Below are 57,671 nucleotides of genomic sequence, written 5' to 3'. Positions count from 1 at the left end.
GCCGAAGCGGGCAGCCTCACGCGCGCCGCCGCCTCTCTGGGCATGACCCAGCCCGGGCTCAGTGCTCAACTGCGCCGTATCGAGGCCATGTTGGGCGGGGCGCTGTTCGACCGGCGGCAGGCGGGAGCCGCTGCCACCCCCTTCGGCGAGCTGGTGCTCGACCGGGCCCGCTCCGTCCTTCCGGGCATCGACGGGCTGCTCGCCGACACCGCACGTGCGGCCCGCCGGATGTCGGCCCACGACCGTGTCCGGATCGGCTCGGTCGGCGCCCCGCTGCTCGGCCATCTCGTCCTGGCCGTCAAGGCCTTGCTGCCCGCTGCGGAGGTGACGACGCGCTGCCAGTACTCGCCCGTCACCCTGCTCGACGAACTGGCGGCGGACCGGCTGGAGGCGGCGGTGCTCGGCGACCATCCCGATCAGGAACTGCCGCGCCGCGAGGGTGTGGTGCTCCAACCGATCGCCACCGAGCCGGTCTTCGCCCTCCTGCCCGCCGCCCACCCGCTGGCGTCGCGGGACGAGGTCGCGCTGACGGAACTCCTGGAGGAGGACTGGGCGGTCCCCCGGCCCGACGGCGACCGGACCCGCGAATACTGGTCCTCCGTCTGCGCCCTGACGGGCCGCCGCCCGTTCACTCCGTACGAGGCGGAGGGGCGCCAGCTGATCGAGCTCGTCCGTGCCGGCCTGGCCGTGAGCCTCTGCCAGGCCACGTTCGTCGACGTCCCGGGGATCGCGGTCCGCCCCCTGGCCGGCAACCCCTTGTGGTACCGGCACGTCCTGGCCTGGCACCATGACGGCCCGCTCGCGCCCCGCGGCCCCGACATCCTGCGCCGGATCGCCGACGGCTACCGGGACACCTGCGCCGCCACCCCCACGTACGCGCGCTGGCGCGCACGACATCCGCACGCCACGGGACCGACCACGGCGTGACGGCGGCCGTCGCCTCTGCCTTCAACCGCCGTGCAGAGGCTTCGGCATCACCCCCATGGTGGTCGCACGCATTCTGGCGGAGGGAACTATGGTGTCCCACCACATACGACGGTGACCTGCGTGTTTCTACGGTGTGGCAACACGTCAACGTCCCCGTTCATCCCCTGGAAGTGGTGCACATGGCCTCCCCCGCGTCGGCTCCACCCGCCGAGTCGAATCTCAAGCGCATCGTCGCCGCGAGTCTCATCGGCACCACCATCGAGTGGTACGACAACTCATCCGATCAGAGCTACGACCTGCGGTTTTCGGGTCATTGACCCTCAGAAGTCAGCACCAACCCAGCACCGGGAAACCTCGTGCTGACTGGGGAGCGAAGACGAGCTCGCGCTCAGACCGCGGATACGCCCCACAGGCGCCACCAATAGTCACTCACCGTAGCGCGCTCTGATACGCCAGTGCTACGTCCCGCCAGCTGCTGATCTAGCTGCAACGCACGGCGCCGGCCGCTCAGCACCGCGCCCGCCACCTACGGCATGGTCCGAGCGCACATCGCCACCTTGCGCGGGCTCCGTCCGCCGCACCGCCGCGGCCGCCGACGGTACGGCAGGTGACCGGCTGGCTCACCCACCACCCCACCGCTCTGACCGAGGAAGACCGGACCGGCCTGAAGGAGGTCCTGGCCCGCTGTCCCGAGCTGGACACGGCCGGACATGTCCGTGATTTCGGCGAGATGCTCAGCGGCCGCCTCGGCAGCACACTGCCTACCTGGATCGACGCCGTCGCAGTCAGCCGGCTTGCCGCCGTGATCGCCGGGCTCACCTGGACTGGAGCTCGGGCAGCATCGAAGGCGCTGTGAACCGCATCAAAAAGATCAAGAGACAGCTCTACGGCCGAGCCGGCTTCCCCTTGCTCCGGAAAATGATCCTGCTGCAGTAGCCCGGGAACAGTGTCTTGCTGATGCGGGTTCGGCGGGCTAGAACTTCGTGTGATCACTTTTGCGTGTGCCGCCTGCGGCCGCCCTCTGACCAGGGCTGTACAGCTGTCCGAAACCCTGGTCAGGCCAGAGTTCGACGGGCGAATCGGACCCGACGGGTATCGCCGAGCCCCGGCCACGATGCCTATGGGGTGCTATGCCCTGGAGCCCGAGCCATGGGGAGCCCCGTTCCTGCCGACCGACGAACCCGTCGCGGTGTTTCCTGGCGGGCCTTGTGTCGGTGATCCGAACGGAGACGGGTTCCTGACTTCCGCGGGCCCCCGAAACACGATCGTTCTCCATCCCGACGACGCACCAGACCTACTGCCCGACCTTGAGGGAGACCACACAGGCTGCTGCGGCTGGCATGGCCACAGCGGCCTGAACCGGCTGTGCCCATGTGGCGCTGCCGTAGGAACAGAGATCAGCGAGTGTTCCACCGCGTACGAGCTCCACCTCGACCCAGCACAGGTCCATGCGCTGGATGCCAACATCGTCGGACCACCGTCAAATTTCGGTGAAGCAGAACATTAGGCATGGAGCCGAGGCTCAACCTCCCACATCATCGAACGCCACGATGACTCTCCGCGATCGCTCCCCAAGATCTGTGCCAGAACCGAGAAATGACGTCGCTCTTGGCCGAGGAGTCTCAACCGTGCCTGGTTGAGTGACGGGCAACCGATAATGCGTTGTCGGTCTCAGCTGGGCTGCGAGAGCATCCGATGCATGGAAGAGCCTGCCGAAAGCCTCATTTCTGACCAGGTTGAGCTGCGCCGGTGGCGCATGAGCGATCTCGACGCCTTGGAACAGGCGATCTACGAGTCCCTAGACCATCTGGTGCCGTGGATGCCCTGGGCAGCCGACTCTGGCAGACAGCAAACCTCTGATTTTCTCGCCCGCAACCAGGAAGAGTGGGAAACCAGGCAAGCCTTCGGCTATGCGATCACATCAGATGCTGCGGTGATCGGCAGCTGCGGCCTCATGCGCCGCATCGGAGTCGGCGGCCTCGACATCGGCTACTGGCTCCACCCTCATTGGACCGGACGGGGGCTGGCCACGATGGCGGCAGCGGCTCTTGTCCGCCAGGGCTTCCAGCTCGCGGGCATCGACCGCATCGAGATCCATCACGATGCCGCCAACCCTGCCAGCGGAGCCGTCGCCCGCCGCTTGGGATTCACTGAGGTTGAGCGCATACGAGCAACTGAAGGGCCCGTCGCTCCTGGCGAAGTGGGGATCGATGTCATCTGGCGTATGACGGCAGACCATTGGAAGGCAAAGACAGCCGAGCACGCTCAACAAGCGAGCTGAGCAGAGGTAATGCGGGTACTTTCTGTTGGCGGACACCGCCCGTGAGAGCGGGGTCCGCCAAGACGGGACCGTCAGGTGTCAACTGGCCTTGGCGTGCTCTTCGGCTCGTGCCCGGGTGCTGGCGAGGCGGTAGGAGTCGGTGTCGGTCTCGATGATGGTGCCGTTGAAGGTGAGGCGGTCGACGATGGCCGCGCAGAGGCGAGGGTCGGTGAAGGTCTTGGTCCAGCCGCCGAAGGACTCGTTGGAGGCGATGGCCATGCTGTTCTTCTCCTCGCGTTCGGTCAGCACCTGGAACAGCAGCTCGGCGCCATGGCGGTCGAGTTCCATGTAGCCGAGTTCGTCGATGCAGAGGAGATCGACGCGGCCGTAGCGGGCGATCGTCTTGTTCAGCTGCTTCTCGTCGGCGGCCTCGACCAGCTCGTTCACCAGCTTCGTGGCCAGCGTTTAGCGGACTCGGTAGCCCTTCATCGCGGCCTCGGTGCCCAGGGCGATGAGCATGTGGGACTTGCCTGTGCTGGAGTCTCCGATCAGGCAGAGCGGCTGGCTCTTCTTGATCCACTCGCAGCTGGCGAGGGTGTGGACGGTGGCCGCGTCAATGTTCGGATTGGCGTCGAAGTCGAAGGCCCGAAGTGACTTCTCCCGCGGGAAGCCAGCTGCTTTGATGCGTCGTTCCGAGCGGCGGCGGGCCCGGTCGTCGCACTCGGTCATCAGCAGTTCGGCGAGGAAGCCGCGGTAGGTCATCTGGTCCTTGACGGCCCTGTCGGCGATGTCGTTGAACTCGTTGCGGATCGAGGGCAGCCGCAGCAGGCGGCAGGCGGTGTCGATGGCGGCGTCGGCGGCCTGCTCGGTCAAGCCTCGCTGGCGGGGCAGGGTCACTGGGCTTCTCCCTCACGGTGTTCGCTGCCGCTGGTGCGGCGGCGTCGGAGGAGTTGGTCGTAGGGGGTCACCGACGGCAGCGGACTGGTGTCCGGCGGGAGGTGCGCGAGCCGCCACTCGTGCAATGACGTAACAGTGGCCGGCGTCTGCCCAGGAACCGCCGGGATGGATGCGCCGATGGCTGGCTCGTCCTCGGTCTGAGCGGCCTTGCGAGCCTCAACAGCGACCGCGTCAGCGGTCAGCGCTCCGGCTCGCAGCGCGGTGGCCAGGCCCTGTCGGCGTACACGTGAACGTGCCCAGTCACGTACGGATGAACGTGCCCACTTTCTGACGTACCGAGGATTGATCGTGGGCAGTCTGCTGCCGGCCTGTGAAAGGTGGCGGAGGGCGGCTGACCGTGGTCTTGGACCCGCAACGATGGATGGAGCTTCGACGCTTCCGCGGGCTGTTCGAGTCCGGGGCGATGAGCCTGTCGGAGATCGCCAAGGAGACCGGGCTGAACCATCGCACGGTCCGCAAGTACCTGTCTTCTGAGGGCCCGGTCGCCCCGCCTCGTCGGGCTGCGCCCGGACATGGCCGTCGACGAAAGGTGGATGAGGTCGCGCCGCTGATCGACGCGATGCTGCGGTCCGAGATTCTGATCAAGGGGGCCGTGGTTCACGAGCGGTTGGTGGCCGAGTACGGCTTCACTGGCACCTACCAGCGGGTGAAGCTCTATATGCAGGAGGCCCGGCCTCGGATCGCGGAGGAACTTGGCATCAGTCCTGGCGAGTTGGCTGGCCTGCACCGCAGGTTTGAGGTCGTTCCCGGAGCGCAGGCTCAGGTCGATTGGGGAGACGAAGGGCAGAGCCTCGCCCACGTCGGCATCCCGAAGGTCTATTCGTTTCACATGACCTTGTCCTACTCGCGGGATCCGTTCTGCTGCTTCACAACCAGCCAGGACTTGGCCACCCTCTTCGACTGCCACCGCCAGGCGTTCGCCCACTTCGACGGTTATGTGGGTGACGACTCTTCCGCGACCTCGTGTTCCCGGCCAGGATGGTCGCTCCCGTCGAGGAGCTCGGATGGCCTGGCAGCCGGAGTTGGTACGAGGTGTCGATGCCGCAGGGAACCCTGCGGCATCGCTGGGTCACGCGTTGGTCGACGACTACCTTCAGTTCGTGGCGGCTCGCTGCAGGCCGAACACGCTGCTGGCCACCGCCTACGACCTGAAGGTCTTCTTCTCGGCAGTGCCCAAGGAGCCGACAGATGTCGTCACCGCCGACGTCTTCGCGTTCATCACCGCGCAGAAGAAGCCGCGGCGAGGACCGAAGGTCGTCCGCCTCGAGGACGGTGAAGCGGGTCTGTCGGCACGGACCATCAAGCGTCGGCTCGCCAGCGTCTCCGGGCTGTTCGGCTACCTGATGACCCGCGATGACCTGGCCGTCAAGCGCAACCCGGTGCCGACGGGATTGGCGAACCGCCGACGAGGCGGCAACCGCGGGGCACCGCTCCTGCGCACGCCCCGAACCCTCCCGCGCGTCCTCGGACCGGCTGAGGTCGAGGCGGTGCTCGGTGCACTGAACACCGCGCGGGACCGCGCCATGGTGCTCGCGATGCTGCTGGGCGGCCTGCGCCGCTGCGAAGTACTTGGCCTGCGGCTGGGAGACCTCTCGCCGGGCGGACGTCGGGTTTTCATCAGCGAGGGCAAGGGCGGGCATCAGCGCCTGATACCGATCTCTGCGCAGTTCTTCACCGCCGTCGGGGACTACCTGGACCAGGAGCGACCTGCCGTCGATCCTGCTGCTCGATCTCATGCTGGCCGCCTGGCACCGGGCGCTGGAGACGTGGACCTCATCGGACGCCGCACAGCAGGACCGCGCGGCGCTCATCCGGCACATGCACAAAGCCTTCGCAGCGATCCCCGCGGTCGCAGCACTGGCAGCACAGGACAGCTAAGCGGGCTGGGCGCCACCTCATACTGCCGGTAGCGGCCCTCGCAACACTCGCTGCACCCCCGCAGGCATCGCCGCCGTTCCCCTCACCGGTGCCATCTGCGCTTCCCGCTTTGAGTGAGAACAGGTTCTGAGAACCGATCCGAGGTCGACGAGGGACCGGCGGGCTGTTGTCGATCTTGCTCCGGCAAAGGACCGTTTGTGAGAGCGCACTCCCTGAGGGAGTAGGGACGTCCGTGGGGGCGCACCCACAGGTGTCGTCTGGTGGCCGTGCACAGGGCTCGGGGACGATCGCCAGGGTGGGGAGCGTGGTCAGCGAGTGGGCCAGGGGTGGCGGCGGGCGAGCACCGTACACTCCTCATCTGCCCGACCGGGCACCAGGCGGCCATCCGCCTCCTACTGCTCGGCGAGTTCGGTGAAGATCGGTTCCAGTTCGGGACAGGGAACCGTTTCGCCGCCGGCGCGCTGCACACCGCTGGCGGGCATGGGCCGCCTCGTCGTGGTGCTCATAGAGGGTTCAACGCCGCCTGGGCTGTACTGGTTACCCACACGGCCGGCCCGGAGTCCCGCCCGTGGCCGGGTAGCAGGAACACGCGTGTGCACCAGTGGCGCCGGGCGAGTCGCCGAAGTGAATGTCCTTGCCTGGACCTGTTGGTCCATCTGTCTTGTGACGAGATGCCGTAGGGGGCATTCGGGTGGAATGCCCCGTGCGCCGCAACTGCCCCCACTCCCCTTCCAGTCGTCTGCTCCAGTGACCTGACGACCCAGGAGGCAACCGTGACTGGATTTGAGGGTTTCACCACGGGCACCGTGGCGCTGAAGGATCTCGACCCGTACCGCTTCCCTGCGGCGCGCATCGACGAACTGCAGGAGCTGACGTCGACCGTCTGTGGCGTCACGGAGCCCGGCAACCGCCTGCTGCCGGCACCAGACCCGGCGAGCCGCCTGTTGGCTCCTCTCGAACCGGCCGACCGTCGCCGTCTGGAGCTGCACGCCACACTCACCGCAGCGGGCATCGCGCCCCTGCCGGGCGACCTCGACGCCATCAAGGCCCTGTGCCAGCTGGACGAAACCACCCACCTTGCCCTCCAGCGATGGATCAACCGCGAGATGTGACCCCCGCAGGGCGCTGGATGCGTTCCGGGTTCCGATCTTCCCGCGCCGGCCACAGGAGGCGGGCAGACGCTGCCGCCCGGGCTCGCTGATCCCTCCGGAAAACGCGGCAACCCCTGACAGATCACAAGAACCGGCCGGCTGAATTCGCTACGTTCCGCCTCCCTGTCCGTACCGCTTCCGGCCGGGGAGAGTCGGACTCTTCGTCGGCTACCGAAAGGATGGGGCAGCAATGACCGGTGCTATGTGGTCGGCGCGGTGGCTGGCTTCGGCCTGTGACGACCCGGCCGGGTGTCTGCGTGAGTGGCAAGTGGGCCAGCAGGGTGTCGTGCTCGTGCCTGCGGGGCGGGTCTGGGACGCGCTCGCGGTCCCGGAGATGCTGGGACGCAGCCTGCTGAACGCCGTCGCCCGCTCCGGGCATCCGGCGACCGGACCGGTGCTCGTCGACAGCAGGCGTCAGGAACTCGTGCTCCTGATGGATCCGGGCAGCCCTCCAGCAAGGCTGGACCGGGCCGCCCGGTATCTGACCAGCGGGACATGGCTGGCCATTCCCGACCCCGGCCGCCGGAAGGTCACGGGGCTTTCCTGGCTCGTCCCGCCCGACGGGAAGGGAACGCTGTTCTCCCCCACGGATCTGTACCCCTCTCTCACCCCGCACCCTCCGGCCGCATGATCACTCACGGTGAACATTGTCCGCTCGGCGGCCCGCGGCATCGAAAGTGGTGTCGAAGACGACCTTCTCGCCCTGGCGCAATGGCCGGTCCGGCCCGTGAACCGCGGAAATCTCGGCCGCAACGTCAGGCTCATCGCCTTCCTGACTGATCACCCAACGCCTCGTTCAGCGTCGAACCACTTCACCACACCTCTGGGCATTAGATGTCGCCCCCACTCGTCTCGGAGTCAGAGGCCAAACCGTCCTCCCGACCCCAGCCGGCACCAAGGGCGTGCGCAGGGGCGCGACACAGCGCATCAGGGAGCCCGCAGCCCTGGCCACGCCCGCCCCTGCCGTGACACGGACACCAGGCGTGGAGACGAGGCCGCCGCCTCCCGCTCCTGCCGCACCCCGAGCTCCCTCCGGTCATGACCGGACCAGCGTCGCCAGGCACGGCTCCCGATGAGCCCAGAAGATCGAGAAACGCTGACAAGCACACCCCAGATCCGCTACAGAGAGCTACTTGTCACGTCGCGGTAGCTTCGGGAGAACAGGGCTGCGATCCCGGCTGTCCTGTCACCGAAGCTGACGAATTCTCACCGGATCCCATCCGTGTTGTCGGATTCTCACTGTTTCGCGTTCTGGCCTGGTCATAGCCGTGCGGCCGTCCGGACCAGGCTGGCCAGGGCGAGGGAGCGGCTGTGCGCGGGCCAGGCGATGTGGGTCACGACGGGAGGTGCGTCGGTCAAGGGGACGGCCGTGTGTTCGGCCCACAACCAGGAGCGGGCGGAGTCGGGGACGACCGCTACGGTGCGTCCGAGGGCGATCAGCTGGGCCAGTTGCGTCTGGTTGTGGATCTCGGGGCCAGGGCCGGGTGCGTAGGTGCCGTGGGTGGGCCAGCGGGCGAGCGGCAGATCGGGGACATCCCTGACATCGGCCAGGGACAAGGTCTCGCGGGCGGCGAGCGGGTGCCTGGCAGGCAGGACGGCGACCTGTCCCTCGGTCGTCAGCGCCTCGCTGTCGAACCCGGCGAGGGAGTTCCACGGCGTGTGCATGAGCGCTACATCGGCGCGTCCGTCGCGTAGCAGCTCTTCCTGCTCGCAGATGCCGCAAGGCAGCACCTCGATCTCGGCACTGTCGGGCTCGGCCGCGTAGGCGTCGAGAAGCTTCTGCAGCAGTTCGTGGGACGCGGCGGCCTTCACCGCGAGGACCAGCCGATGGCGGGGGCCGCCAGGACTTTCGGCACCCCCGGCGCGCCGGGTGCGGCGGACGGCGGCAGCGGCCGCGTCGAGAGCCGCCCGGCCCTCCTGCAGCAGCACCTCCCCGGCACCGGTCAGGCGGACACCACGGCGGTTGCGCTGCAGCAGGCAGACCCCGAGGCGCCGTTCGAGCTGCTGGATCGCCCGCGACAGCGGCGGCTGGGCCATCCCGAGGCGCTCGGCGGCGCGCCCGAAGTGCAGTTCCTCGGCGACGGCCACGAAGTACCGCAACTCGCGGGTTTCCAGGGTGTCCACGACCGCATCATATTCGGTGATACCCGGCGGGTATGACAGGGCGCCGTATCGGTGTTGGCCGCACCACCCGCCCACGGGCCACCATCATCGGCATGAGCGAAACGATGATCGCGCTGGTGACCGGCGCGAACAAGGGCATTGGGTACGAGATCGCGGCTGGGCTGGGCAGCCTCGGGTACCGCGTCGGTGTGGGAGCCCGCGACGCGGTCCGACGCGAAACCGCCGTCGGGAAGCTGCGCGCCGTCGGCGTGGACGCGTTCGGGGTACCGCTGGACGTGACCGATGGCGGGAGCGTCACTGATGCCGCGGAACTGGTCGAACGGCTGGCCGGGCGCCTCGACGCCCTGGTCAACAACGCCGGTATCTCGGGCGAGATGGGCCCGGGGTGGGTGCAGGACCCGAGCGCGCTCGACCTGGAGGTGCTCCGCAGGGTCGTGGACGCCAACGTCATGGGTGTCGTCCGGGTCACCAACGCGATGCTGCCACTGCTGCGGCGCTCGGCCTCGCCACGCATCGTCAACGTCTCCAGCAGCGTAGGCTCCCTGACCCGGCAGGCGGACCCGGACACCGAGATCGGCCCGATCATGGCGGCCTACGCGCCGTCGAAGTCCTTCCTCAACGCCCTCACCCTGCAGTACGCCCGACAGTTCGCCGGCACCGACATCCTCATCAACGCCGCCTGCCCGGGCCTGGTCGCGACCGACTTCACAGGCTTCCACGGACCCCGCACCCCCGCACAGGGCGCAGCCACCCCGATCCGGCTCGCCACGCTGCCCGACGGCGGCCCGACCGGTTCGTTCTTCGAGGACGACGGCGTCGTCCCCTGGTGATCACGAACCCGCGGTTGGATTCCGCAGAACCCAGATGCACGGAGAATTTCGGACCGAGCGTTCTCATCGAAGCTGGGAACCCCGCAGCTCAGCACAGGATCCACAGACAGGTTCAACGCGACAGGACACCGGCGAGTTCGCGGAAACTGAAGGTTCTTCAGCGCGTCTGTCGAGTGAACGGTGGTTCTGGAGTTGTCGGAGGTTCAGCGGCGGGCGGCATATCAGGTGTCACTTCCCTGTTCGAAGATCCACCGTTGACCGTACAGACCCCGGGCCGACGACCCACGCCGATGCCCTCGCTGCTCGTGGCAGCGAGGGGGTTTCTGGCCGCCCCGTCTAGACAGTTGATGCGCTGCCGGTGCTCGGGGGCTGCTCGGTAGCGCAGTGGAGGCACTTGCTCGCAGCGGCGGGCAGGTCCTCGGACAGGCAGGCCGGACAGGTCTTGACGGGGCCGGGCTCGCCGAATGCCTTGACACCGCGGCGGGCCTGGTAGCGCTTGTACGGCACGACGATCAGGAAGTAGATGACCGCCATGAAGATGATGAAATAGATCAGCGCGGAGATGAACTGGCCCAGGTCGAGGTACGTCGCCTCGTTTCCCTCTTCGCCGAGCTGCCACCCTAGCCCCAGAGATTCGCCGCCCTGGAAACGGCTGACGATCGGGTTGATCACATAGTCGGTGAACGCTTTGATCAGGGTCGAGAAGGCCAGCGCGATGACCAGCCCGACAGCGATGGTGATGAGGTCACCGCGCATGAGGAAGTTCTTGAAGCCTTTGAGCACTGTCCGCTTCCTTTCCTGGGCGCCCGCGTGCCCGGCACGTGGGCACAGCGGAAGCAGTGCTCAGCAGCTAATCGCAGGCCCCGACGCAGGGAGCGGAGCCACGGCGCGATGACGCACGGACGGCCGCAGCCCGGCCGCGCTACCGCCTCACTTGGCCGCGGCTCCGATGGTGCACTTCTCGCCCGCCGGGTCGGTAGGACATCGCCTACGAGCCCGGCAACAAGACCGAACACGCCGGTGACCGCCGTGGCCGAAGCGCTGTTGAGGCAGTCACCCTTCTTCGCCCTCGACCGAATAGTCTGGAGTGGAAGGGGCGCGGGGACACCGGGGCTCCCAGGCCGGCCGTACGAGAATCATGCTGACGGATCAGACACGGTTTGCCTGAGCCGCTATGTCCTGACGGTCCAGCGGCCGTTCCGGGAGGCGATGATGACCGTGTCGCAGAGCATTGCCACGATCGCGATCGCCGCGATCGGCCATGTCCCCCTTTCCGGAATCTGCTCCCAGACGATCCCGACGGTGATGGCGAGTGCCAGGGCGAAGCCGGTGCCCGGCAGGTACCGGAGCGGGATACGCAGGGTCCGCTCGGGCGGAGGTCCTGCTTCCCCTGCCGGAAGCGTCATGGGATCCTGGTTCGACATTGGGTGATCTCCGTTCGGGTGGTGCCTGATGGTCCCGGCGCTTCCCCGGATCCAAGGCCGCGAGGGAAGCGGCGGGTTGCATTTCAGGGTTCCTCGCGTAAGCGGCAGGCAACCGGTCATGTGCGCTGGCGCTTCAAGCGGAGCGAGGTGAGCCCTATGTATCCGGCCGTTGCCGCGACCCGCAGCAGGTAGAGGAGGCGGACTCCGCGGGAACGGGTTGAAACGTCCTGCCACTCGGCTGCCCACTCCTCGCCGTAGCGCGCACCATCACCGGTGAGACACGCCATCAGCCGCACGATCCGGGAAGCACGGCGTGGACGTGTGTCGAAGGGCATGGGTCGTCCGACGCCCCATGCTCCTTGCTCCAGTTGGCGTAGAAATTCTTCGTGCTGCTTGGCCGTTCTTCCGGTGGGGTGTACATGGATGAGCACCGAGAGTGCCGCACTCATGAGGGCTGCCGCGGCGGTCATGGCCACCTTCTCGCCGATCACGCTGTTTCCCTGCGGCGCTGGATGCGCAGAGTCCAGGCCATCCTGGGCCCGCTCGTGAGGAGAAGACGGGTGAGGAAGGCGAGCCGGGTGCGGGTGGGCCGGCTCTTCATGTCCTGCCACCCGGCTGCCCACTCCTCCGTCCAGCGTTCGCGGTCCTGCTTCGGCAGCAGTCGCGAAGCGAAGCCGAAGGTGCGGGGGCTGGTTACTGAGGCGGGCGGGATCAGGAATGAGGCGGGCCGCCCAGAAGCGGATGCGGGCGTCGCGGTTCCGCTTCATCTGATCTTGTACCTCAGGGCCCTTCCAGATCTCCTCGGCGGCCTCGGCCGCCTGCTCGATGGCGTCGTCTTCCATGAGTCACGCCCCCAAGCCGTCGGTGGCGGGCCGGAGCCGCACTGAGGTGGCACCGCCGTTGTACGCCTGCGCGAGGGCCAGCCGAGCGGATTCGGCACCGCCAGAGGTGAAGCGGTAGTAGCGGCGCCGGGGCCGGGGTGGGTCGGTCTTCTCGATCTGGCTTTGGTCCTCCCAGAACGACTCGAGCCAGCCGGCGTTCTCGAGGCGGGCGAGGATCGGGTGGATAGTGCCGGTGGGCAGCCCCGCCGCGTCGGAGAGTTCGAGACCGTAGCGGGCCTCGGACGGAGTCTCCAGGAGGGTCCGCAGCACCAGTTGCGTCTGGAGCGTCATGCGCGGATTCTTAGCCATGCACAAACTCTAGTATGGCAATCACCTGCGATGTAAAAGGCTCTGACGGGATTTCACCAGCATGAGTGAGGGCCTGGTTTCCGGTTGCGGCCATCCGTGCCTCTCTGCCATTCACTCTCATGGGCGAACGGGGATACGTGACTCGCCAAGATGCGCGAAGTAGCTCTCCAGGGAGCCAGCAGCCCTGGCAGCGCCTGTTCTGTTGAGGCCCCGACGCCGACGTGGAGACGGGGCCGCTGAGTTGATTCCGTCCTGGTGTGCGGGACGACAGGACATGTGCGCGCCTCGCCCTGACCAACGCGGAGCCTCACGCAAGGACACGGCAGCGTGGAAGAGCACAGGCGGACCGGGGCACTGTCTGTGACTTCTGCTGCTGGTACGGCTGTTCCTCGTCGGGGCCCGAAGCTGGAGTCGTTGCTGCTGCCCGCTGATGAGCGGGCGGTGTTGGGGCGGTGGACGCGTCGGGCGACGTCGGCTCAGGCTCTGGCCCTGCACGCACGGATTGTGCTGGCGTGCGCGGGGTCGGAGGTGCCGGCGATCGTTGCGGTCGCCCGGGATCTGCGGGTGACCGCGGACACGGTCCGCAATTGGCGGCGGTTCGTCGTCGAGCGGCTGGACGGCTTGGCCGACGAGCCCCGGCCGGGTCGCCCACCATCAGCGTCGACCAGGTGGAGAACGTCGTGGTCACGGCGCTGGAGGAACTCCCGTCGTACGGGCCGCCGCGCCCGGCCGCCCGTCACACCCCGAAGAGCTGCATCACCCGCGTCACGGCCTGCGCGACCGGCGCGCCGACCTCGCCGACCAGTGCGGCCACGCCGGAGATGCCGCCGAGCGCCCGCCGGAAGGCGCCGGGTTCCGGGGCATCCTCGGTGAGGGTGTCCAGCGAGGCTTCGAGCACCTCGCGGTCACCCTCCGGGACCCGCGCGCGCAGCGCCAGCACCAGGTTGACCAGCTCCTGGAGCGCCGCCTGCGGGTCCTGTGGGGCGTTGTACTGCTGCCCGATCTTGCCGGTGTTGTTGGTGCCGTAGACCTGGAAGTTGTCGCCGACCTGGCCGTAGTAGTTGGCCGTGCCGCGCTCGCGCCCGTGGTCGTATCCGTCGCCGGTCAATTGCCCACCTTCCCCGTGTTGCCCCTGCCGAACACCTTGAAGTTGTCGCCGACCTGGCCGTAGTAGTTGGTGACGTTCTGCTTGAAGTACGCCTGGGGGTTGTCGATCGCCGCCATGATCTGCCGGACGAGGCCCTGCACCAGCGCCTGGTCGGTGGTGACCAGCGCGGTCCGGGGCGGGCCGGCCGTCTCGATGACCAGGGCGTAGTAGGTCCTGGTCAGCAGTACGCTCAGCAGCTGGAGCAGGAAGATCCCGAGCAGGACGTACGCGGTGATCAGCACCCCGTGCTCGTACTCCTCCCGGTCCGAGCCGGACAGCTCCACCTCCTGGAGGGCGAAGACCGCGCCCGCCACCACCACCGCCAGCACCACGACGGACTTCAGGAAGCGGCCCACCGCCTTCGCGCGCTCTGGTCTGACCCTGACCGTGGTCGCCCGGGCGATGTTGTTGAGGGGATACGCCTCTGCGCCGACCCAGAGCACCCGCTTGCTGAGTTCGACGACGGTGACCTTGCGTCTGGCCATACGGATCCCCCTGTACCCGGCCCAACCCCGACATAGCACGAAGCATCCTCGCGAACTCCCTGGTCGGCAACCGAAATCGGCTATCTGGTAAGGGAGTTCACGCGGAGGCTGTGCGTTGCTTACAACGATCAACTACTGGCGCAGGACACGAGCCTCGATCTTTCGTGAACGTCCGTCGGTTCGCTCGACGGACCGTTTCGATTGTTCGGTCTGATGGCAGGAAGGCTGTGAGTTGGGTCGGGCTGCAGGCAGGCTGCCGACCCCCCTCCTCATTCGGGTGACGATGCGCGATGCCTAGCCACGGCGCGATGCGTGCCAGCAGGATGGCCCTTACATACAGCGCCAGTTCGCAGCAACCAACGGTGGGGGAATCGTGGAACCAAGCCTTGCCCTGCTCGCCGCCCAGGCACTCGTCCAGGCCATGACGACTGGCGCGTGGAGCACCATGCGGGAAAGCCTGGTCCAGCGCTTGCGCCGGGACGATCCCGATGGGGCGGAGCAGGCCGTGGACACGCTCGACAGGACCGCGTCGGAGGTCGCCGTGCATCCGGCGGGCAGCAGCGCGGTCGTAGGGCTCCTGCAGGGCCGGCTCGAGCCGCTGATCGCCGCCTCGCCCGAGCTGAGGGGGGTGCTTCAAGACCTGGTCCGTGAGCAGTCGGCCCGCGACACGGGCGGGGCACGTACCCATCTGCAATCGCATGCGGACCGCGGTGCCAGCGTTCACCAGCAGAGCGGCGGCGTCTACTTCGCCGACCACCACCAGGGCGACCGCTTCGCGCCGGTCGCGCACCAGATGAGCTTCTTCAAGCAGCCCAAGCGCGTCATGTTACTGGCAGCCGCCATCCTTGCCGTCGCGCTCCTTGCGACCGGCTATCTCCTGATCGCTCCGGACGAGGTGGCTGACTACCGCAAACAGGTCGTCGGCACCTGCAAGCAAGTGAACAGGGTGCTCTCGGAGCAGCACAATGACGCGTTCCACCTCAAGGTGGATGCTGGGTCGACCGACCCCTTGGAGGCCATGGCCATCCACAAGGAGAGGTTCCTCTTCTATGCACGGGCAAACATCGACAGCGCCCGACAGTCCTTCGCGTCCCTCAACACAAAGAAGGTGCCAGCCGAGCTGAGGGAACGGCACGCTGCGGCAAAGAAGGCCCAAGACGACTGGCTCGCCCGGATGGAACACGACATGCAGCGGTACAACCGAGAGTTGAAGGAGGGAGACCCCGCCAGCAAGGTCAACTCCATGGGTATGGCCAGCCTGCCATGGCACACGCGACTCAACGACGCGATGACCTCCCTCGCGGGAGAGACCTGCCAGACGACAGCCAGCACACCCGGCTCCTAACAAACCGCTGTCGCACCGATCCGCGATTACGCGCTCCCCCGTGGTCTTGTCGATGTCGCGCGGCGGTCGTCTGACCCCAGGAGGAGGCCGACCGGACATTCCCACAGCACCGCCTTGGTCAAGGCGTCGGGCCCGGCGACCCGGTCTGCCACCACGATCTTGCTCCAGGGCCCCCTGCACAGGGCTTCATCCCAGTCGGCTCACGACCAGCACACCTAGGGCGTGTGCCGGAAGTGTTCTTGTGACCTCGACTCAGGTCACTAGCCGACGGAGATAACCCGGTCGGGACGGCCATCCAGGGTGATGGTCACTTCGTGGACCGCGCCTCCCTCGGTGTTCATACGAATCCGGTCTGGGGCCGTCCAGACGGTCTCGCTGAGTGCGTTGTCTTCGGAGTCGCCGTTGAAGCAGCCGACACTCCAGCGGCGTTCCAGCGGTGGGTTCCCCTGGTGGACAAAAACGCACCAGACAGGGTCAAGAGAGCCACTCTGCGCCGCCACGACCAGCTGACGGTCGCTGCGGCCGGGGGCCGATTCGGTCTTCAACACTTCGTCCGAACTACCGAACACCGCGGAGGCCCAGCCCCCGATGAGCAGCATGGGGACGCCGGTGACGAGCAGCGCGGTCACCAGGGGCAGGCGCAGCGAGGACTTCGGCGGCCCCAAGAGCACCGCCCCGGTCAGCGTGGTCAGGGCCAGCCATCCCAGCAGAAGGACGTACTCGCGGAGCCCGAGCAGCAGAACCAGCGAGCCCTCGTCTCCCGACTCGAGTCCGGCTACGGCCGCGGCGCCGAAGACGACTGCCACCGTCAGCAGCAGGAAGGCCGACGGTCTGCGATAGCGAGTGAGGTTCATGATCCCCCGAACGATGTGGATCACGCAGCCTAAGGGGGAAGGCCGGGCAGAGGCTAGGGCCGATGAGCGTGGGTCACAGCCACTCGTTGATGGCTGCGACAAGGACGGTCGCCTCATAGCGGACCGCGAGTTTGTCGTAGCGCGTGGCGACCGCGCGGTTCCTCTTGAGGCGGTTGATACCGCACTCGACCGCGTGGCGCTGGCGGTAGTCGGCCGGGTCGAAATGCGGCGGCCGGCCACCGCGGGAGCCGAGCTTCTGGCGGTTGCGGGCTTGGTCGGCCTTGTCCGGGATGGTGCAGCGGATTCCCCGGCGCCGCAGGTAGGCGCGGTTCTTGCGGGAGGCATACGCCTTGTCAGCCCTCACGCGGTCAGGGCGGACCCGCGGCCTGCCCGGCCCGATGCGGGGCACGCGGACCTTCTCCAGCACCGGTTCGAACTGCGGCGAGTCTCCGCGCTGCCCTGCCGTAACCACGATCGACATGGGCTTCTGGCCTTGCTCGACGGCCAGGTGCAGCTTGGTGGTGAACCCGCCGCGCGAGCGCCCCAGCCCGTGATCGCGGGGCTCGTCAAAGACACCGCCCGGTGGCTCCTTCTGCCGGTCACCGTGCTTGCGAGCCCCGGCCGCATGCAGGTGAGCGTGGCACACCGTGGAAGCGACGCTCAGATCCCACGTGATCGCACCCTTCACGTCGGCCAGGGACTGCAGCCGGGTCAGGATCCGGTACCAGGTGCCGTCGCGCTGCCACCGGCGGAACAGGTCGTAGATCCGGCCCCACGGCCCGTGCTGCGTGGGCACATCCCGCCACGGAACACCGGTCCGGACCCGGAACCGTATGCCGTCGATCAACTGCCGCCGAGGCCAGACGGGCGGCCGCCCCGCCCTGGTGCCCTTCGGCAACAGCGGCTCCAACACCACCCACTGCTCGTCCGTGAGATCTCCACGCCCCATGAACTGTCATCATTCAGAGCTCAAGATCCACTTTCGATACATGGCACATCGAACGGGCCCTGGGGGCGACAGGAGACGGGTACCGGTAGGCCGGCGCTCGGAGTACAGCACTCTTGGAATGATGCTCCCCGCAGGCTGGTTGACGGCGTGCGGGGTCCCGGCCAAGTGGCACCCGCACTCGGCCGCAGCACAGCCGCTGGCGGCCGCCCCGACCGCATCCGTCCGGCACACGCCGGGGCCCACCTTGCCTCGCCTGTCAGAGGCGCTCGATACCGTCCAGCCATGACCGAAAGTGATCATCTGCTCGACCTGATCCGGAACACCCCGGAGATCGATCTGCTGCTGCGGACGTCGTTCGGCTTCGACATCGGGCGGAAGTATCACGGCGATGGGTTGAGGCTTGCCTCGGGTGCACCGCTGGAGCCGATAGCGGGCGAGTCCGCCGGCGGGGCGTACTTCCTGTGTGCTGAGGAGGGCGGGCGTCGGCCGGTGGTGTTCGCGAGTTCCGAAGGAGAGGGCGGGCTGATCGCCGACGACCTGGCGGACGCGCTGGAGATCATCATCGGGCTTGAATGGCGGGACAGTCTCGGGTTCTCCGGCGGGGGCGACGTGGAGGTCATGCAGGTCTCTGCCCAGCACCTCGAGCGGTACCTGGCCCGTGGCAACCCGGAGATCGCCGAGGAGCGCGTACATGCGGCCGCGGCCCTGTCGCTTCGTGTCGTGCCCGTCGCCGACCTCGTGATCCGCCTGTGGGAAGCGGCTTCGAGAACCGAACCGGACTATGTGGTGACCACCGAGGACGGGGAGGCGTATGACCCACCATTCGGCGAGTACTCGGAGCCTCGCCATGGTGGCTGGCGTTGAACGAACCGATACTCGCTCACCGGTCAGCGCGACACGTGACTGACATAGCCGTTTGCCGGCCTGGTAGACAACCAGCATGGCGACGTTCCTGGTTCTGTTCGACGACTCCAGCACCACCTGGCGTATCGAGCCTTCAGTCCTCACTCCCGGGCTCCATGGCATCTGGGCCGACACGGTCATCGATCCGGCCATCCGGAGCGAAGCTCGGGGCTTCACGTGGAGCTTCCAGACGTCCTGTGGCTCAGCTGAGACCTACCTGGATACCGGCGGCACGTGCCTCTACATCGATGCCGCCCTTACCGACGCGGCCCAGATCGCCTGCATATTCCGTGACTGCGTGCCAGGGTCCATCGAAGTGATTTTCTGCGATCAGGGATACAACTTCGACCCGGTGATCACACCCGACACCACCCCAGCAGAACTCATCAGCAAGGCGAACGCTTTGCCGTAGGGCGTGGACGGACACACCAGTCGTCGGATGTGAGGAGCGGAATACGGCACTCTTCGAATGACGCTCCCCGCCAGCTGGCGGCTACGGATGGAGTACCGAGCGCCGCCGTCGATACGCCAACGATCTCAGCTCCGAGGTGACGCTGGTCGGGGTCAGCGCCCGCTCGAACAGGCAGAAGTCGGACCAGAACCCCGCCACTTGGATGCCGATGGAAGCAGTGCACTGCCGGTACGTGGGCGATTGGGTCATCACGAAGAAGCGGTGGGGCCTCAGCGTCGACGAGGCTGAGCGCACGGCCCTGTTCCGCTACGCGGCGGGGTGCCCGGACGTAACGCTGTCGTACGAGCCGGCCGCGTAGCCCAGGTATCAGGCAGACCAGCACCCTGGTCTGCTGGGGTGGTGTCACGCAGGCGAAGTTCCGCAGCCGCTGATAGGCCGCGTACTGCTTGCGCTGGACACAGGTGACGCCGTCCCCGAGGCACGAGGAGAACGTAGTCGGCAGCCTTGGCCAGCTCCGCCATGGCCACGATCCGCCTCTGAGGCACCTGGAGGCCAACCGCGCGCCGGCGAACCCGCCTGCTCGCATCCGTCTGCCCGGTAACCGAGGCCACGGTCTCAAGCCCGATGAGGTCATTGCCGAAGTACCGGTAGCGACCAGGTCGATGCTGCGCCGGTCCTCATGTACGTCGGCCGCTGTGCTGCGCCTGAATTCGACGATCACGGGTGCCCCGTTCTCGTCGATCCCCAGGAAGTCGATCCGCCCTCCGTCGACGCAGTCGATGGCGTACTCGTCGCTCGCGAGGAACGTGACGTAGGTCGTGGAACCGAATCCGGCGGAGCCTTGCCCGGTCGAACTCCCGTTGCGCCTGGAGCCGGAGCCGACACGTGTCGAAGCTGCGCGGACTGTGCCGAGCTGGCCAACGTACGCGACCGGCACGGCACCGACGATCGGCTACGCAAGGTTGTCAGCAGAGCGAACGTCGCGTGAAGCGGCATTCGAGATGGACCAGGACGGCCTCGGACAGTGCCGAGCCGTTCTTCGTGGCGGCCCCTCGTTTCGAGGGCCGCCACGAAGGACGTCAGTCAGTGATCAGCGACCGGCCGCCCCAACCCGGTATCGCAAGCCACTTGCACGTTCTTCTAACCCGAGTCCTCCCGAACGCGAAGTTCTACGGTCTCAGATTCGCCGACAGCGGTCGGCTGTGCTCGATCGGGTGGGTCCAGGCGTTCGTGGACAACCAGCACTTCTCCGCCGCGGGTTCTCACAGGTATGACCAACAAGAGCATCATCACCATCGAGATCCGGGGGCGTGAGGTGGCTGCCGAATCTGACCGGTTCTGCCCGAGCACGGAAGGGAGTTCGAGATGAGCGAGACCACGGCGAAGTGCCGGCCGACGAAGCACGGAGCCAACATCGGCCGCACGTCGGCTTGGATGGCACCGCAAGGTGGCTCTCGACCTACACCGGATGCTCAACGAGGACGATCCCGACCGCCGCCGTCATAGAGCCTCATCCACGGTCATGTCCTGCGCCGGGACGTCATCGATCACTTCGACGAGTACGCGACGGGGTCGGCGACTCCTGTCCTGGAGCGGAATCGCTGTCCAGGGATGCGTCCTCGCCGCCTAGACGGTCCAGGACGCGAGCCGGTGGGGACAGCTCCCCGCGGGCGCGACGGTGACGAAGGGCGCGGTGCTCTTCCCGCGCCTGGAAGAGCCGAAGAAGGACTGACGTTCTTCTCCTAAGCGAAGAGCCCCGGAACCGGAAAGGTTCCGGGGCTCTTCGCGTCGCAGGTGGGTCGGATGAATATCCCGTCCATCCAGCGCAGCGGGCGGCGATTTTTCACGGAAATGATCACATGGCAGCATGCTCACGTGACTGACAACGGGGACGACATACGGAAGCCTCAACGGGTTTCGAGGCTGGCCGAGTTGGCGGATGCTCCGGTTTCGGCAGTGCTGCCGGAACCGGAGCCGGTTCTGGCAGCCTCACCTGCTGAGATGCGGACCGTGCCGCCGGATCCGAAGCAGGCTGACGAGGTGGCGCAGGCGCGACGCGAGTTTGCGCGATTGCTGGGGGAGTTTCGACGCCACACGGTCCTGGTGCCCTTCGACGACCACGGAAGCCTGTGGACCGCGGATTTCAACGGAGTCCGGTGGATCTGCGCGTTCTCGGACGAGGAGGCGCTGGCGCGGTTCGCGGAGGCACGGGGAGGAGCGACGCGCGAGTGGACCTACCGGACGATTCTGGGTGCGCGACTGCTGGATGTGATGGTGCCCATGCTGCCCGGGCCGGGCGGGGTCGCGCTGGACGCTGGCAGTCCGGACGGGATGCTGTTTCCGCCGGTGGCGGGGATCGTCCCGGACGAGGTGGCAGTGGATCTTGAGGGGGAGACACAGTGAGTGGGAACGAGCCTGATCTCGCGGCGCCTGCTGCGGCGCTGGCGGAGATAGCGAAGGGCATCAACCTGGCGCACTCCGAGCTACAGGAACTCGGAATGATCGGCGAGGCGTCGGTGGGCCGCGGGTTCTCCGATCTGGCCTTGTCCGGGCTGGAGTTGGGTCACGGCGGTCTGACGTCGGAGTTCGAGACGTTCTGCAACCGGTGGGAGTGGGGCGTACGTGCGCTGACCCTGCGGGGAAACGGTTTTGCACAGGGGGTCGGCCTGTCGGCGGGCTCGTTCGCGGAGCAGGAGCAGTACGTCAAGGACTCGTTCAAGATCGGAGTGAACTCGCTCAACGGGAACCCGCATCTGTCCGAGGACGAGGTCAAGCAGATGAGATGGGACACGATCCGTGACCAGCACATGTGGGACAACGCGGACTGGAGTGGCGAGTCGTTCACCGAAGCCCATCAGGAGGTCAAGCAGACCTGGAAGAACACGGGCTACGACGTCATGGATGCGCAGTTGGACTCGATGGAACGTCAGGGCCTGATCGACCCTGCGATGCGTGACCGTGTGGACGAAGAACTCAAGAACGACTTCGACCCGGATCAGGCGACCATCGATCAGGCCGAGCAGCCGCGGTGGGGGGAGAGCCGCTGATGGTGGACTGGGGTGGCCTGGTCGACAAGGGGATCGACAAGATCGATAAGGGCATCGACAAGGGCAAGGAGATGGTCGGTGAGGGTGTCGACTATGTGACCGACAAGGCCGGCCAGGGCCTGCGGCACTACGGTTATGACGCCCTTGCCGAAGAAGTCGAGGACTGGGGTGACGAGACTGCTTCGTCCCTTGGCGCGGAGGTCGGGGAGCAGCAGCTCGGGCAGACCGAGGAGCCGAACGAGCTGATCCACGGCAAGCCCGAGCAGATAGCCGCGACGGTGAAGAACCTGCGGGACTTCCAAAAGGCGTTCGACCTGGTCGGCGGCGGGATGAAGAAGCTGGACTCCAGCCACTGGAAGGGCGAGGCGGCCAACGCATTCCGGGAGAAGTTCCAGACCCTGCCGACCGACTGGCTGCACGCGGCGGACGCGATGGAGAACGCAGCCAAGGCGCTCGAGACATACTCCCATGCGATCGTCAGCGCGCAGGGCAAGGCGCGCGAGGCGATCGCCCTGTACAAGGAGGGCGACAAGGACTCGCAGACGGCCGCCGACACGCACAACAAGAAGGTCGACGCCTACAACGCGGCGCGCAACGGGGACAGTCCGCTGCCCCATCCAGGAGAGTTCTCCGACCCCGGCAAGGCCAAGCGCCGGCGTGCGCGGGAGATCCTGAGCGACGCCCGGTCCGCGCGGAATGAGGCCGCGGAGACCGCGAAGGGAGCGGTACGCGCGGCGCTGGCGCACGCGCCCCAGGAGCCGACCGGCCGTGAGAAGGCCATGCTCGAGTTGATGGACTATGGCGTGGGCCAGGGCATCGAGCTCGCCCACTTCGGCGGCGGCATCATCAAGGGCACGGCTGGTCTGCTCAACTTCGTCCGGTCGGTCAACCCGGTTGACCCGTACAACCTGACCCACCCGGCGGAGTACTACAAGGGCGTCAACATGACGCTCGCCGGCCTGGTGTCCACGGCAGCGAACCCGGACAGGGCGCTGAAGAACGCCTGGGACGCGGCGAAGGGAGACCCGTCGGAGTTCTTCGGCCGCCTGGTGCCGGAGCTGCTCGGCACCAAGGGCGGCGGGGTCATCAAGGGCGGACTACGAGCTGGCCTGAATGGCACCAAGCATCTGCCCGACGGGCAGAAACCGGGCGGCAGCCGCGGGGATCACGAGAAGGACCCGCACACCAACGGCAAGACGTGTGGCCAGACGGATTGCAAGAACGACCCGATCGACATCGCGACGGGCCGCATGCTGCTGCCCCAGACGGACATCACCCTGCCCGGCTCACTACCGCTCGTCTTCCGGCGCACCTTCGACTCCTCGCGCCGTTCGGGGCGCTGGTTCGGCCCGGCATGGTCGTCGACGGTCGACCAGCGGCTGGAGATCGATTCCGAGGGTGTGATCTTCAGCTGTGACGAGGGCAGCCTGCTCGCCTATCCGCACCCCGCCCCCGGCGTCCCGGTCATGCCCACGCACGGCCGGCAGTGGCCGCTGGACCGGGTCGAAGACGGCTACACCATCACCGATCCCGATACCGGCAGGGTCTGGCACTTCGTCGACCACAGCGACGAGCTCGCGCTCCTGGCCCAGATCGACGACCGCAACGGCCGCTGGATCACCTTCGAGCACAACGAGGCGGGCGCCCCGACGGCGATCGTCCACCACGGCGGCTACCACCTGAAGCTCACCACGAGCGAAGGCCGCGTGACCGCCCTCCACCTCGCGGGAGCGGCGGCGGACGGATCCGACCAGGAGATCCTGCGCTACGGCTACACCGACGGCCACCTGACCGAGGTCACCAACTCCTCCGGCCGCCCCCTGCGCTTCGGCTGCGACGAACACGGCCGCATCACCTCGTGGACCGACACCAACGGAAGCCACTACGACTACGTCTACGACGATCAGGACCGCTGCACCTATCAGTCGGGCACGAACGGACATCTCGAAGCCACGTTCACCTGGGACGATGTCGACCCGACAACCGGGCTCCGCGTGACCACCCTCACCGACGGCACGGGGCACACCGAGCGGCATCTGATCAACGACCGTGCACAGGTAGTTGCCGAGATCGACGCACTGGGCGCGGTCACGCGATTCGAGTACGACCGTCACAACCGCCTGCTGTCACGCACGGACCCGCTGGGCCACGTCAGCCGCTCAACGTACGACGAGCACGGCCGCATGACCGTGCTGGAACGCCCGGACGGACGGCAGGCGCGGGCGGAGTACAACGACCTCGGGTTCCCGATACGCATCGTCGGCACCGACGGCAACGTCACGCGCCAGACCTTCGACGAGCGCGGCAACCGCACGTCGGTGACCGACCCCTCGGGCGCGACGACGGAGTTCGCGTACGACGCGGCCGGCCGGCTCACCTCGGTGACGGACCCGCTCGGCGCCACCACCCGGCTAATCCTCGATGGCCGGGGACTCCCCATCGAGGTCACCGATCCTCTGGGGGCCGCGACCCGCTACGAACACGATGCCTTCGGCCGTAGGGTCCGGGTCACCGACCCACTCGGCGCGGAGACCCGGATGGAGTGGACGGTCGAAGGCCGGCCGGCCCGGCGCACCGCACCCGACGGCACGGTCGAGTCCTGGACATACGACGGCGAGGGCAACTGCCTCAGCCACACAGACGCGATGGGCGGCACGACCCGCTTCACGTACACCGACTTCGACCTGCTGACCTCCCGCACCGGCCCGGACGGCGTCCGCTACGAGTTCTCCCACGACACGAACCTGCGACTGACCCGGGTGACCAACCCGCAGGGCCTGACGTGGGACTACGCCTACGACGCGGCGGACCGACTGGTCACGGAGACGGACTTCGACGGCCGGACGCTGAGCTACGACTACGACGCTTCGGGCCGTCTGCTCTCCCGGGCGAACGGCCTGGGTCAGCGCATCGACTTCACACACAATGCCCTCGGCCAAGTGATCCGCAAGGAGGTCGAAGGCACTGCGGTCACGACATTCGAGTACGACATCTTCGACGAACTCGCGGTGGCGGCCGGCCCGGACGCCGAGCTGGAACGCCTGCGAGATCGCCATGGCCGCCTGAAGTCCGAGACGGTCAACGGCCGGACGCTGACGTACGCGTACGACGAACTGGGCCGCAGGGTAGGAAGGACGACGCCTGGCGGTGCTGTCAGTGAATGGTCGTACGACGCGGCGGGCCGCAGGAGGAAGCTCACCGCGTCCGGGCGCGAGATCGCCTTCTCCTTCGATGCCCTGGGCCGCGAAGTAGAGCGCACGGTCTCTGACTTCGTGGCCCTGAAATCATCGTTCGACGAGATGAGCCGCTTGACGGCCCAGGAGATCACGTCCCGGGACAGTCGCCTCCAGCACCGCGCATACACCTACGGCGCGGGCGGCGGTCTCGTCGGCATCAACGACGCACTCTCCGGTGCCCGTGGCTTCGACGTGGACTCAGCCGGCCGCGTCACGGCCGTCCATGCGCGGGGCTGGACGGAGCAGTACGCCTACGACGACGCCGGAAACCAGACGGCGGCCTCTTGGCCGGCCACGCACCTGTCCCACTCCGCGACGGGCGCACGCACCTACCAGGGCACTCGAATCGCCACCGCCGGTGCCGTCCGCTACGAACACGACGGCCAGGGCCGGATCGTCCTGCGCCAGAAGACCCGGCTCTCCCGAAAGCCCGACACCTGGCGCTACGAGTGGGACGCGGAGGACCGTCTCACCGCGGTGACGACACCGGACGGCACGGTCTGGCGGTACGCATACGACCCCCTGGGCCGCCGAATATCCAAGCAGTCCCCTGTCGAGACGGTCCACTTCACCTGGGACGGCACGACCCTCTGCGAGCAGACGACCGCGAACGTCGTCTTGACCTGGGACCACGCGGGCCCGCGCCCCCTGTCCCAGACGGAACGCCGCACGGACACGGACGACGAACGCTTCTTCGCCATCGTCACCGACCTGATCGGCACCCCGACGGAACTCGTCGACGAATCCGGCGACTTGGCCTGGCGCACCCGCACCACTCTCTGGGGCACGACTACGTGGAACCGCGACGCCACGGCATACACCCCGCTCCGCTTCCCGGGCCAGTACTTCGACCCTGAATCGGGCCTCCACTACAACTACTTCCGCTACTACGACCCGGAATCGGCCCGCTACCTCAGCCAAGACCCCCTCGGCCTCGCCCCGGCCCCAAACCCAGCGGCATACGTCCACAACCCTCTGCTGTGGGCCGATCCTCTCGGGCTTCTACCCTGCAAGACGAACGAGCCGGACGACCCTACGTGGGACGGCAGGGTTGTTTACGGCGAACTGGACAACCTCGGTCGGCCGACGGGAATGCACGCCACGTTGGGAGACGACATGATGGGGAAGAATCCCACGGACCCGCACGGTGATCCCCCCGGTTGGGAGAAGGACAAGGGGTACAACCGAGCCCATCTCCTCGGCGCACAGCTCGGCGGATCCAACTACAATCCGGCAAACTTCGTGACCATGCACGCCTACGCCAATTCACCCGTCATGCGACATATTGAAAACCAAATCAGGGCCGCAGTCGAGTCCGGGGAGACCATCCAGTACAGCGTCACCCCTCGATACAATGGGACCGACAAAATCCCCACAGGGGTATACATCGAGGCTTACGGCTCGGACGGTTTCCAGTTCACTCAGCACAGAAGCACCGGAGTCACCGAGTCGGGAAATACTGCATTCATACCCAACCAGAAGAGGGGTGGCTGACGAGAGCAGTCAAATGAAGCCAACCTCCCTGCCGTCCGGACTCATTGATCCCTAGAAACAGGACCCCGCCATGACCAACGCCCTTACGCGTCTACTCGAAATTGCCCCGGCGCCGAGCGAGCCCCGCCAGAAAGACTGGGGCGAGGTCGAGCGCAGCCTTGGGGTTGAGCTTCCCGCCGACTACAAGGAGCTCATCCACGCCTATGGAGGAAGTAACTGGGACGACTATCTGTACATCCTGGAGCCCGGCTGCCCCAACGAGAACTACGACCTCATCGAATGGGCAGAGAACCAGGCCGAAGACCTCGAAGACCTGTGGGAATTCGAGAAGAAGCCGGCGGAACTGGAGGTCGAGGGGTCCCGAGTCATTCCATGGGCGACCACGGACAACGGAGAATTCCTCTACTGGCTTGTTCGGCCCGGCCTCGAGCCGGACCAATGGACCGTCATGGTGAATGAGGCACGCGGCGACCGGTGGGAGCATTTCTCCGTATCCTGCACGCAATTCCTCGCATCTTCCCTTGACGGAGAGCTGCAGTCGAACATCCTCTCGTCCTTGTTCCCTCGCGCTACTCATGAATTCCGCCAGCTCGGTGCGGTATGACGACGCGGCGCTCCCTCGGCACCAAGGCTTCGGAGTAGTCGGATGACGCCCGATTGCTGACGCTGCGTCGGGTTGGGTGGGGTCTGATGCTGCCGACGCAACATCCCTGATCACCTCTGCTCTTGACCAGCTCGGCCCGGACCCGGAGGCCGCTGACAGCCAGATCCTGGGCCTGCTGGAACGTCTCGCGCAGGTCCCGGGTCCGCGTGATCCACGCGGGGTGCGGCACCCGCTGGTGACGGTTCTTGCGCTGACGGCGTGCGCGGTCCTCGCCGGGGCGAGATCGCTATCGGCTGTGGCTGAATGGGTCGCGGATGCGTCGCCGGCCCTGCTCGAGCGCCTCGGCGTCCGGGTCGGGTCAAAGGCCCAGGTACCAGTAGTGGTCCAGGCGCGAGTCGGCCTCCTTCTCCGTCATCCCGAGCAGCTCAGCGATCCGCGACAGCGGTGTCTCGGCCTTCCGCACGAGCGATGCAGCAGCGGGGCCAGTGTCGGTGACGATCGCCTCCAGATCCCCGGCTGCCTTCACCACGGCAAGCGGAGCGTCATCGAGGAGCTCGTCCAGGCGCCCACGCAGCCGCCGCAGCAGGTCGGCAAGGTCCTCGGGCAGCACCCATGCCGCAGCGGCGACCTGGCCCATGTGCTCATCCCAGTCCCGCTCAGGCCCCGAGGTGTCGTAGCCGCCGGGACCGTCGTCGCGGACCTGCCCCCAATCGACCGGGTAGGTGCCCTCGCCGCGCCATCCGCACGCGCACCGCCCGCGCAGTGTCGTCGCCGTAGGCCGGCGCATCGTGCCGTCGTACACCCACCAGTCCGTCGACTTCTCGAAGTGGCCTCCGCTGCCGAGGTCGAAATAGACCGGCCCCGGCTCGTTGCCGTCAGCCAGTAGCACCCCAACCGCTCCCACGTGCGACTCGAACCCCTCACGCGTCCAGTTCATCGCACTCCCCTTCGCACCATCTCGTGGGCGGACCGGCCCTGCGCACAGTCCGCCCACGACCCACGATGCAGAACCCGACCGGCGTCCCGCAGGCGAATTCAGGCATATTCCACAGGCAATTGATGTGCGGGAGTCTCCGCGCGCCCCCTGACCTCGCCGGACACACGGAGGCAATGTGAGCGTCGATTCCCCTGTCCGCTCTCAGTCGAGCCTGTGCTCGGCGCCGAGATCGCGGCGCATCGCCTCGCGCAGGCGGGCAAGTGCGGCTTCGTATTCAACCCGGCCTCCGGAGTACGACGGGTCCCCGGCGAGCGTGCCGACGGCGGCAAGGTCTCTGATGTCGCGCAGGCGGCGGAAGACCACCTCGGAGACGCTCACCACTCCCGGGCTGGCGATGATCGACATCTGGTAGCGCACGCCGTAGCACGGGGCGAAGCTGTCGCGAGCGGCGTGCTGCCGCTCGATCGAGCCGAGTTCCTCGTTGCGAGCAAGGCTGCGGAAGGCGTTCCTGGCCTGCGAAAGGCATGTCAGGTACTCGGTGTACAAGACCCGACGCACATCAACGAGGTGGTCGTCCTTCGCGCGCCGCCACCGGCTACGTTCGAGAAGCGCAGCGGACGCGGTCGCGATCACGGCGCCAACTACGGCGCTGAATAACGTCACCCACGGCATGCAGCAGAACGTAGGACAGTCGCCGACGGGCCGAAACAGTGCCGATACAGCCATCGGCTGGTTCCCCCCAAATCAGCCCCGGGCCGTAACGATCCCGCTTAGCGTGGGTGGCATGACGGTGCTGATCATTGGCGGGAGCGAAGGCACCGCCGCCATCAGGACGAGCCGGCCTCCGTCCTCGACGCCGAGCGCCAGTACTCCGAGCGGTACAAGACGCCGCGGGTGAACCCAAACCGGGTCGTCATCGAGATCACGGTTACCCGGGCTCTGGGCACCGCGTAGCCGTCTGGGTGGTGATCCACCACCCAGACGGGGAGGACGGAATATAGGCAACGATCCCGGGTCTCCGAAACCGGGGATCGTCCGGACCATGGAGGGCACGCCGCCACCCCCTTGCCCGTCCGTCGAAAGGTGCCGCCCCGTCACACCGGGACTTCGGCGCTAGGCCGACGCGTACGACTGCCGGAAGAGCTCCAGCGCTCGCTCCACGTCGTTCTCGGAGCGCAGCTGGACCTCCAGGTCGCCCGTGCCGTGATGGCCCAGCCCGGTCACGTCCCGGGTGAAGCCCGGCACGAGCTCGATCTCCGCCGGCGCGACCTTGAGGTACACCAGCAGTTTGTCCTGGCGCGGCGTGACGCAGGCGAAGTTCCGGAGCCGCTGGTACGCGTCGTACTGCTTGCGCTCGACCTTCTTCACGCCTTCGCCCAGCCCCCGCAGGGCCTCGTCGACGACGGCCGCCAGCTCCGTCATGGCGTCGGTCCGTCGGCGGGACGATGCCTCCTGCCCGCCACGGCTGCGCTTCCGGCGGGTCGGGCTGCCTTGGGCAGCAACCGAGGCGACGGCCTCCAGCGCGATGTGGTGCTCGCCGAGCAGCGTGTAGCGCACGAGGTCGATAGACCGGCGGTGCTCGCGTACCGCGTGCTCGTCGTAGCGCGTGAAGCCGCCGGCGACGCAGATCAGCCGGGGAGACCTCCACAGAACGCCGGCGGCTGCCGCCGAGCCGAGCCGCTCGCGGACCAGGGCCTCGAACTCCTCTCGGTGGTCCATCAACCAGGCCACGTAGAACAGCCCCTGCGACAGGACACCGGGGTCGGTCGCCCGCTTGTACTCGACGATCACCGGCGCGCCGTTCTCGTCCAGCCCGAGGGAGTCGATGCGCCCCCCATGGACGGGGCCGGTGCTGTACTCGGTGGCCAGGAAGCGGACCCCGAGCATGGGCTCCATCGCGCTCTCGACGAGCGCCTGCACATCTGCCTCAACCTTGGCCAGCCACGGCGTGACCTCGGCCACGCCGTTCGTCGTGTCGAACAGTTTCAGGTCCGCCCACCCCCGCGCTTGTGATTACCCACCGACAACACCGTTGAACGGGCGAGTATTTCCAGGGGCCCCGTGCGCGCTCTGGCCTTCCCGCAGTTCGAGCGGCCGACGGCTCTGTTTACGGCTGCGGCCAGTCGCGCCGGCCTTACCTGCCCCAGGGGCCGGGCCTCAAGACCAAGGGGAGCCAGCCCCTGGTGGGCCCTCGGCTACGCTCTGCTCCCGTTGATCGGCTGGTCTCGGGTCACCCTGCGCGACCACACCCTTGGCCAGGTCACCGCAGGCACCTTCCTCGGTGCCGTCGTCGCCGGAACCACCTTCGGCCTCGTGATCTGAACCCGCCCAGCGCGAGATCCGTCTCAGGAACCGTGCGGGCCGACCTCGCCCTCCCCGCCGTCGACACCTGCCGTCCCTCGTGATGCCCGCCGGAAGGACCCGCGACGGACTGCCGCCCGGGACAGCAGTGTCATCGCCTCCGCCAAGGTCCTCCCGACCCCGCCGCGCCTGTGCTGCTGGCGCGACGAATCGGCGCGCCCGGCCCTACGGGGGTGGAGCGGGTGCGCCCTCACCGAGTCGCGGTGTTGCCGTCCTGCCCGGGTTGGAGTCGGGCATGGTCAGGGGGCCGTACGCTGGCCCGGGAACTCGGGCAGGTCGTGATCCCGCCCGGAATTTGAACGAGTGGCCCCCTAGCCTTGCCCGACGCGGCCCCGACCCGGGGAGGTGGGTACGCCCACGGAGTCGACCGGCCCCACCTCCGGCTTGCCCCCCCCGGCCAACTCCCCACTGTTGCCTCGCCGTCGGCCTGACGCTCTCCGTGCGAGGCAAGTCCGGCTTCCCCGGGCCAGCACAACGCTGCGCTGTTTCTGGGCGGCCTGGTCGCTGGCCGGCCCGCCGCGGCGGAGCCGAGAGCGGGCCGGGTGGGCGGCCGTGCCGTGCCTCGGGTGGTCCAGGGGAGGAGTTACGTCACGGTCAGGTGGTAGGTCGTGTCTACCCAGAAGCCGTCGTTCGCTACCGCCTTGAATTCAAGGAGGTAGCGACCAGGAGGTAGTGGCGAGACTCCGGACCACAGTCCCCAAGACCGGTGCAGCCACAACCTGTGGTGGAACACCGGAGAGCGGTACTCGTCGATTTCCAACGAAACGCCGTCCAGGTACGCCTTGGCCTTGAGGACATCGATCGACCGGCGCCACCACCAGAGCGGCAGAGGCGACCACCACAAGTTGATCACGGGGAAGAAGATCGGCCTGCCCGCAGGCACGGTGCAGTGACGCACGGCCCGCCCGCCGTAGGTGCCGGCTAGGAACCACACGTCCTTCGGCTGTCGTCGCCCTGCGTGCTTCCCAGTCCCGTCTCTCAACGGGTCGCGCCATGCAGGCGCGGACATCACCCACTGGCACCAGCGAGCCGTCAGCTCCCCGCCTGTCCCTGGAGCTGGCTTCCAAGAAGTTCCCCGCACCGTCCCACCCCTGCTTTCCCGCGTGCTCCCCGAGGTGAGGCCGCGAACAGACGGACTGTAGACGATTGGACCCAATGCGCCTTCGGCCGGGTGGAGCTGGGCTGGCTGCGCAGGTCATAAGCAGGAGCGGTCGTTGGCGACCTGCGAGCCCGGAGGGCCGGCACACTGAGCGTTTTCAGCGTTGCCTCGACCGCCACCTTGCTCTTGGAGCGGGGCGTGGACCTCGTCGTCATCAAAGAACTTCTCGGCCACGCACACATCGGCGTCACCGTCGGCGTCTATGCCCACGTAGGGCTCCGCCTCTAACGACAGGCGACCGACACGCTGGGCACCGCCCTCGGTGAGATCACCAACGGCACCGACGACCCACCCACTACAACAGCCGTCCGCTGACGTTGCCGCTGCGTCTGCAATCAAGAAGCTCCGCTGAAAGGGTCTTCAGCGGAGCTTCCTGTCAATCTCGAAATTCGCCAATCCGCGCCACCGTGAATTCCCTAAGCGCTGGCGAGTACCGCCTTGATTTCGTCAACCTGCCGAACGATAGCGGCGCGGTCGCTATCGTTCTTCCATCCAGCCAGCAGGAAGGCATCGTCCCCCTCGGCGACCTCACGCAAGGCCGCAAGGGCTACGTCATGGAGTTGACCCTGAGGGCGAATTCCCCGGATTGCATCCAGGAAATTCGCACCTTCCATCCACGCGTAGTCACGCGAGTCGGTTGCCGCCGCCGCAATGATTGCCACGGCTGCGATCACCTCTTCCGGAAGAAATTCTCGGTTAATGACCGATGCGTCTGCCGCGACCTTCCTCAGGAGATCTTCCACGGAAGCCAAACGCCCTTCAATGGGCAAGCCCCCCGCCTGGTCAATGAAGTCTTGCGCACTGTCGCTCTCCAGAACACCGCAACCCCACGTTCCCATGGCATTACCTCCAGTTTTGTGGGCCACCCAGACCGGTGACATCGAATTCAGGATCCCGTCGGTTAACGAGAGAAACGCCTCGACTCTTCAGGCCCTCCATCACCGTCTGCTCCACCCTCCTAGCAGTTACGGACTTGACACCCGCGGGGAGACGCATCCAAGTCACGTTGCAGATGTCTGCACATGAATAACCTGCGGTGCCCACGGCATGGGACGGCTTGGTTGCAGCCGTTACGCGATCCTGAATATTCGTTGTCGACATTCCCACATACTTCTCTCCACCCTTCAGGTGGATGGTGTAAACCCCTGGCGTGTTCGGAACGTTGAAATCCTTGACCGGATTGCAATTGTGGACGAGGACTGGCGTCTGGCCCGCCAGCACATAGTACGTGTGGATGTTGGCGACGGTGAGGTTGTGGACCGTTGCCTGCTGAGTCCAGCGCTTGACTGCGGTGATCTGAACGTGCGTGCCGGCGCTGGTGCGTAGCCATTGGCCAGGGGCGAGTTTGGTCGCGTCGATCCATGCATGCAGGGTGGGTACCCAGAAGGGGTGGCCGTCGGTTGCGGTCACGGACGCTATGTCGTTGCCTGTGGCTCCATCGGTGTCGATGGTGATGCTGACGAGGTTCTTCTCGCCGGTGCCGATGATGGTATCGGTGACTGCCTTCTCGACAGTCTCGCCGGTCTCAGGGTCGGTGGCCAAGACCTTGTCGCCAACCTTGAGGTCCTCGATGGGGATCGTCCGGCCATCAGCAGCTACCACGAGCGTGCCGGGGACAAAGCTGTTCCTGCAGCCGATCGCCTTCTTCGTGACGGCCGCGAGAAGCAAAGAGAATGTGATCTTCGCGGAGCCCTCGGCGCTCTTCCCATTTGAGAAGTCGCTGACGATCTCACTTCCTCTGGCGAGAATTCCTTCGCCAGCACCCATAGCCATTTCGGCGGGGTTAATTCGGTTGTTGAGGTCGCTCAACGCCTCCTTGCAGGTTCCGTCCCAGGTAACGCAGTTGCCGATGTTGGAGAACTCCGTGACTGCGGTGTCCTTGAGGCCGGTGACGAAATTGACGCCTTCGTCCACCAGTCCGCTGCCGTATTCCTCCCACCAGCCTCTGTCGTCGTCGCCGTTGCTCGAGTCGTTATTACTCGAGTCGTTGTTGCTCGTGTCGTTGTTTCCGCTGTCCAGGTCACCGCCGTTGGCGGCGGCACTTCCGGTCGGAGTTAGCTTCGGCGGCCCCGGAACTTTCCCTGGTGTGGTGTTCTCACAGTTCGGGCAAGGGCGGGTGGGGCAGTCGATTTCGGCGCACAACCCGGTCGGGTCGGATGTGGTGACGGGGTTGTTGTTGGCGTAGCCGTAGCCGTTGAGCGACTGGGGAGCGGACAGGGTGAGCAGGGGGTCGACGCTGATGAAGCGTCCGAGGTTGGGGTCGTATTCACGAGCGCCGATGTGGGTGAGGGCGGTGTCTGGGTCCTTTGTGCCGCCGATGAATCCCTTGTCCCCTTGCCAGCCGGTCGGCTCGCTTCCTCGGGGGGCGCCGAAGATGGTGGTCTTCCGGCGAGTGATGGACTGCGCAGCGTCGGCGCTGATTTGGGTGGTGCTTGTGCCGTGGTGGTCGGTGAGGTTGAACGTTAGTTTGCCGCCGGTGCGCATGGCGGTGGAGCCGTAGTAGCGGGTGCCGGTGACGGTGGTGCCGGCCTTGTCGAGGTGGAGTTCGTTGCCGCCAGGGAGGTAGAGGGTGGTGCCGCTGGTGTCGCGGCGGATGAGGCGCTGTCCGGCGGTGTCGTACAGGTAACTGGTGGTGTCGGCAACCTTGGTGACGGACTTCAGGTGACCCTCGTCGTCCCAGGCGAAGGTTTCCAGGTCGCTGTTGCCGATCTTGCGGGTCTTGGTGTTTCCGTTGTCGTCGTAGGTGTAGGTCTCGGTGCGAGTGTTGCTGCCCGTCTGGGTGACGGAGGGCAGGTCGTGTTTGCCCTGGGTTGGGGCGGCGTAGGTGCGGATGGTGTCGCTTGTGGGGCCGGACGGGGTCTTGTGTTGGGTTTCCGTCCTGCGGTTTCCGACGGCGTTGTAGGTGTAGCTGGTCCAGTAGGCGTCCTGGCCTCCGACGACGGTGTCGGAGGGGGCTGTGGCGCAGGTTTCGCCGGTGTTGGTCCAGGCTTCGGTGATGCGGCGCAGGGCGTCGAGGGTGAAGCACTGGGTGTCGGTGGTGCGGGTGGCGTCCTGGCCGTAGGCGGTGGCGAGCTGGGTGATGTTACCGGCGGGGTCGTAGGTGTAGCGGGTGTCTTCGACGCGTTGGGGTGCGGCTTCGCGGTCGGTGTAGGTGTGGGTGAGGTTGCTGGTGTGGTCGTCGTACTCGTTGGTGACGACCAGCAGCTGGGCGAACTTGCCGTGCTCCCGACGGATGTTACGGCCGTAGTGGTCGTAGGTGGCGTCGGAGATCAGCGGGTCGCTTCCGGCGTAATGCCCGCTCAGGTGTCCGCCGGTGTTGTAGCTGTAGGTGATGGTTTCGGCGGGCAGGTCGCCCATGGCCGGCAGCTCGGTGTACATGAGCTTGCTGGTGTTCTCGTTGTAGAAGTCGAACCACTCGTACGTGCCGGCGAGCCGCCCCTCAACGTCAGGGATGGTGACCTGGTTGCCGACGGCACGGCCGAGTTCGTCGTAGTAGGTGACTTCGCTGGTGTATGCGTTGCCGTTGTCGTATCGCGTTGCCTTGGTGGGCAGGCCCTTGGCGACGGTGTCATACATCCAGGTGGCGAGGGTGCTGGTGCCCTTCTTCAGGGCGGTACGGCGACCGAGTTCGTCGTAGTCGGTGTGCAGGGTGGTGGAGGTTGCGTTGGGGCGCTCGGTGGTGATGTCGACGGTGCGGTCGGCCTTGTCGTAGGCCGTCTTGGTCGTGCCCTTGTCAGGATCGTCCGCCTGGGTCTGACGGCCGCGGACGTCATAGGCGTACGACCACACCGCTTGCGAGGCGTCGGTGATCTGGTCGAGCCGGCCGTGCTTGTTGAAGCGGTAGTGCGTGGACTGCGGCGCGGTGAGTCCCGCGCCTGCGTATTCCTTCAGTTCTGTGGTGCGTCCGAGAGCGTCAATGACGGTAGTAGCGGCTGTGCCGCCGGCGGGTGGGACGACGGTTGTGGTGTCGCCGGTGTATGTGGTGGTGGTGCGCTTGGTTTCGTCGGTGAACCGCTTAGAGATGATTGCGGTGGTGCGGCCGGCGCCGTCGAAGACCGACTCAGTGGACGCCGGGTACTTCGTCTCCTGCCCGGTGACAAGCGTGGTGGAGGGCTGCTGGGCAGTGAAATAGACCCCGGAGCTGAGCCATGCCTCGCCGCGCGAGTTGTAGAACGTCTCGGCCACGAGCGAACCAGCGTTGTCTGGCGATTTGCTCTGCGACTGGCGAGGCCGCAGGAGACCGTCGAAGAACTCGTACGTGGTCTGGTACTCGGAGTTGTGATCGAGCACCTTCTTCGTGACGACGGAGGCGTCGTTGGAACGGATCAGGTAGTCGAAGTCAACGTTCGGACCGTTCGGATACGTCGCCTTGGCCCGCGTGGGAGTCCAGACCTTGTCGACACGGCCGAGGGCGTCGTACGTGGTGCTGGTCACGTTGCCGTTGGCGTCCGTGACCTGCGTGGGCTGACCGCGCAACGGATCCAGTTCAGTTGTGACCGCGTGCTGCAGCGGGTTCTTGACGACTACGCTCGTCGGAACCTGGCCCTCCGCAGGAGAAGGGAAGGAGTAGGAGATTTCGCCGGCGGCATCTTCCTTTGCCAGCGGACGGCCGTAGCGGTCGAAGCAGAGCTGGTGTCCGTCCGGGCCGCACACGCTGGGGATGGAGGAGACGCGGTCGTAGCCTGTCCCTTGACCGTTGATCCTCTCTGTGCTGGTGACGAGTCCCTTGGAGGGGACCGTGCCGAATGCCGCGCCGTCGTACGAGGTGCGGACATCGTCAATCACATCGCCCGGCCGGGAGATGCTGGTCGAGTTGCAGTCAGCTGCCAACTTCTCAACGCGAGAGACGGTGCTGAGAATGTTGGCACTGGTGTTGCGGGCGTAGCTGGTGATGGCGCAGGTCTCGTCGCCGGCCTTCTGAAGGTCTCCGAGGAACGAGGAAGAGGAGACCATGCCGTAGGCGTCGAACTCCTGGACAAGCCGCGTCTTGCGCTCACCCGTACTGATCTTGGTGCGGGACTCCTCGACCTCCGTACCTATGTGGTACGCCTTCAGGTCGCCGATCGCGGCCGGCCGGGTGCGGGTGGCTGTAACGCCTGATCGCCACGGAGTGTAGGAGGTGGCTGTCACGAGGGGGCCGCCGACGCCGTTGTAGGTGGCGGATTCACGGAGCATGCCGGCGAACTGTTCGCGGTCGGTAACGGCGATGCCGGCGGAGTCCTTGACCTGGTCTCCGTCGATGCCGCGGAAGTAGCGGCTTTCGGTGAAGGTCTTCGGTGTGGAGGCGTCGCCCTTGCGGGTCTGGACTTGGTGGTAGCCGCGGGCGACGGAGTAGGTGAGGTCTTCGGCCTTGGTGAACTCGTCGGTGCTCTTGGCCCACTTGGCGCCGCCGACGTAGGTGTACTCGGTGAGGGTGTTGGGGGTGGCGAGGACGTTGTCATCTTCGATGACCTTGTGGACGGCGTATGAGTTGAACCAGTCGGTCCTGGCCGTGTCGCCTTCGAAGGTCCACTTCACCGGGTAGCAGCGGGTCGTGTTCGTTCCGTCGGCCGGCGGCAGGGTTGTGGGGGTGCACTCGGGGTCGAGGTAGTTGATCCCGATCGCGCCGCCGGTCTCCGTGACGATGCTCGACATGCGCTGGCGGATGAACGGCGCCAGGCCGTCGCCGAGGACGTCGACACGGTTGGGCTTCTGGACACCCTTGAACGTCACCGGAGGAAGCGAGATCGGCGTGGCGCCCGTCTTGCCGGTCCTGGTGACCGTGTCCAGCCACATCGGTGTCGAGATGCCGTCGCCCGAGCCTGGGGGGAAGCTCTGCTGCAGTGCCCAGCTGTCGACGTCCTTGTAGATTCCGCCGGTCAATATCTGGGTGCTGATGCTCTTCAGGCGTGTACGCGACCAGAAGGACGGCGAGTAGTTACCCGTGCATACGGTTGCTGCGTCCTTGCAGTACAGGTCGAAGGGGACATCGGGCCAGTTCTTGGCATTGGTCGCGTCGAATGTGCCGCAGGAGGACAGACACCGTTCGTCGATGCCGAAGTTGACCTTCGCCATGGCCTTCGCCCGGTAGGGGGCTGTGCCGTCCAGGCCGTACTCGATGCGCTCCAGGGAGCCGCCGCGGTCGTAGGGCGTGCTGGTGGAGACGCCGGTGGCCGAAACGTTGCGACCGTAGTGGTTGGCGTCCTTCTTCCAGTAGTACGCCATGGCGTTGCCGCGCGGGTCGACGACGTAGTCGAGATTCCAGCGCCACGTCTGCTGGCACCATGCTGAGGCGAAGGACGCGTTGTAGCAGGGCTCACCGGAGTGGTTGCCGAAGACAGGGACGTTCCATGCCGAGTTGGTGAGCGGGTCGTCGGCGGCGGTGCCGTTGTCCTGCCAGCCCGGGAGCTTGTTCCGGCCGAAGAAGTACTGGGTGCCGTCCGCGGTGGTGATCCTCCAGTGCTCACCCGCACCGTCGACGCCGGCCGTTCCGGCGTCCTGGTTGGCCGCGCCCGTCAGCTTCTCAACCTTCTCGGCCGCGTCGCTCGCGGCATGCCACCCCTTGGTGGTGTCGAAGACGAGGTCGGTCGTCTTACCGTCCAGGGACAGTACGGCGTTGTTGGTGTACCAGCACAGGTCGCCGACCTTCGTGGTGTTGGTACCGCCGGTCTTGTCGTCCTCGCACGGCTTGTAGCGGCGCTCGATGTAACCGGGGTTCCAGTCCCAGCCGTCTCCGATCCAGCTTGGCTGGCTGTTCGAGGCGGCCGTGCGGCCATCCACAGACTGCGAGTTGTAGTTGAGGCTGATCGACGGCTGAAGGCCGCCCGGAACGCCCGGGGCGGAAATCGGATACGACCAGTTGAAAGCGCCCGTGGACCCACCTGCGCTCCATGACCCGGAGGGCTGAAGCGAGCTTGCCTTGAAGTTTCCCGTCGGACCGCTGTCGCCCGCCGTCGCGGCGAGAACCGTCATACTGGAACCAGCACTTCGGTTTGAGGCCGTGCCCGGGGCCGGCGCAAGGGACACATCGGCGGAGAGTGTGCGGGCCTCAGTGTTGTTTTCCGTCGTCAGCGGCTTGCCCGAGCGACAGCTCGGCTTCTCAGGAGTGGCCAGAGCACACGCCGGAAGCTGCACCAGTCTCAGGCGCGTTGCCCAATCGCCTCCGTACGCACCACGGAACGCGTCATAGCTGACGGTGACTCGGGTCGCCCCAGCGGCCGTGGAGCTATCCGCTCGCGCCACGGAGAACACGATGCCCTCCACGCCCGCCCTGCCCGAAACCCCCCGGTCGGCAACGGACACTTTCACCTTCAACGCCCGCTCAGCAGCACCGCGCACGCGAGAGGTGGCCGCAATCGACACAGGAAGACCCTTGGCGCGCCGCGGTTTTGAAGTGGTCCCGACGTCGACCGTCTCGGTGCCCGCGTGCGGCCACGCCACCTTCGGAGCAGCCCACTTGCGGGCCGCCGCATCGGCGCGCACGCCCTCACGGCCGAACCGCATGTCCTTCACAGCCACCGCCGGCGGCTGCCTCAACTCGGGCAGCTCAACCCCACTGCTGACCAACGGTGTTGCGACCGCCGTCGCGGGCAGAAGCCCAACGATCAGCGCAGCCGAAACCGCCCCAGCCCAACCACGCTCGCCAAACAGGCGCACGTCCCCACCCCTCGCCCATAAAGAGAAATCCGCCGAACGATACCAACGCGATCAAGAAGCCGGTAGATGTCCCACCCATTGACCATTGAATTCGACAACTCTCGACGGAATGTCCGTTAGATACCAACCTGCCCGCACAACCAACCGTCTGCCAACGTCCGTACAGGTCAAGCAGTTTGCACGCGCCAATCGCGGCCCTGCGCAGACTCGCGGCCCAACGTGGAACGGGAAATAACGCACGACTGCTTGCCAGGGACGGGGATATAGAGTCAGCGGGCATTTCAGATGCCCATTCAGGGAGGGGAACGTGTCGATGACACATCGGAGAGGGATGCTTCCAGGCAGACGGTGGAGACGTCTGCTGGTGAGTGTTCTGGCCGGCGGGCTTCTGGCGCCCGCCTTGGGTGTGGCACCTGTCCACGCTGCCCCCGCAACAGGATTGCCGCTGTTGACCGGGTCCGATCCGGTCGCGGACGGTTCCATGACGGAGGCGGAGAAAGCTTCGCAGGATGCGGTGGCGACTGGTCAACCTGTCGAAGTCGTCTCCCGTCGTCAGGAGGCTGCCGATACATGGGCGATGCCCGATGGCTCATTCTCGGTCAAGCAGTACGGCGCGGTTGTACGGGTTCTGCGTGATGGCGCATGGGTTGCCGCGGACCCGACTCTGGTCTTCGCTGCCGACGGCTCCGTCGAGCCGAAGGCGACTTCTGTCGGTGTGAAGTTCTCCGGCGGAGGCACCGGCCCCATGGTCACGGGTGTCCAAGACGGGCGGACACTCAGCCTCACCTGGCCCAAGCCACTCCCGACCCCGACTCTTGACGGGAATGTGGCCACCTACGCAGAGGTCCTGCCCGGGGTGGATCTGCAGCTCAAGGCCGAGGTGGAAAGCTTCTCCCAGCTCCTGATCGTCAAGTCCGCAGCGGCCGCCGCGAACCCGGAACTCGACCAGCTGCACTTCGCTACGGACACCGCCGGTCTCAGTCTTGCCAAGGACACCGAGACGGACATGCTCGTTGCCACTGACCCAGCCGGGCAGACGGTCTTCACCAGCTCCGCACCGGCCATGTGGGACTCGCCCTCTTCATCCGGGGGCACCATGGCCCAAATGGCGGCAGCCGAAGAGGCCGGCGAGCCCACGAACCCCTTCGAGCCGACCGTCGGCGCCACCGAGGTCGCGATGCCGACCAACCTCAGTGGCGACACGCTCACCATCACCCCCGACCAGAACCTCCTCCAGGGCCCGGACACCACGTACCCCGTCTATATCGATCCCGAGTTCGACTACGGATCGTGGAACCATTGGACTCGCGTCCACACGCTGTGGCCCGACAACTCGTACTGGGACAAGAAGGAAGTTGTCCGCGTCGGCTATGAGGCCACAACCAATGGCACCTCTCGGTCCTTCTTCCAGATGAACACCTCGGGCGTGAGCGGTGCTGACGTCGTCAGCTCGACCTTCCGCATCCGCAACGTCTGGTCCTGGTCCTGCGAGAGCCGACCCGTGGAGCTATGGGAGGTCGACGGCATCTCCCGCGCGACCACGTGGAGGAATCAGCCCGCCAAGGTCGGGACCAGTCCACTGGACACGGTCAACGACGCCAAGGGCTGGAACTCTTCCCTGTGCGCCGCCGGCAACCTCGAGTTCGACGCCACCAGCGCCGTGCGCACCGCGGCCAAGAACCAAGAGAGCAGCGTCACGCTGGGTCTCTACTCTCCTGACGAGACCGATGAGTTCGGCTGGAAGAAGTTCGACCCCAAGACGGCCGTCCTTGAGACCCGTTACAACAACCCGCCGGACACACCGACGCGATTGGGTACCAACCCCAGCACGTCGTGCACCGTGGGGGGGACCATCGGCAACGTCTCCATCAGCCTCTACGCCTTCGTCAGGGATGAGGAGAGCGGCAACCTCACCGCCGAGTTCCAGCTCGACAACGTGGACTCCACACCGCCTGTCACCTACAGGAAGGACGCCATCAACCAGCGCATGGCTAGTGTCGTGCTTCCTCTTACCGACACGCCCAGTGGCCAGTACACCTGGAAAGTCCGGGCCTTCGACAAGGACAACGCTCCCTCAGCCTGGAGCCAGACCTGCAAATTCACCGTCGACCGCACACGTCCCGCGAATCCCCCGACGATCACCTCGGCAGGTGGCCTCTACCCGAGCGGCGACAACGGCTGGCCCACTCCCACAGGCCCCTCGCGGACCTGGGCGCGGTTCACGTTCGGCAACGGCGGCGTAACGGACGTCAAGAGCTACTACTGGTGGACCGACACCAACCCCACCATCACAGAGACTCCTGTGAACGCGGGGTGGGCGGACACCTACGTGGCCTCGTACGGACCTCATCTCATCTACGCCTACAGCGTGGACGGTGCCGGTAACAGGTCGGACACCTCGACCTACCTGTACTACGCCACGCGTTCACAGGACCGTGACGAGCCGGGCGACCTCAACGGTGACAAGTTCAAGGACATCTGGAGCGTCGACAGCAACGGCACTCTCCTCACCTACGCCGGAAGCGGGAAGGCCCAGTTCTCAGCCGCCACCAATGGTGGCGCAGTCTTCCCCGACCGACAGGTGGCCTACAGCGGCGACTGGACCGAGGGCGGCGGATACAACGACCTGATCTCGCTCGAGCTCAACACCAGCGACAACAAGAAGCAACTGCGCCGCTACAGCAATCGCGATGGTACGGGTGTGGTGAAGGAAGGCGACTTCGATCAGCTCATTGTCGAATGTCCTGTTTCCAAGCCCGTCGGGTCCTGCAAGGCCAAGCCGGGCGAGTCATGGACGGGTAATGACCACTGGCACAACGCCGAGCAGATAGCCGTCACCTACGCCAACAGCGACTCGGACCCCGACCTGCTGGTCAAGCAGGGCAAGCACCTGTGGGCCTACCTGGGGAACCGCACCACCAACCTCTCCGTAGTGAGTAAGCGCCCTGCCCTTGTCGGCCAGGCGGACTGGGACCAGTTCACCATCGCCGCACCCGGCGACATGAACGCCGACAAGGTGCCCGACCTGCTCCTGCGCCACAAGACCACGGGAGACGTCTACCGGTCCTACGGTGTGATGGCGGGCAACGAGCTCGACTACTCGCAATGGGGCGCCGCCGAAAGCCGCGTGAAGATCGCTTCAGGACTTCTCCCCGCCGGGGACTACCCCGAGTTCGGCTCGCCCGGCGACCTCGATGGCGACGGCGTCTCAACAGATCCTGCCCTCAGAGGCGACGGCATCATCGACCTCTGGGCGCGCAAGTCCGACAACACCATGGTCGGCTGGCACGGCACCGGAACTCCTACCGGCCTGACCGGCTTCGCCACCCCGTTCAACATCGACGGCATCACCGGCGGAAGCCGTCTCGTGGCCGGCAGCCGCCTCACCTCCGGACAGTCCGTCTCCTCCCGCTCCGCCAAGTTGACCATGCAGAGCGACGGCAACCTCGTCGTCACCTCGAAGGCCAACAAGGTCCTGTGGTCGTCGAAGACGCAAAACAACCCTGGCGCCACAGCCCGGGTGGAGGCGAATGGCAACGTGGCCGTCTACAGCGCGGACGGCTCAACGAAACTCTGGTGGACAGAGCTGACGGCAGCGAACACCCCGGGTCTCACCGGTGAGGGTTACGCCTTGCTCCAGGACCGGGGCAACCTGGTCGTCTACAACGCCAAGAGCCAGTCCCTGTGGTCCAACGGCAGCGCAGTCCGTCACGACTACAACGGCGACGGCCGTAGTGACATGGCGGCCTGGTACGTCGCTCCCGACAACAAGTCGTCGCTGAGGTCCTTCCTGGCGAACGTCGATGGCTCCTTTGCAGCCTGGGCGAAGTCCTACGAGTCGCTGGTAGGCACCTGGAACATCGACCGGATGAAATTCGCGACCGGTGACTACAACGGTGACGGCCTGGGCGACATGGCCGCCCTGTACGACTGGGGCGACGGCGTGGCCAAGCTGTACACGTCACTCGGGGACGGCAACGGCGGCTTCAAGAGCCCCTTCATCCAGTCATGGTCCTCGGGCAAGGGGGGGTACTACTCGTCGAGCATGACCCTGCAGTCGGGCGACTTCAACGGCGACGGCCGAGACGACCTCATGGCCTGGTACTCGTACTGGGCTGGCAACGACACAATGTTCACCTTCACGGCCGATGTACGAGGAGGCTTCAACGCGCCGTTCGCCGCATACCAACTGCAGGCGGGCTGGTGGGACGTGAAGCAGGCCAAGTACACCACCGGGGACTACAACGGCGACGGCCGAGACGACATCGCCGCCCTGTACGGATACCCCAACGGCGACCTGAAGCTCCACACGTTCCTCGCCCAGCCCAACGGCGGATTCAACGGATCCACCACCTCCTGGCAGGGCAACGCGACCACCTGGGGGTCGTGGGGCCGCACCTATCCGCACAGTGGTGACTTCACCGGCGACGGACTGGACGACATCACCTTCTGGTACGACTACGCCGACGGCCACGACGCGATGATCATGGTGCCCGCCAACAGCAATCGGGACGGCGGCTTCAGCACCATGCCACCCCCTCCCGCATGGCAGTCCCCTGCCGGGAACTGGGACTACACGAAGATGAAGGTCGTGCCCGGCGACTACGACGGCGACGGCCGTGACGACATCGGCAGCCAGTACGGCTACTTCGACGGCACGGTCCGCATGTGGACCCATCTGTCGAGCGGAACAGCCTCGTTCAGCACAGCAAAGGGCAGCTGGACCTCCACGGGCACCGAATGGGACTTCTCCCGTGGAACCTTCCTGCGGCCGTACACCTACTGACACCACTCACCATGTGAGCTGAACGAACCGATGCCCTGGCAGAACACCTGCCGGGGCATCGGTCAACTCAGCCCAGCTGCACGCTGATCGCACCGCACGCCGCCCAAGAGACAAGGGGTTCTGCACAGTCAGGAAGCCCACGCCGTACTTGCGGGCATCACACGTTCGCTGATTTTGTGTCAGGTCGCCTCAACAACTGCCTCGAACTCGAGGGGCAAGTCGAGCTCGGTCTCCATCGTGAAGACGGCATCCATCAGAGACCGCAGGCGCTCGGGAGCGTCGGGCATCACGTGCGCGTAGGTCTGATGCGTGACCCTCGGATCACGATGTCCCAGCCACTCAGCCATATCCGTGACAGGCACACCCTTCGAGAGGCCGGCGGAGGCGAAGAAGTGGCGAAGCCAGTGCGGGGTGATCCTCCGCGTGATTCCTGCGGCCTTCTTGGCGTTGCGCCACAGCCGGTCGACGAGGGAGTACATAAGGATGTTGGTGCGCCCGATGTTGGAGAAGAGGCAGTCCCCCTCCAGGCGGTTGAGCCCCTCCTCTACGCGAAAGGTGCCGTACAGCCGGACGTGCTCCTGCACCTTCACGGCGATGGTGGGTGGCACGGGAACCGCTCGCCCCTCATCCAGGTCACGCCACTTGAGGTTACGGATGCAGTGGGCGCGTCCTCTGCCCTTGGTGATGGCCTTCTGGACTGCGGTCCTGGGCTCTTCGTTCTCGCCGTCCTGAGTGACCTGGCGGTCGACGTACAGCGTTCCGCTCTCGAAGTCGAACTGCTGCAGTGTCACGGCACACACTTCACCGATGCGCAGTCCGCATCCAGCCATGAGCCACACGAGCAGCTTGTAGGGCCCGGGTAGGTACCGCTCGATCGCCTCGATCTCCGCCAGGGTCGGCAGACGGATCGTCTTCTTCACCCTCCGCTTCACCCGTTGGCGACCTGTGCGGACGTGCTGGCACGGGTTCTTGGTTATGTACTCGTTGGCGACGGCGAAGCTGAAGACGCCCGCGAGCGTCTCGTAGCGATTGATCGCCGTGCTCTCTTCATAACCACGCTCTTCCACCATCCACTTCAGCCACGCATTGAGATGCTTCGGCTTGACGGCACCGATGGCGGTAGCCCCGAAGTAGGGCTCCACGTGGAGGCGAAGGCTCGTCTCGTATTGATACCGCGTACCGTTCACCCGGCTCCCTGAGTCGATGAACTCGCGGTACACAGTCACGAGCGGAATCAGCAGGCCCGTGGGAGCGATATATGTTCCAAGATCCTTTTCCCGCTCAACCTTAGCGGCAAAGGAGTCGGCGGCCCCCTTTCTCTCGAACGACCTCTCCCGCTGCCGCCCGCCCCGCCCGCCGGGCTCCCGATACCGCACGGTCCAAGGGTGGCCGCAGCGAGTGGCAGTACAAGGATAGTTGTTGCTCTTCGCCTCTTCTTTACATTTCTGGAATATCCGAGCCAAGCTATCGCGCCACCCGACCGAACGCCGACAGAGAGTAATCCATCAGATTATCCATATTTCCTTTCCAGGTACGCGACCACGTCGCGCTCACGAAACCTCAGGAGACGACCGACCTTTTGAGGCCGCAGACCCCAGGCTCGATACTTATTCTTGATCGTCAGCTCACTGACTTTCAACCAATCAGCTACTTCAGCCGACGTAAGAAGCCGATAACTTCCACCCTGCGTCAAGATTTCACCTCCCATTCCTGCGGGCATGTTGGATGACCCCCAGCAGGGGTGCCGTTACGGTTCAGCGACGGGCATCAAGGTCGCCTGTTCAGCACAGGACGGATCCATTCCCCCACGCCTGAGTACACGGCGAGACCCACTGCGTCCGCTACAGCTCCACCGCCAAGCGCAGCCGAGTGCGAACACCTCAATGGTCGTAAGGATCGCCGGTTTGGCTAACCGGCGATCGTCGACTATGTTGCGCGCGCCGCGTCGGATGAGGTCGGCAACGTCAGGTAGGCCGCCGTCAGGTGGCCAGTCGGTATGGGCGCAGAGCTAACGTCGCGCCGTCTGCAACAACGAGCACCAGCCGACGCGTCATCTGTGAGGCACTCAAGATTCCTTGTTACGAGGCGATCGGAGACACTCATGGCCCGGGCAACGCGCCTCACCATTTCCCCAAGGTCGCTGCTATATGCGCGAGAATTGCAGGGTCGCGGCGGTAACTTAGCTGCAGCAAGTCCTCACAGAAGAGGCCGGCCGTGCATACGCACAGTCCGGCAGAGACCGTGCCATAACCACCGGACATTCGCCCGGACCAGGCATTCAATCCTCCGAGGGAAAATAGGACAGGGGGCGTGAAGCGGGCAGATCTAATAGCAGAATCAGTCAGACGGGCCTCCCAAGCAGGAACAATGTCAGCGCGGCAGTTTCCCAGGTTGAAATTTCAAGTTTGTCTCGCCCTACCCGTCAAGCAGTCCCTTGTCTGACCTGGCTTTTCTCCGGGACGTTGTACGTTGACATGGTCCCGGCCGAGGTTCCAGTCTTTTGCCGTTGATTCTTGTCTGCCGTGAGCGAATGCCTGCTATCCCCCGCCGGAGAGTCAACCAGCTTGGGAGCGACAAAGGCGGCCTGTAAACGAGCCGGCGAGGGGCTGCCGAGGGCGGTCCCCGGTCGGTGTCCGCTGTGCTGTGGTGGGCACCAGACGAAGGACAGGTCCAGTGCGGGCGGGAGGGGACGCTGGGCTTCAGGAAAATGCCCGTGCCCGCATCTGTGAGTGCTTCATGATGACGGGCATGCACCCTCGTGACGAAGACATATGGCGGGCGATCGACCAGGGCCTCCGGGCGATCGACTGGGAGGCGTGGTTCGGTTGCCCGGAGGGTGCCGACTACCTCTCCCCCGCAGGTCACGAGGTGACCGCACGCGCGGTGGCCGGCCTCACCGCGTTCTTCGACAGCCGCTGGCTGCCCAAGGCCGTGGTCCCCTCCCCCGCCCCGGGTCGGGCCAGCGACACCTTCGTCGGTCTGGGCCGAGCCGCCCCGGTACTCCAAATCATGAACGGAGCCGCGCCGGGAGCATGGGTAGAGGCGGTGCGGTGGTGGGCCGCGTACGCCTATCTGGAGGAAGCCGGGGTACCCGGCATTGCCTCGGTCAAGCGGGATGCACGCCGCGACGTCACCCTGTCCCGGTTCCTGCACTCCCAGACACAGGCCCGGCTCGCGCTCATGGGGGCGGCCCGCGGACTCCCGGTCGAGCTGGAGCCGACGAAAGCCAGCGGCGGTCCCGGCGACGTCCGCATCGGCCCCGTCTTCATCGAGGTCGTCACCCTCGCCGAGGACCAGAAGCTCCAGGACTACGAGAGGTTCCGCCAGAACTGCCGGGCTCACCTCTTCACCCTGGACAGGGGCCGCGACATCTACTGGGAAGGTGACCTCCCCGAACTCCTCAATGGCGGCGACTTCGAGACCTGGAAGAAGCGGACCGAGGAGGCCGCCCAACAGTGCGCGGCCTTGGGGGCCGCGGTCGGTGTCCTCAGCAGCGCCGGGAGGCGGCTGACCGTTCACCCCGGCACGGCTCCCCAGAACACCACCCTGACCGGGGACACCGTGGAGAGCGACCAGGGCAGGCGGCTCCTGGGCAAGGTGCACGGCAAGTGTGCCAAGACGGCGGGGGCGGGCACCGCGTGGATCTGGGTGGAGGACCACAGCGGCCTCTTCCACTTCCCGACGCCCTTCGCCGAGATGCCGCTCGCCGCCAAGACCGATGCGCTCGCAGACCTGTTGGCGCCGCTCCTGGCGGAGTACGTCCACGTTGCAGGGATCGTCGTCTCGAACGCGGCCCGCCGACGCTTGCCGCTTCCGTCGAACGAGGACGCGCTCCGCCCCGCCGCACAGGGCTTCCGACGGGGGCTGCCCCTCGACCGGGTCCGGGAGACGATCGTGATCCCCCGGCGAATCCTCCTGCCTGAACAAACCAGCCTGATGGCCCGAATGTGCAATGCCGAAGCTGATGCGCTCGACTGGGCTCTGAGGCAGCTCGGTGTTCCCCAGGGCGTGACATCTCTGCTTGCCGACTCGTCGACGCCGCACCGGGTATCCCCTCTGTGGACACCGTGAGCCGACCGAGGCGGTAAGACGGCGTGGAGACGACATGTTGGAGTCCGGTGAGGGTGGGACGGTAAGGCTAGACCGCAAACTCCTCGTGCGGGATGGCCGAAGTCAGACAGGGTGACGAATCCCTAGCCGCGCACGGCTTGGAGCCGCTGCTCCTGCACGGCGGCATGCCGCCGACCGAGCGGGCCCGCGTCCGAGCCCGCCTAACCGACGAGACGACCACCCCGCTGGTGCTGCTGGCCATCGACAAGCTCGCTGGTGAAGGATTCGACGCCCCCAGGCTCGACACCCTGTTCCTCACCAGCCCGATCTCCTTCAAGGGACGCATAATCCAGCAGGTCGGACGGATCATGCGCAACACCGAGACAAAGAAGTCCCACGTCGAGGCGCATGACTACCTCGACGCGGACGTGCCCTGGCTGGAACGCATGCACCACAAGCGGCGCCGCATCCTCGAACGCCGCGGCTTCACCGCCACCACCCCCAACAACCTGCCCCAGCCACCCGCCCACCCCGCTGTCCCCGCGCGGCGCCGACCAGAGACCTCAAGAACCGCGACGACACCACCGGTGGCCGAGGTACGGCGGTGGGCCAAGGACCAGGGCATGGACGTGCCACCGCGAGGCCGACTCCGCAGCGACATCTGGTATGCCTGGCACGAGGCCCGTCCCCACGCCCAGCCGGTCAACTGAGCCGGCGCGCGACGGACTCAGCACCTACTCGCCGAGCTGCTCGATCCACGGGTGCGGCCCGTGCGTGCTGCCGATCGACTGCACAAGCCATGCCCGCTGCCCGGCGTCGAGGATCGGCAGCACCGCGGCGAAGTCGACCGCGTCCTTGGGCCGCGGCTGCTTCGCCTTGTAGTAGAGCTGGACCTCCGGCCGCAGGTAGGGGATGCCGGCCGCGGAGACTGCCCCCAGGTCCGCGAGGCCGCACCGCACGTGGCGGTCCCGCCGCGACACCCAGTCGTCGCCCTCGGCCTCGTCGAGCATCACTTGAATCCGCCATGGCACCGACGCGTTGGGGCGGCACCAGACGTCATGCACGCCGACCGGCAGCAGCTCGGCGGGCCGCCACGGCCGCAGGTTCCCGGGCGGGTCAGCAGCCCACCACTGCCACCCGGCGAGCACCTCCTGAACGGCGAGCTGGTCTCGGCGCAGCACGAGGACGTCGATGTCGTGGTGCTCGCGGAACGACCGGCCCGTGGCGAGCTCGATGGCATGACCGCCCGCGATCCACCACGGGGCAGCCGTCTTCGAGAACAGCGCGGCGACCTCACTCAGCGGTGCGGGCTGCCAGCTCTGCTCGGGGCCCTGGCCGGTCACCATTCGCGGCTCGCGCTCGGTGCGCGCCAGATCATCGCGACATCGGGCCGGACAACGAAGCCCATTGTGTCGTACAGGGGGCGGCCGTCCGCCGAGGCGTACAGATCGATGACTGTGCAGCCCTGCCCGGCTAGCCAATCACGCGCGGCCGTGACGCAGGCCCGGCCGTATCCACGGCGGCGGTGCGCCGGGTCGGTGGCCACTGACCCGATGTGCCCGGCATAGGGGGCACTGTTCCCCGGGCTGGGGAGTCGAGGAGTGCAGGTTCCTGCGGCGCACGCGGCCAGGCCGCCGCTCCCCGTGTCAACGACGAAGATGACGAACAGCGGGTCGTCGAGGCGCTGGGCGAATGCCGCTGTGCAGTCCGCCGCCCATCGCGGAGCGGGCGCTGCACCAGACGACCCGAACATGATCCATCGCAGCCTGACCAGCTCGGGCACATCCGCGGCCACGTCGCGACGGGCTAACTCCCGGACCGGCATGCATTCTTCCTTTCACGGAGGCGTCAGCAGTGCGCGACTGGGCCCGGTACCGCGCACCGGCCGCATCCACATGTCGCCGGCACTCATGCGGAGGGCCAAGCGTATTCGCTGCAAGTGACGCCGTCGGCGATGTGCTGCAAGGCGACCGCAAGGTACGGAGGCAGAGGCACGGGGAGGCTGCTGGGCTTGTGCCACTGCCAGCCCTCGCACTTGTCCGGCTCGGGGTTCCCGATCTGACCGTGCCAGCGGTCGACCTCGAAGAAGAAGGCGATCCGCCGTGACCCGGCGTGCGTGGAGACGTGGTGCATCAGGTGCACGAACCGCACGTCGGAGGGGAGGGCGGTGGCGCCAGTCTCCTCGGTGAACTCCCGGGCGGCTGCCAGCGTGGCGGGCTCGTGGTCCTCCATCAGCCCGGCCGGTACCTGGTACATGCCAGGGAACACAGGCTGATTGCCGCGGCGCCCCATCAGGATCTCGTCGCCCTGGCGGACGATCAGGTGAACGTCGGCGTAGTGAGCGGCGTACGCACGGCCGGACTCTGCGGTCTTCTCAGGCATGGCTCTCCTCCGATCGTCAAGGCCGGTCACGCTACAGGGCACCTTCGTGACCGGCGGCCGATTTCAGCCGCCGGCACTATTGGCTTATTGACGGGTGGCGATATGGGCTTCGGTGCGGATGTGCTCCTCGAATCTCCCGTCGGGCTGCAGCTTGGTGAGGGCCTGGCGTAGGTCGGCCTCGAACTCGGCGCCCCGGGCCGCCGAAGTGAACGGGCCGGACGGCGCGATACACGCGACACCGCCACCCGGTTCGCCCGCCCCGTGCTCAGGCAGCGGCTTGGAGCAAGGCTCGGGCGTCGGCGAAGGCCCGGAGCTGGGCGGCCAGGTCAGCGGGACCGAGGTGGGCCAAGGCCCACAGGGCGGTGACGCGCCGGGCGGAGGCCCAGATGCCGGCGGCCGGAGGCAGGAACGGTGCGACGATGATGCCGCGGGCGGCGAACGGAGCGGGGTCGAGATAGGTCATCCCGCCGATCCCGCACAGATACGTGCCGGCCCTGGCCTCGTTGGTGAGGTCAGCGAGCCGCTGGGATCGGCCCGGCCGGGCGGGCAGCCGGCTGGCGGTAAGGACGCGGCCTTGCCAGCCGAGGAGGTCCAGCAGGACACGGGTGGACGTCTCGGCGACGGCAGCGGTCCGGCCGCTGTCGAACGCGGCCCAGACCGGCTCCAGAACCGTGTGGAGAGCAGCCCAGTGAGGGCTGGTCCGGTATTCCTGCCGGATCATCGCCACGGTTCGTCGCCTGGCCAGGGCGGGATCGGCGATCAGAGCGTCCCGGATGGGAGTCCGGCGGCCCTGGGGCAGGTGGGTGGGAATGGAAAGCCACCTCCATCGGTCCGCGTCCTCCAGGGCTGCCAGGCGGGTGCGGTGCTGGTAGTCGCGGCGGGTGAACTGGACGTCGTCGAGGACGATCCAGGTGTCCGCTGCGAACAGCTTGGCCAGTGTCGTCAGCCTCGGGAACAGATTGGGCTGGCGGACGGCACACGACCCGCCGCCGGGCCGGTCAGGAGCTGATGAGGCGGCTGGTAAAGCCGTCACGGATGAGGGACTGGTATGCGGCATGCACGTCCTCCGGAACATCCTGGACGATGGCGAAGCCCTGCTTCGGATACTCGATCACCCGCTGGAGATCGCCGACGAGCATGTCCACCACGAGCTTCTCGTCGCCGATGCTCTTGAAGTAGTCGTCCAGCTCCAGCGGTTCTGACGCGCACACGATCTCGACTTCGGGCCACAGCTTGCTGGCGGTGGCGAAGGACCGCCTCTCCATATAGGGCTTGGAGACCAGCAGCACCGTCGTCGGGACGATGCCGGCCGACGCGAGCAGGTCGCGGGTGAAGGTGATGTTCTGGCCGGTGTTCGCGGCGTTCGGCTCGACGAGGATCGCCTCGTCGGGGACGCCGAGTCCGAGAGCGTGCTCGCGGAAGTGGACGGCCTCACCGCGGGGGAACCGGGCCCGGGTGGTGGGGCTGTTGCCGCCGGTGAACACCAAGGTCGGGAACAGGCCGCGGTGATAGAGGTCTGCGGTGGCCGCGGCGACGCCGAGGTCGTGGCTGCCCAGGCCGATCGCCACGTCGGTGGACCGCAGCTGGTGGCCCATGAGGTGGTAGTCCCAGATCAGCTTGGACCGGCGCCACTGGTCCTCGGTGATGGTCTGCTGGTTGTCGCCCACGCTGTTGTCTCCCTGATCACCGGGTGGCGGGGCCGGCCTGACGGCCCCGTGTCCATGGCCTTGATGTTCTCGATGCTGGCAAGCTGGTTGGACAGCCCGAAACGGGCGGCCATGGTCGCGGCCTTGTCGAGAACGTGAACGCCATCATCGCGGGCAGCGGGGTCGCTCAGCAGAGACGTGGCCGTGGGCGGTGTCCAGGCGGACCTTCTGCGTGGAGGCGTCGGTGGTGGCGATTCAGCGGGCGACGGTGACGAAGTGCAGGGCAGACGGGAACCGGAACTCCCCCACGAATGCGCACGCCCACGGCAGTGATGCCAAGGACGGGTCCCTCGTCCGCATTGATCCCGGGCGCCGACGGGATCCGCCTGGAAGTACATGACAGCCGCAACCGGCGCCAGCCCCGGCCCCGAACCCGCCCCTCTCGCCCTGGCAGACGAAGCTGGCCGGGGCCTGGGGTTCGTCACCGCACTCGCCAGCCGTTGGGGCATCGAAGCCCGCAAGCCACGCAGGAAGATCGTCTGGACCCACTTGCCCAGCGCCCCGCCGGCCCTGCCATCCGAGCCGCTGAGGGCCTGCGATCCCGCTATGCCCGCATCATCGTGCCTGGAGCGCCCATGAGCCCATGGGAGCGCAGCAGTCTCGTATTCCCCGCTCGCCGGCAGCCATCCGCCTGCACCGGGTATCAGCGCGGGAACGCGGAGCGTCTCAGGAGCGTTCGCTGGCGTCGTTCCAGTAGTTCTGCAGCATGTCGGTGGGCCATTTGGGCTGGTGTACGGGGCCGCGGGGCAGCATCTCGCGGAAGACTGGCGCCAAGTCGATGACCGGAGTGCCTTCATCGGCGTCGAGGTCCGTGACGTGCAGGTCTCGTCCTTCCACTCGCAGCAGTCGAGGGTACGAGGTGCCGATGCGGGCCGGGCGGCGGTGGTTTCGGTGTACGAGTCCGCCGGTGGCTGGCCAGTCCGGGTTTCCTCGCGGGCTTCGCGGTTCGAGCTCGATGTCGCTGTCCGAGCCCATGCTGAAGTGCCAGATCACTTCGAGGTGGCTGAACTCGTCGATGCCTTCCAGGGCGCTCTCGGGGATGCTCGGGACGAGACGGATGATCGACTCGACGCCACCTTTATAGTCGTCGAGGCGGCCGGTCTGGCCACCAATGACGGTGGCGATCACCGGCACCTGAATGTACTCGTTGAACACGCGCTGCCTCTCCTGAGATGGCTACGGATCGGGGGCGGATACTCCCCGAACCAGGCTTCCTTACCGTACGGGTCAGCTGACTTGGAGTACTGCTCGGGCCCTGGCGTCGAGTTCGGCCGCCGGGCTGCCGCCCCGGCTGCGAAACGGGCTCAGGGCACAACGCATCTGCACAACGGTCTCCCGAGCGCGGCCCGACTGCACTCCGGTCATCGCATCGAGCTCCTGGGCCCAGGTGGAGCAGGCGGTTTCGAGTTGTCCTTGGCGGAGCTGGACGTCGCCGAGGTACCAGCTTCACGGAATGTGTCCGCTTGAACCGCTCCCGGCGGGTGTGGACGCTGCGCTTGTACTCGCGCTCGGCACCCTTCATGTCGCCGAGGTCCCTCAGCGCGGCAGCCGTTTCGCGGGCGAGGCTGGCCTCGCCGAAAAACCAGACACGGCCGGTTCGTCGCCGTCGGTGGCACGGCCGAGGTCGTTCTCGGCCTGAGCAAGTCCGGCTGCAGCCTCCTTCTTGTACCCGGCGGCCGCGAGGCCGCGGGCGTGAACAAGGCCCAAAAGTGCCTTCTCCCGCCAGCACGCCTCCGCGTAGCGGCCGGCCGGAGAGCGAGCCCTCGGCCAGGGAACGGCCTCGGTCGGCTGTTTGAGATCGACTGCCTGGTGGGCCATGGCGCGCAGCACGTGTCCGGCGAGCGGGGCGTTGCCGGCCTCCTCGGCAAGCTCGGTCGCCAGGGTCAGCCAGCGCAGGGCGATGGGGTGCTCGCCCGTGTCGAAGGTGTCCGCCCCACGAGGTAGGCGAGCTGCTGTGGCAGCGGTCATGGCCCGGCGTATGTCGTCAGTGGGGAACCGGCCGGCGAGGAGCTCGGCGACGTCGGTGCGCAGGTATGCGACGAGGGCTGCCCGGCCGAGTGCTGCTGCGCGTCGCCGAGCAGCCGGACCGGATCGACGACCTGGCGGATGGGCTGCAGGCATAGGTCCGTCAGCTGGCAAGACGCTTACCCGTGTGTCGCCCAGTCGACACGCCTAGAGGATGTTCCAGAGGAGCTGCCCATCCCGCTTCTTGAGCCCGTCGACTCGCCTCTGGACCTCGCTCAAGGACTCGGGCGCATACCTGACCTTCCGAGCGTTGGTGGTGATCATGCGCAGCTCCCGGATGTCACGGAGGACCGGATAGCCAGGGCACTTCGTGACGTCCCACCCGTAGGCATCCGCGAAGGCTCGGTAGTGGGCCTGGCCGTAGCCGAATCGCCGGCAGTGGACTTCGACGGTGACAAGATCCCATTCCGGCTGACCTCGGGCGATCGTGTCCCAGTCGCACAGCACCGCGGACCTGTTGAGGGTGTGCAGCGCGTTTCGGTGCTGCGGATCGCCCTGTATGAGCCCGGCAGCGAGTGCGAACCGGACTTCCCGCAGTTGTTCTTCGAGGCGGTCCGCCTCATCCCCCAGGTATCGGATCATCCCTGCGGGAAGGCATGTGATCGCTGCGAGTGAGCGGCGGATCGCCCGGATGTTGTCGTGTTCGGCGAGGGAAATCGGGGGTGCGGGTAGCGCGTGGAGCGCCTTGAGGGGCCCAGCCAGTTGCTCGGCCGCCACAGGATGCTCGGGCTGCGGGAAGTAGGTCCAGAAAGTGACGGCGTGTTCGTCAACAACGACCGGCTGATCGCAGGGGTGGAGCGGGACGGTGGGAAAGCCTGCCTCCATGAGCCATCGCACGAAGGTGACCGTGCGCGCAACACTCTCGACGTCAGTGCCCTTCCGGGCGATCTTGGCCACCACTTGCTCCTTCTCCAGGAGAAGGACCGCGTTGGTGTGCCCACGAAGAAGACGCGCGTCACGGCTGTCGAGCCCAGCCTTCGAACAGGCGCGCTCCAGTACCTGGTACATCTCGAACTCGTCGAACCCACCGGGGGCCGGCGTGATTGTCATGCGGCCCAGGCTCCCCGACGAGGGCCCGTTCTGTCACATCAGTCCCGGCGGAAGCTCGATGATCTCAAGGAGTTCGCGTGCCGCTCGGCTTGCCCGTATCGCCGGCGGGAGAACCTCGACGACCTCGCGGGCTCTTTCCTCCACGATGGGTGTGCGGTGGGCGGGGTCCATTCGCAAGAAGGTGACGCCTGCCAGCTGGCACGCTTCGGCAGGGCTTCGGTCACGCGCGTAGCAGATGGCCGCTTCCAGCCGGAGGAGGGCGGGGTCGATGCCTGTCTTGTCCCGGTAGAGAACGAGCGCCTGCTCCTGGGCTTGGCGCGCCTCGCGCGTATGTCCGAGAGCGGTCAGCGTCCCGCTCGCGTAGAGCAGGTAGCGGCGCTCTGGAAAGGCGAAGGCATCGTCCGACGCATCGCCTCCGAACTGTTCGAACACCCGCGTCGCGTAGCGCAATGCAGCTTCGGCCTTCTCCTGGGCTCCCAACTTCGCCAAAGCCCGGGCCTCTGCCGCCGCCGCGAAGGCGTGCGTGGCACTGGTCGGTGCTCTGCTGCTGATGACCCTGGCCTCCCGGCACAGGTTCACCGCGTGGGCGATCGGACCGTAGTAGAAGGGCAGCATCGCGGCCTGAGCCCTGACACGAGCTCGAAGCTCCGAGTTTCCGCTGTCGTCTGCGGCTGTACGCGCTGTGGCGTACCAAGAGCGCGAGCGCGGGAGGTCTCCGAGCTTCATGAGCGCATCAGCGGTCAGAGTGGAGAGTATCGCCGTCAGCTCGGAGAGCCGGACCTGGACGGCAGCTGGCTGTCGGCATGCGGCCAACCCCTCGACCTCCACGAGCAGGTCGAGAAGGCGGGCAAGCATGGGGGCTGGTGGGGTGGAGATGTACTCCCGACGGGCCCATAGGACCATCTCGTCTATGTCGTCCAGTTGGCTGGAGTTGACAGTGGCGGATGCGAGAGTCCGGTCTACCGCGCGGCGAAGTGCATCGACCCTGTGCGAGAGGTTTTCACCAGCCGTTGGGATCCGCTCACCAACGGCCGCCAAGGGCATCGTCTCAGCACGGTGCCCGTGGCGAGTTTCTCCACGCAGGACGACTCCGGCGAGCGCCTGCGGCTCGTCCAAACCCAAATCATCGGGTGAGCAGCCGTAGAAGCCGGCGAGCACAAGCACGGTGGGGCGAACAGGGTGATGCTTTCCCTTCTCCCAAAGCCGCAGCTGTTCAACGGTGACCCGGGGCGCCCCGTCCACGTCAGAGACGAGCTCATGAATCTGCGCTACCGCATCGGCGAGGGTGAGGCCCCTGGCGAGACGCCGAGCCCTCAAGGGGGAGACCGAGCAGTGCGCTTGAATCGTGCGGGCGATCTCGTCGGTTGAGTGTCCGCGCTCGCGCCCACCCGCGCGTAACCGCTTTGCGCAGGACGGACCGTGGGACTCGGGACCACGTTGCATTGAAGTCGATTCCCTTCGAACTCGCCCACCAGCGTAGTGACACACAGAGTGCGCTGCGTCAAGAAAACGTGACTCCGTCGATCCGGTACCCAGAAATGCGTGACACGTCACGCAATCACGTCACGTTTACGTGAACCGTCACGGTTGCCGCTCCTAGTCCACGAGGGCAACTCTTGCCCCCTCGGATTTCCGAGACCCATACACCGCTCGCTGGCGCGGAGTTGGCTCCTGCCGGGGCCGAGAAGGGGAGCTGATGAACGTGCACCATCCCACGGCCGACCTCCATCAGCCGGGCTCCACCACGCTGCCCACATGCAGCCCGCAGGAACGCGACGTCCCCGGCATACGGCTCAGTGCCCCAGCCGACACCGTGGATCCGCAGCCGTGCGAGGGGCGCGCCTTCCAGGCTGTGGCTGTGTTCCCGGCGGAGTTGGCCGCAGTGTCCCGGGCTCGTCGGAACCTGCACCAGTTCATGTGCCGTTCCGGGCTGTCCTCGATCGCGGACACCGTTGCACTCGGGGCTCAGGAGCTGATGGCGAACGCGGTGACGCATGGCTGCCGCGGTCAGGGAGCGAGGGAGTTCACCGTAAGGGCCTCCTGCCGACGCGGACGTTTCCGGGTCGAGGTACAGGATCCGTCGGCCGTACGGCCGGTCCTGCGGGCGGCCGGCGCCGACTGTGAAGGGGGCCGCGGTCTGGTCCTGGTCGACGCCTTGGCCTCGCGCTGGGGAGTCCAGCCTGGCCCGGGCCGAGGGAAGACGATCTGGATGGAGCTGGACGTCGCCGGTGAGGAGGACGGGTCGTGAATCTCCGCCTGTCTCGTACCGCCCTGCGTCGAAGCCCTGCGCGCACGGCCAAAGGAAGCCGCTCCATCGTCGCCCCCGCCTGGGAAACCCTGGCCCTGGTGCTCGACGAGAACGC

General features: G+C 66.6%; 47 protein-coding genes and 6 pseudogenes (2 of these 53 running past the window's edge). 25 read left to right on the top strand and 28 right to left on the bottom strand.

Going from position 1 to position 57,671, the window contains the following annotated elements; genetic code table 11:
- The 3 genes from ACFV9D_RS23385 to ACFV9D_RS23375 all read left to right on the top strand — a co-directional run.
- Positions 1-927: the 3' portion of a LysR family transcriptional regulator gene (locus ACFV9D_RS23385; RefSeq protein ID WP_385149390.1), read on the top strand. It extends 42 nt beyond the left edge of the window; only the last 927 of its 969 coding nucleotides appear in the window; its start codon lies off the left edge, out of view; its stop codon occupies positions 925-927.
- A gap of 607 nt (positions 928-1,534) precedes the next feature.
- Positions 1,535-1,783, top strand: a complete 249-nt coding sequence (locus ACFV9D_RS23380; RefSeq protein WP_385149387.1) for a hypothetical protein — start codon at positions 1,535-1,537, stop codon at positions 1,781-1,783.
- Positions 1,784-2,626: 843 nt separating this feature from the next.
- On the top strand, positions 2,627-3,208 hold the full coding sequence (locus ACFV9D_RS23375) for a GNAT family N-acetyltransferase (protein ID WP_385149384.1): 582 nt from the start codon (positions 2,627-2,629) through the stop codon (positions 3,206-3,208).
- Between the two features lie 78 nt (positions 3,209-3,286).
- Here ACFV9D_RS23375 and istB read toward each other — a convergent pair.
- Positions 3,287-4,084: pseudogene (gene istB, locus ACFV9D_RS23370) on the bottom strand (IS21-like element helper ATPase IstB).
- A gap of 421 nt (positions 4,085-4,505) precedes the next feature.
- On the opposite strand from istB, the pseudogene ACFV9D_RS23365 reads away from it, so the two are divergent.
- The 4 genes and pseudogenes from ACFV9D_RS23365 to ACFV9D_RS23350 form a co-directional block, all read left to right on the top strand.
- Positions 4,506-5,078 (top strand): annotated as a pseudogene (locus ACFV9D_RS23365) (MerR family transcriptional regulator); the annotation flags it as partial.
- Positions 5,079-5,148: 70 nt separating this feature from the next.
- On the top strand, positions 5,149-6,054 hold the full coding sequence (locus tag ACFV9D_RS23360) for a tyrosine-type recombinase/integrase (RefSeq protein ID WP_385149532.1): 906 nt from the start codon (positions 5,149-5,151) through the stop codon (positions 6,052-6,054).
- Between the two features lie 741 nt (positions 6,055-6,795).
- Positions 6,796-7,134, top strand: coding sequence for a hypothetical protein (locus ACFV9D_RS23355; protein WP_385149381.1), 339 nt, complete (start codon positions 6,796-6,798; stop codon positions 7,132-7,134).
- A 229-nt stretch (positions 7,135-7,363) separates the two neighbouring features.
- Positions 7,364-7,804, top strand: a complete 441-nt coding sequence (locus ACFV9D_RS23350; RefSeq protein WP_385149378.1) for a hypothetical protein — start codon at positions 7,364-7,366, stop codon at positions 7,802-7,804.
- Here the strand turns inward: ACFV9D_RS23350 and ACFV9D_RS23345 are convergent, their stop codons facing one another.
- Both ACFV9D_RS23345 and ACFV9D_RS23340 read right to left on the bottom strand, forming a co-directional pair.
- On the bottom strand, positions 7,805-7,957 hold the full coding sequence (locus tag ACFV9D_RS23345) for a hypothetical protein (protein WP_385149375.1): 153 nt from the start codon (positions 7,955-7,957) through the stop codon (positions 7,805-7,807).
- Between the two features lie 476 nt (positions 7,958-8,433).
- Positions 8,434-9,297 (bottom strand): LysR family transcriptional regulator, encoded by an 864-nt coding sequence (locus ACFV9D_RS23340; protein ID WP_385149372.1) that lies wholly within the window; start codon positions 9,295-9,297, stop codon positions 8,434-8,436.
- 92 nt (positions 9,298-9,389) lie between these two features.
- Between ACFV9D_RS23340 and ACFV9D_RS23335 the strand changes: the two genes are divergently transcribed.
- Positions 9,390-10,127, top strand: a complete 738-nt coding sequence (locus ACFV9D_RS23335) for an SDR family oxidoreductase (RefSeq protein WP_385149369.1) — start codon at positions 9,390-9,392, stop codon at positions 10,125-10,127.
- 336 nt (positions 10,128-10,463) lie between these two features.
- Here the strand turns inward: ACFV9D_RS23335 and ACFV9D_RS23330 are convergent, their stop codons facing one another.
- The 6 genes from ACFV9D_RS23330 to ACFV9D_RS23305 all read right to left on the bottom strand — a co-directional run bounded on the left by ACFV9D_RS23330 (position 10,464) and on the right by ACFV9D_RS23305 (position 14,373).
- Positions 10,464-10,910, bottom strand: a complete 447-nt coding sequence (locus ACFV9D_RS23330) for an MscL family protein (protein ID WP_385149366.1) — start codon at positions 10,908-10,910, stop codon at positions 10,464-10,466.
- Between the two features lie 389 nt (positions 10,911-11,299).
- A complete protein-coding gene (locus ACFV9D_RS23325; RefSeq protein ID WP_385149363.1) occupies positions 11,300-11,533 on the bottom strand; it encodes a hypothetical protein in 234 nt (77 codons plus the stop codon).
- A gap of 134 nt (positions 11,534-11,667) precedes the next feature.
- Positions 11,668-12,393 (bottom strand): hypothetical protein, encoded by a 726-nt coding sequence (locus ACFV9D_RS23320; protein ID WP_385149360.1) that lies wholly within the window; start codon positions 12,391-12,393, stop codon positions 11,668-11,670.
- Between the two features lie 3 nt (positions 12,394-12,396).
- Positions 12,397-12,741: a PadR family transcriptional regulator gene (locus ACFV9D_RS23315; RefSeq protein WP_385149357.1), complete on the bottom strand. Its 345-nt coding sequence runs from the start codon at positions 12,739-12,741 to the stop codon at positions 12,397-12,399.
- A gap of 736 nt (positions 12,742-13,477) precedes the next feature.
- Positions 13,478-13,849 carry a hypothetical protein gene (locus ACFV9D_RS23310; protein ID WP_385149354.1) on the bottom strand — a complete coding sequence of 124 codons (372 nt, stop codon included), beginning with the start codon at positions 13,847-13,849 and terminating at the stop codon, positions 13,478-13,480.
- Positions 13,846-14,373: a DUF6232 family protein gene (locus tag ACFV9D_RS23305; protein WP_385149352.1), complete on the bottom strand. Its 528-nt coding sequence runs from the start codon at positions 14,371-14,373 to the stop codon at positions 13,846-13,848. Before ACFV9D_RS23305 ends, ACFV9D_RS23310 begins: the two co-directional genes overlap by 4 nt.
- Positions 14,374-14,746: 373 nt before the next feature.
- Here ACFV9D_RS23305 and ACFV9D_RS23300 point away from each other — a divergent pair, with 373 nt between their 5' ends.
- Positions 14,747-15,718: a hypothetical protein gene (locus ACFV9D_RS23300; protein WP_385149349.1), complete on the top strand. Its 972-nt coding sequence runs from the start codon at positions 14,747-14,749 to the stop codon at positions 15,716-15,718.
- 260 nt (positions 15,719-15,978) lie between these two features.
- Here the strand turns inward: ACFV9D_RS23300 and ACFV9D_RS23295 are convergent, their stop codons facing one another.
- Positions 15,979-16,596 (bottom strand): hypothetical protein, encoded by a 618-nt coding sequence (locus ACFV9D_RS23295; RefSeq protein WP_385149346.1) that lies wholly within the window; start codon positions 16,594-16,596, stop codon positions 15,979-15,981.
- A gap of 49 nt (positions 16,597-16,645) precedes the next feature.
- Complete coding sequence (locus tag ACFV9D_RS23290; protein ID WP_385149343.1) at positions 16,646-17,521, bottom strand: IS5 family transposase; 876 nt, start codon at positions 17,519-17,521, stop codon at positions 16,646-16,648.
- Positions 17,522-17,803: 282 nt separating this feature from the next.
- Here ACFV9D_RS23290 and ACFV9D_RS23285 point away from each other — a divergent pair, with 282 nt between their 5' ends.
- From ACFV9D_RS23285 to ACFV9D_RS23275, 3 genes are all read left to right on the top strand, one after another.
- Positions 17,804-18,385, top strand: coding sequence for a hypothetical protein (locus tag ACFV9D_RS23285; protein ID WP_385149340.1), 582 nt, complete (start codon positions 17,804-17,806; stop codon positions 18,383-18,385).
- Positions 18,386-18,461: 76 nt separating this feature from the next.
- Positions 18,462-18,836 (top strand): hypothetical protein, encoded by a 375-nt coding sequence (locus tag ACFV9D_RS23280; protein WP_385149337.1) that lies wholly within the window; start codon positions 18,462-18,464, stop codon positions 18,834-18,836.
- A gap of 232 nt (positions 18,837-19,068) precedes the next feature.
- Positions 19,069-19,194 (top strand): hypothetical protein, encoded by a 126-nt coding sequence (locus ACFV9D_RS23275; RefSeq protein ID WP_385149541.1) that lies wholly within the window; start codon positions 19,069-19,071, stop codon positions 19,192-19,194.
- Between the two features lie 9 nt (positions 19,195-19,203).
- On the opposite strand, the pseudogene ACFV9D_RS23270 reads toward ACFV9D_RS23275, so the two are convergent.
- Positions 19,204-19,617 (bottom strand): annotated as a pseudogene (locus tag ACFV9D_RS23270) (transporter); the annotation flags it as partial.
- Positions 19,618-20,711: 1,094 nt separating this feature from the next.
- Between ACFV9D_RS23270 and ACFV9D_RS23265 the strand changes: the two are divergent.
- The 5 genes and pseudogenes from ACFV9D_RS23265 to ACFV9D_RS23245 all read left to right on the top strand — a co-directional run.
- On the top strand, positions 20,712-21,239 hold the full coding sequence (locus ACFV9D_RS23265; RefSeq protein WP_385149529.1) for an SseB family protein: 528 nt from the start codon (positions 20,712-20,714) through the stop codon (positions 21,237-21,239).
- Entirely contained in the window at positions 21,236-21,883 is a 648-nt protein-coding gene (locus ACFV9D_RS23260; protein ID WP_385149335.1) for a hypothetical protein, read from the top strand. Before ACFV9D_RS23265 ends, ACFV9D_RS23260 begins: the two co-directional genes overlap by 4 nt.
- The gene (locus ACFV9D_RS23255) at positions 21,883-26,613 is read left to right on the top strand and encodes a putative T7SS-secreted protein (RefSeq protein WP_385149332.1); all 4,731 of its coding nucleotides are present in this window, start codon (positions 21,883-21,885) and stop codon (positions 26,611-26,613) included. The genes ACFV9D_RS23260 and ACFV9D_RS23255 overlap by 1 nt, the downstream gene beginning before the upstream one ends.
- 70 nt (positions 26,614-26,683) lie before the next feature.
- Entirely contained in the window at positions 26,684-27,217 is a 534-nt protein-coding gene (locus ACFV9D_RS23250) for an SMI1/KNR4 family protein (RefSeq protein ID WP_385149329.1), read from the top strand.
- 76 nt (positions 27,218-27,293) lie between these two features.
- Positions 27,294-27,557: pseudogene (locus ACFV9D_RS23245) on the top strand (transposase family protein); the annotation flags it as partial.
- Between the two features lie 18 nt (positions 27,558-27,575).
- Here the strand turns inward: ACFV9D_RS23245 and ACFV9D_RS23240 are convergent.
- Positions 27,576-28,154, bottom strand: a complete 579-nt coding sequence (locus ACFV9D_RS23240) for a hypothetical protein (RefSeq protein ID WP_385149538.1) — start codon at positions 28,152-28,154, stop codon at positions 27,576-27,578.
- A 201-nt stretch (positions 28,155-28,355) separates the two neighbouring features.
- Positions 28,356-28,826 carry a hypothetical protein gene (locus ACFV9D_RS23235; protein ID WP_385149326.1) on the bottom strand — a complete coding sequence of 157 codons (471 nt, stop codon included), beginning with the start codon at positions 28,824-28,826 and terminating at the stop codon, positions 28,356-28,358.
- Positions 28,827-28,997: 171 nt separating this feature from the next.
- Here ACFV9D_RS23235 and ACFV9D_RS23230 point away from each other — a divergent pair.
- Positions 28,998-29,108, top strand: a pseudogene (locus ACFV9D_RS23230) (acyltransferase); the annotation flags it as partial.
- 159 nt (positions 29,109-29,267) lie between these two features.
- Here ACFV9D_RS23230 and ACFV9D_RS23225 read toward each other — a convergent pair.
- Entirely contained in the window at positions 29,268-30,116 is an 849-nt protein-coding gene (locus ACFV9D_RS23225; protein WP_385149323.1) for a transporter, read from the bottom strand.
- A 99-nt stretch (positions 30,117-30,215) separates the two neighbouring features.
- On the opposite strand from ACFV9D_RS23225, the gene ACFV9D_RS23220 reads away from it, so the two are divergent.
- Entirely contained in the window at positions 30,216-30,476 is a 261-nt protein-coding gene (locus ACFV9D_RS23220) for a phosphatase PAP2 family protein (RefSeq protein WP_385149320.1), read from the top strand.
- 1,306 nt (positions 30,477-31,782) lie between these two features.
- Positions 31,783-31,989, top strand: a pseudogene (locus ACFV9D_RS23215) (site-specific integrase); the annotation flags it as partial.
- Positions 31,990-32,090: 101 nt separating this feature from the next.
- On the opposite strand, the gene ACFV9D_RS23210 reads toward ACFV9D_RS23215, so the two are convergent.
- Together ACFV9D_RS23210 and ACFV9D_RS23205 are read right to left on the bottom strand one after the other, a co-directional pair.
- Positions 32,091-32,513 carry a DUF4259 domain-containing protein gene (locus tag ACFV9D_RS23210; RefSeq protein WP_385149318.1) on the bottom strand — a complete coding sequence of 141 codons (423 nt, stop codon included), beginning with the start codon at positions 32,511-32,513 and terminating at the stop codon, positions 32,091-32,093.
- Positions 32,514-32,517: 4 nt separating this feature from the next.
- Positions 32,518-39,309: a polymorphic toxin-type HINT domain-containing protein gene (locus ACFV9D_RS23205; protein ID WP_385149315.1), complete on the bottom strand. Its 6,792-nt coding sequence runs from the start codon at positions 39,307-39,309 to the stop codon at positions 32,518-32,520.
- Between the two features lie 313 nt (positions 39,310-39,622).
- Here ACFV9D_RS23205 and ACFV9D_RS23200 point away from each other — a divergent pair, with 313 nt between their 5' ends.
- Positions 39,623-44,095: an FG-GAP-like repeat-containing protein gene (locus ACFV9D_RS23200; protein WP_385149527.1), complete on the top strand. Its 4,473-nt coding sequence runs from the start codon at positions 39,623-39,625 to the stop codon at positions 44,093-44,095.
- A gap of 179 nt (positions 44,096-44,274) precedes the next feature.
- On the opposite strand, the gene ACFV9D_RS23195 is transcribed toward ACFV9D_RS23200, so the two are convergent.
- Together ACFV9D_RS23195 and ACFV9D_RS23190 are read right to left on the bottom strand one after the other, a co-directional pair.
- Complete coding sequence (locus tag ACFV9D_RS23195) at positions 44,275-45,471, bottom strand: tyrosine-type recombinase/integrase (protein WP_385149312.1); 1,197 nt, start codon at positions 45,469-45,471, stop codon at positions 44,275-44,277.
- A gap of 134 nt (positions 45,472-45,605) precedes the next feature.
- Positions 45,606-45,803: a helix-turn-helix domain-containing protein gene (locus ACFV9D_RS23190; RefSeq protein WP_385149524.1), complete on the bottom strand. Its 198-nt coding sequence runs from the start codon at positions 45,801-45,803 to the stop codon at positions 45,606-45,608.
- Positions 45,804-46,843: 1,040 nt separating this feature from the next.
- Here ACFV9D_RS23190 and ACFV9D_RS23185 point away from each other — a divergent pair.
- On the top strand, positions 46,844-48,166 hold the full coding sequence (locus tag ACFV9D_RS23185; RefSeq protein WP_385149309.1) for a hypothetical protein: 1,323 nt from the start codon (positions 46,844-46,846) through the stop codon (positions 48,164-48,166).
- A 92-nt stretch (positions 48,167-48,258) separates the two neighbouring features.
- On the top strand, positions 48,259-48,855 hold the full coding sequence (locus tag ACFV9D_RS23180) for a helicase-related protein (protein ID WP_385149306.1): 597 nt from the start codon (positions 48,259-48,261) through the stop codon (positions 48,853-48,855).
- Between the two features lie 24 nt (positions 48,856-48,879).
- On the opposite strand, the gene ACFV9D_RS23175 is transcribed toward ACFV9D_RS23180, so the two are convergent.
- The 9 genes from ACFV9D_RS23175 to ACFV9D_RS23135 form a co-directional block, all read right to left on the bottom strand.
- Complete coding sequence (locus ACFV9D_RS23175) at positions 48,880-49,491, bottom strand: nucleotidyltransferase domain-containing protein (protein WP_385149303.1); 612 nt, start codon at positions 49,489-49,491, stop codon at positions 48,880-48,882.
- Entirely contained in the window at positions 49,485-49,970 is a 486-nt protein-coding gene (locus ACFV9D_RS23170; RefSeq protein ID WP_385149300.1) for a GNAT family N-acetyltransferase, read from the bottom strand. Before ACFV9D_RS23170 ends, ACFV9D_RS23175 begins: the two co-directional genes overlap by 7 nt.
- Positions 49,971-50,053: 83 nt before the next feature.
- The gene (locus ACFV9D_RS23165; RefSeq protein ID WP_385149297.1) at positions 50,054-50,557 is read right to left on the bottom strand and encodes an NUDIX domain-containing protein; all 504 of its coding nucleotides are present in this window, start codon (positions 50,555-50,557) and stop codon (positions 50,054-50,056) included.
- A gap of 235 nt (positions 50,558-50,792) precedes the next feature.
- On the bottom strand, positions 50,793-51,560 hold the full coding sequence (locus tag ACFV9D_RS23160) for a WbqC family protein (protein WP_385149294.1): 768 nt from the start codon (positions 51,558-51,560) through the stop codon (positions 50,793-50,795).
- Complete coding sequence (locus tag ACFV9D_RS23155) at positions 51,526-52,194, bottom strand: YdcF family protein (RefSeq protein ID WP_385149291.1); 669 nt, start codon at positions 52,192-52,194, stop codon at positions 51,526-51,528. The genes ACFV9D_RS23160 and ACFV9D_RS23155 overlap by 35 nt, the downstream gene beginning before the upstream one ends.
- 705 nt (positions 52,195-52,899) lie before the next feature.
- Complete coding sequence (locus ACFV9D_RS23150) at positions 52,900-53,388, bottom strand: TrmO family methyltransferase (protein ID WP_385149287.1); 489 nt, start codon at positions 53,386-53,388, stop codon at positions 52,900-52,902.
- Positions 53,389-53,769: 381 nt separating this feature from the next.
- Positions 53,770-54,201: a hypothetical protein gene (locus ACFV9D_RS23145; protein ID WP_385149284.1), complete on the bottom strand. Its 432-nt coding sequence runs from the start codon at positions 54,199-54,201 to the stop codon at positions 53,770-53,772.
- Between the two features lie 204 nt (positions 54,202-54,405).
- Positions 54,406-55,308 (bottom strand): phosphotransferase family protein, encoded by a 903-nt coding sequence (locus ACFV9D_RS23140; RefSeq protein WP_385149281.1) that lies wholly within the window; start codon positions 55,306-55,308, stop codon positions 54,406-54,408.
- A gap of 33 nt (positions 55,309-55,341) precedes the next feature.
- Complete coding sequence (locus tag ACFV9D_RS23135) at positions 55,342-56,424, bottom strand: XRE family transcriptional regulator (protein ID WP_385149278.1); 1,083 nt, start codon at positions 56,422-56,424, stop codon at positions 55,342-55,344.
- Positions 56,425-57,004: 580 nt separating this feature from the next.
- On the opposite strand from ACFV9D_RS23135, the gene ACFV9D_RS23130 reads away from it, so the two are divergent.
- Together ACFV9D_RS23130 and ACFV9D_RS23125 are read left to right on the top strand one after the other, a co-directional pair.
- Positions 57,005-57,556: an ATP-binding protein gene (locus ACFV9D_RS23130; RefSeq protein WP_385149275.1), complete on the top strand. Its 552-nt coding sequence runs from the start codon at positions 57,005-57,007 to the stop codon at positions 57,554-57,556.
- Positions 57,553-57,671, top strand: the beginning of a protein-coding gene (locus ACFV9D_RS23125; RefSeq protein WP_385149272.1) for a DUF5999 family protein. 457 nt of this gene lie beyond the right edge of the window; 119 of the gene's 576 nt are visible here — the first part of the coding sequence; its start codon is at positions 57,553-57,555; the stop codon falls past the right edge of the window. The genes ACFV9D_RS23130 and ACFV9D_RS23125 overlap by 4 nt, the downstream gene beginning before the upstream one ends.

It is taken from the genome of Streptomyces sp. NPDC059875 (assembly GCF_042731085.1).
Classification (GTDB): domain Bacteria; phylum Actinomycetota; class Actinomycetes; order Streptomycetales; family Streptomycetaceae; genus Streptomyces.
The sequence above is the reverse complement of the archived record's forward strand: the minus strand, read 5'-3'. Positions and strand labels throughout refer to the sequence as shown.

What these genes read in the sequence shown, in the direction of transcription:
- ACFV9D_RS23375 (WP_385149384.1), top strand. Translation starts at nt 2,627, where the DNA reads ATGGAAGAGCCTGCCGAAAGCCTCATTTCTGACCAGGTTGAGCTGCGC.
- ACFV9D_RS23360 (WP_385149532.1), top strand. Translation starts at nt 5,149, where the DNA reads ATGGCCTGGCAGCCGGAGTTGGTACGAGGTGTCGATGCCGCAGGGAAC.
- ACFV9D_RS23350 (WP_385149378.1), top strand. Translation starts at nt 7,364, where the DNA reads ATGACCGGTGCTATGTGGTCGGCGCGGTGGCTGGCTTCGGCCTGTGAC.
- ACFV9D_RS23335 (WP_385149369.1), top strand. Translation starts at nt 9,390, where the DNA reads ATGAGCGAAACGATGATCGCGCTGGTGACCGGCGCGAACAAGGGCATT.
- ACFV9D_RS23325 (WP_385149363.1), bottom strand. Translation starts at nt 11,533, where the DNA reads ATGACGCTTCCGGCAGGGGAAGCAGGACCTCCGCCCGAGCGGACCCTG.
- ACFV9D_RS23320 (WP_385149360.1), bottom strand. Translation starts at nt 12,393, where the DNA reads ATGGAAGACGACGCCATCGAGCAGGCGGCCGAGGCCGCCGAGGAGATC.
- ACFV9D_RS23315 (WP_385149357.1), bottom strand. Translation starts at nt 12,741, where the DNA reads ATGGCTAAGAATCCGCGCATGACGCTCCAGACGCAACTGGTGCTGCGG.
- ACFV9D_RS23305 (WP_385149352.1), bottom strand. Translation starts at nt 14,373, where the DNA reads ATGGCCAGACGCAAGGTCACCGTCGTCGAACTCAGCAAGCGGGTGCTC.
- ACFV9D_RS23290 (WP_385149343.1), bottom strand. Translation starts at nt 17,521, where the DNA reads ATGGGGCGTGGAGATCTCACGGACGAGCAGTGGGTGGTGTTGGAGCCG.
- ACFV9D_RS23285 (WP_385149340.1), top strand. Translation starts at nt 17,804, where the DNA reads ATGACCGAAAGTGATCATCTGCTCGACCTGATCCGGAACACCCCGGAG.
- ACFV9D_RS23280 (WP_385149337.1), top strand. Translation starts at nt 18,462, where the DNA reads ATGGCGACGTTCCTGGTTCTGTTCGACGACTCCAGCACCACCTGGCGT.
- ACFV9D_RS23255 (WP_385149332.1), top strand. Translation starts at nt 21,883, where the DNA reads ATGGTGGACTGGGGTGGCCTGGTCGACAAGGGGATCGACAAGATCGAT.
- ACFV9D_RS23250 (WP_385149329.1), top strand. Translation starts at nt 26,684, where the DNA reads ATGACCAACGCCCTTACGCGTCTACTCGAAATTGCCCCGGCGCCGAGC.
- ACFV9D_RS23240 (WP_385149538.1), bottom strand. Translation starts at nt 28,154, where the DNA reads ATGAACTGGACGCGTGAGGGGTTCGAGTCGCACGTGGGAGCGGTTGGG.
- ACFV9D_RS23235 (WP_385149326.1), bottom strand. Translation starts at nt 28,826, where the DNA reads ATGCCGTGGGTGACGTTATTCAGCGCCGTAGTTGGCGCCGTGATCGCG.
- ACFV9D_RS23210 (WP_385149318.1), bottom strand. Translation starts at nt 32,513, where the DNA reads ATGGGAACGTGGGGTTGCGGTGTTCTGGAGAGCGACAGTGCGCAAGAC.
- ACFV9D_RS23200 (WP_385149527.1), top strand. Translation starts at nt 39,623, where the DNA reads ATGACACATCGGAGAGGGATGCTTCCAGGCAGACGGTGGAGACGTCTG.
- ACFV9D_RS23190 (WP_385149524.1), bottom strand. Translation starts at nt 45,803, where the DNA reads ATGGGAGGTGAAATCTTGACGCAGGGTGGAAGTTATCGGCTTCTTACG.
- ACFV9D_RS23185 (WP_385149309.1), top strand. Translation starts at nt 46,844, where the DNA reads ATGCACCCTCGTGACGAAGACATATGGCGGGCGATCGACCAGGGCCTC.
- ACFV9D_RS23180 (WP_385149306.1), top strand. Translation starts at nt 48,259, where the DNA reads ATGGCCGAAGTCAGACAGGGTGACGAATCCCTAGCCGCGCACGGCTTG.
- ACFV9D_RS23175 (WP_385149303.1), bottom strand. Translation starts at nt 49,491, where the DNA reads ATGGTGACCGGCCAGGGCCCCGAGCAGAGCTGGCAGCCCGCACCGCTG.
- ACFV9D_RS23170 (WP_385149300.1), bottom strand. Translation starts at nt 49,970, where the DNA reads ATGCCGGTCCGGGAGTTAGCCCGTCGCGACGTGGCCGCGGATGTGCCC.
- ACFV9D_RS23145 (WP_385149284.1), bottom strand. Translation starts at nt 54,201, where the DNA reads ATGACCGCTGCCACAGCAGCTCGCCTACCTCGTGGGGCGGACACCTTC.
- ACFV9D_RS23140 (WP_385149281.1), bottom strand. Translation starts at nt 55,308, where the DNA reads ATGACAATCACGCCGGCCCCCGGTGGGTTCGACGAGTTCGAGATGTAC.
- ACFV9D_RS23130 (WP_385149275.1), top strand. Translation starts at nt 57,005, where the DNA reads ATGAACGTGCACCATCCCACGGCCGACCTCCATCAGCCGGGCTCCACC.